We start from the raw sequence: 57,671 nt of genomic DNA on the forward strand, positions 1-57,671 counted from the left end.
ACTAATACGGTTTCTAGATTACATCTTCTGTCGTTGATTTTAGGAAGAATAGAATTGGTAAAAGATGGAAAAGTGGCGATTCTTTATTTAAAACGTGACGAATTAAAAGAATTTGGCTTCGAAAAAGGCGATACAGAAGGTTTTGTAAACTACGGATTGAGTATTGCAGGAACTAAAATGTCTGCTTTTTTCATGGAAGATTTATATGAAGATTTCATCAAAATTTCTTTCCGAAGCAAAGACGATGTAGATACCAATGCATTTGCGAGAGCACATTTCCACGGTGGTGGACATATCAATGCTTCTGGAGGTAAATATTTTAAAAATATCCACGAAACCATTGAAGATTTTAAAGAAAAAATTGAAGAAGAGGGATTTTAAGAATTAATTGTAAACTAAAAACTCTAAAAATTCAAAATATCTTTTATCGTTTTTTAAATCATTCCAAACCTTGTTTATTGAGATAGTTTCGATTCCTTGAAATAAAAAATCTTTATCGTCACAGAACAAAATTTTAATATCAGAAACAAAATCTTTTAATTTTTTTGATTTTTCTAAAAGCAAATTTTTTTTATTGGAATTAGTAATTTGACAAGCAATATTTTTACCGTTAGATGTTTGTCCAAAAACATCTACATCAGCATAATTTCCGCCAGTTTTTAAAAATTGAAATTGAATTTTATAATCTTGGGGAGCGAGATTAGAACGCAACCATTCTAAGCATATTAATTCAACAAGGTTTGGAGAGATGTTTTTTAATGAAATTTCTGGTTTTTCGTATTTTTCCTCTGAAAAAAGCCAATGTATTAATTCTTCTCGCTGTTTTACTGGACTTAACGTAACTTGATGCGGAATGATGCTATTTAATATTGGGTATTCTAAATTTTCAAACTCTTTAACATCTTCTAATTTGTAAATTTTATATTCATTTTCTTTTCCTCTTTGTATAGATTTTGTGTTTTTGCTAATTTTTGCAATTTTAGTTTTCTTCTCGCCTAAATATTTTGCAATTACTAAAATATCAGAAGTTTGTAAAACTTCCTCCATTTTTTTCCATCGCTGGATAAATTGAATGTTTTTTGGCCTCTTTGTAACATTATTACTTTGGTATAAATAATTCCAATATTCTTTTTCATTATCTTGGTTTACCAATATTGCAATTTCATTATTTTTATAAAAATCTTTTATTTTCTCTTTATTGTCGTGTAAGTTGATTCTGATAATATAGATAGGAAGATATTTACAATTAGAAGAATTCATAAGTGGTGTTTTCAAATGCATAATTAAATTTATATTTTAGTTTTTCAAATTCAATATCTAAATTGTCATCATTAATATTGATGAAATTACCAGAAAAATCGTTTCCTTCTAATAATGAAATATAATTGTTGATTGTTTGTAAAAACTCAATTATTTTGTAATAATTAGTGGTTTTCTTACGGTAAGCAAAATACTCATCCAATAGTTTTGATAAAAGGCCTTCTGAATATATTCTATTAAGAAGGGAAATGTTGTTTTTAACACTTTTTAATTCTACATCAATAAACAAATTATTTTCAGGAAGACCATTTAAAATTTCTTCAATTGTAATTTTCTTTTTCATAATTTTTTGTCAAAGTTAAAGTAGTTAAGCGTCAAAGTAAGTCTTGTTAATTCTTTTTCTTAGCAAATCCTAGGCAATTGCTCACCAATTAAAGGATTTACCACGCGTTTTCCACCAAAAGCACTTTTCATAATGAATTTTCCAGCATGTTTTTCGGTGATTTTCTAAGTTACAAGCCAGTTTGGTGATTATTTCCTCTATACTTTGTATCGTTTATGGCGGAAAAGTGGTTGTTGAAAATCTAGAGTTGCTCTAGAATTTAGAGTAAAAAATGTTTCGGTAAATTATGAAACAACTCCGTATTGATAATTTCTGCACAAATCGTTGGTTTTTCCCAATGTCCGTTGTGTCCGCAATCGAGAACATACGTTTTGATGTTGGTCTTTTCAGGAATGATTTTGAGAAGATTTTCGGTTTTTACAGCATTGTCATATTTCCCAGCAATGATGAGAATTTTGGCATCTAAATTTTCTAAAATTTCAGTTCGGTCTGGTCTTTCTGCCATTCCTAATTGAGCTGCTTTAACGCCTTCCTTATCAGTAGATTTTGCGATGTTTTTCGCCAATTCTATTTTGCCTTCTAAAATATCTTTTTCATTATTGCTAAAAAGATTGGGGATAGAAGTTTTGACGAAAGTTTCAAAATTTTCATCAATTACGGCAATACTTCTTTTACGGATTTGCTTTTTTTCGTCATCATCTGCAACTGTAGTCGAAAAAAATAAAGTCATACTTTCTAAAATTTCAGGAAATTTTTCTGCAAAAGCCAAAGAAACATAACCTCCCAAAGAATGTCCTAGCAAATTGATTTTCTCTAATTTTAGAGCATCAATTACTTCTTTTACTTTTTCTGCCATCAATTCTACGGTGTGTATTTCTTGATAAACTTTAGATTTTCCATGTCCAGGTAAATCTATTTTAATCAATGTGAAATCTTTAGAAAGATGAGCTTCCATCTCGTCCCAGATGGTTGTGTTTTCCATAAAACCATGAAGTAAAACCAATGGTTTTTTGCCGTTTCCTGAAATTTCGTGATGTAGCATAATTTTTAATTTTTTAGATGAGAGATTTGAGATACGAGATTAAAGATTTCAAATTTTTCAACCTTTACCTTTGCCTTTACCTTTACCTCAACTTATTTCCAAATATCGATGTAATCTACAAAACCTTGAGCGTTTATTTTCTGTTGAAGTCTAAAGAATTCTCCTTTTCCTTCATCTCTGAATGTATTGCTATTGCTCTTAGATTCTGTTCTACCATTGATGGTTTGTGTGATTTTTCCGTAAAAATTGATGTGTTTTGGTGACACTCTATCAGCTTTTCCGTCAATGATGAGTATATTTTTTCCAGATTTTGCATTTCCTTTTACTTCGTAACCATCACTCATGATTTTTGTGAAATTCACGGTTCCAGTTAATGAAACGCCATCATCAGATACGAAAGTAAGTTTATGTTTTCCGCTTAAATCGCCAAAATTATTTTTGTTGTTCAATGCTCTGATGCTGTCATTGTACTTCATTCTCACCGCATTGATGGAATCAATAATCTTAGTGCTGTCTACATCTTTAGCATTATTTTCTCCGGTTTTGTTGCACGAGAAAGCGATGAGCATCAAAGGAATAAAAAATAGTTTCTTCATGGTTATCGAATTAATTTGTATTGATTGAAAACAAATTTAAACCAAACTTTTTATTCTACCGATATTTACTTCAAAAATTCTAAAACAGCGTAAAGTGAAATACTAGAAATGAAAATCCAAAGGATAATTCCTAAAAGAAGAGGCTTAATACCTATATTTTTGAGATTTTGTAAAGATAATCCTGCTCCAATTAAGAAAAGAGCAACCTTCAGTGTGTCTCTGGAAATTTCAGAAATGATAGAATTGAAATTTTGTAAAAAAGGAAGGTAGGTTCCTGCTAAAATCGCTAAAACAAAGAAACCAATGAAATAAGGAATCTTAATTTTCCCTTCACTTTTGGTAAAAATAGAAATAAGAAAAGCCAACGGAATAATCCATAAAGCTCTTGCTAATTTTACAGTGGTGGCAATTTGTAATGCTTCGTTACCGTATTTACTTGTAGCGCCAACTACAGAACTTGTATCGTGAATGGCGATAGCGCTCCAAATGCCAAATTGATTTTGACTTAAGTTAAAAAAATGCCCAATTTCTGGGAAAATAAACAGCGCAACAGCATTTAGAACAAAAACAATTCCTAATGCTACAGAAGTTTGTTTGTTATTGGCTTTTAAAATGGGTGCAACTGCTGCGATGGCGCTTCCTCCACAGATTGCAGTTCCTGCAGAAATGAGTTGAGCAATGGTTTTGTCAATTTTTAAAATTTTGGCTAAAAATAAGCCGAAAATCATGACCAAAGCAATCGTAGAAACAGTAAAAAGAAAACCTTGACTTCCTGCTTCTATTGCGGTGTTCAGGTTAATTCCGAAACCTAATCCAATAATAGAATATTGCAATAATTTTTTGACAAAACTATCTGTCTCTAGAACTTTCCCGAATATATTCACAAAAAGAATTCCGAATAATAAAGCAATTGGCGGAGAAACAAGTGGTGAAAAAGATAAAACAGCGAGTGCTAAAAAGAGGAGTTGAAGAAGTAATTTTTTTTGAAGCATGTTCTTTCTGAATTATCGAACGCGAAATTATTCAAAACCAAAATTTGCTATTGTAACTTTTGTTACATAAGAACTATCGCTAATGAAATAGTTTTGTAAAAAATAGAAAATAATGAAAAAGTTAATATCAATATTGAGCTTAGGAGTTTTAGTAATCTTAGGAACGCAGTGTTCTTCTCCTAAACCTGCAGAAAGTAATGCTCAAACTGAAGCCCAAAAAGAAGTTTCAATTAAAGAACAAGTTACAAACGGGGCATTTTTGGTAGATGTAAGAACGCCACAAGAATTTGCAGAAGGAAGTGTAAAAGGAGCAGTGAATATTCCGCTTGATGAAGTAGAAAGTAGATTGAATGAATTCAAAGGAAAACCATCTGTAATTGTTTTTTGTAGAACAGGAAACAGAAGCGGACAAGCGAAAGCGATTCTAGAATATAACGGAATAAAAAATGTAACCAACGGAATCAATACCAAAACGGTAAACGAAGAATTGGCAAAATAAAAATTCGTTTTACTATTCTCTTGACTAAAAAAAAAAAAGCTTTCAAAATTTTGAAAGCTTTTTTATTGATAAAGAATTGATAATTCTATTTCTGTTTTTTATAAAATTCAATTCCACATTCTAAGAATTTTTTGAAATCTTCTTTCGGCATATAACCAGAAACAGGAGTGTTAATCACTTTTCCTTCTGGAGTTACCAAAACGTAATGCGGTTGAGAATTATTATTAAAATTCACTTGTTGGAACATGCTCCATTTATCACCTATGGTTTTAATACGTTTCATTTGTCCGTTTCCTAAATCTACTTTGGTTTGTTCTGCTTCTGGCAATTCTTCTTTGTCGTCTACATAAAGAGAAGCGAGAATGACTTCGTTTTGTAAAGTTGGCAGAATATCAGGTTCGCTCCACACAAATTCCTCCATTTTTCTACAATTTTCGCAACCATAACCTGTGAAATCTATTAAAACAGGTTTGTTTTCTTTCTTCGCTAATGCTATCGCTTTGAAATAATCATGTTCTGGATGCATTCCTAGAATTCCGTCTTTTTCATCATGAAGATAGCTCACATTAATTGGAGGCAAAATCCCTGAAAGCATCTGTAATTTTGGTCTTTCTGCAGGAACTAATCCTTGAACTAAATATACTAAAAATCCTATTCCTAAAACTCCAAAGATTTTTCGAGTGACAGAAATTTTTTGGTTTTTATCATCGTGTGGAAATCTGATTTTTCCAAATAAATAAAGCACTAAACCGATGGTAATAATTATCCAAATCGCGATGAAGAGTTCACGTTTTAGTAAGAATGTTTTAGAAACTAAATCTGCTTTTGACAAGAATTTCAATGCTAAAGCTAATTCTACGAAGCCAAGAACTACTTTTACAGTATTCATCCAGCCGCCAGATTTTGGCAAACTTTGTAACGCTTGCGGAAATAATGCCAATAGTCCGAAAACAATTGCCCAACTTAAACCAAATCCTGCTAAAGCAAAGGTTAATAACATCGGAACATTTGCAGAACCCGTAACAGCGCTTCCTAATAAACTTCCTAAAATTGGTCCAGTACAAGAAAATGAAACAATGACCAAGGTTAAAGCCATAAAGAAAATCCCAATCAAACCGCCAGCTTCTTCGGCTTTTGCAGATTTATTGGCTACCCAACTTGGTAATGTGATATCATAGTATCCAAAAAAGCTTAATGCAAAGAATAAGAAAATTGCAAAAAAGAATAAATTTAACCAAATATTGGTAGAAATTTGATTAAAAATGTTCCCCGAAATTCCATCAATGATATGAAAAGGAACACTTAATAATACAAAAATTAAAAGAATGAAAAATCCATAAAGAAGAGCATCTCTTTTGCCTTTTGCTTTGTCTTTTTGTCCTTTGGTGAAGAACGAAACCGTTAAAGGAATCATTGGGAAGACGCACGGTGTAAGCAATGCAATTAATCCACCGATAAAACCTAAAATAAAAATCCAAAGATTGTTTTCTCTGTTTTCTGTAGTTTTGGTTCCGCAGTCAGTTAATGGATTTTTGAAATCCAAACTATTCACCTTAATTCCTTCGTGTTGTTCTTCCTTTAATGTGGTTGTAAGACTTGCATTTTCTGTAGTTTTTGTGCTGTCTTTTGTAAGGGTTTCTTCGGTGCTTGTTTCTGTAGTTGTGGCAACAGTACCTTCTATTTTTTTCTCAAATTCTAAAGTTTCTGGTGCTAGACAAACCTTATCATTACACGTTTGATAGGTAAATTCAGCGGCTACGGAACTTCCTTTTTCAGGATTTTTGAGTTTGAATTTTTGCTTAAAAATTACATTTCCAGATAGCGTGGTAAGATCAGCACCAAAAGCTTCGGAAAAAGAGGTTTCTTTTTTGCCAGTTTCGGTAGCTTTTCCTATCAATTCTATGTCTTTAGAAGCGATTTTTATTTCCGTAGGAATAGCGCCAACTTCTGGGTCTATATCTTTGGAGTAAATGTGCCAACCGTTGTCTATTTTTGCAGTGATAATGGCTTCGTATTGGTTTTCACCAATAGATTTTATATCATAATTTAGCTTTACGTGTTTTTCTATTTGTGAAAAAAAGAGTTGAGATACAACTGCGAAAAACAAGAGCAAAAATTTCTTCATTTTTAAATTTTTAGAGTTACAAAAGTAATTGTTTTTTACAGATTAATCAACCAAAGAAATTTTTCTCAGTTTTTTTTCTATTGTTTGATTGTTTTTTAAAGCTAAAAAACCTTCTTTAATATTGAGGTAAGGAAAACCTGCTTTGTGATTTTTCCTGCTTATTTTTGCCATTATTTTCCAGTGTTTTGCAATTTCTTTCCAAGCAAAAAAGAGGGAGTGTTTTGGGTCGTACATGTGTGTTGGTTCGCTTTTGGCTCCATTTATTTCTATAATTTTGAAGCTTTTACCGTCTTTTAGTTGTTCTAAATTTTCATACATTACGTCTAGTCTTCCGAAGTAAAAACCATTTACATTGGTACATATTTCATCTATTTTTTTTACTAAATTTTCTGTAATTTCATTTGAAATATCTATAAATTTTGCTCCTCTGGTATGACTTCCGAAGGGCACTAAAATAATTTCTACATTTTCAGGAACTATTTTCTGCATTTCGTTTTTCATTTCATTTTCTACAGCTTTGATTTGAAATGCACTTCTGGGATTTTCTATCACAAGTTCTTTCAAAGTTTTTTTACCATTTCCTTTTACATAGAGAAATTCTTTTTTTACCATTCCGGTAATTTTCCCGGTTTTTTCATCAGGAAATCGATGATAAAAAATACCCACTTCATTTTTGAAATTTATTTTTTCCTGAATCAAAAAATCATAGTCACTATTTTTATAGTAATTTTCTAATTCGTCTGCGTTTTTTATCTCAACAACGCCCAAACCTTTCAGTCCTATATTGGGTTTTACAATAATGGGAAACTCTAATTTTTGTAATTTGAGACTATTTAAAACTTCCTTAAAGTTACTTTCTGATGAAGCGAAAATAGTTTTTGGAATCCAGTTTTCGGGAATCAAATCGTAAATTTCTTTTTTGCTTTCCATTGCCATTCCGCCATATTTTATGGATGGATTTGCTCCATGGAAAAACAGAAGTGTTCTTGCTTTGAATGCACAATACAGCCAAACCGGGAGAAGTGGCATATAAATGGAATAGACAGACCAATATTCCCAATGTACTATTTTATGAAAGCGAAGTTTTAAATTCATTTTTCAATAAGATTTTTTCTGGTTTTGAATGTGTATTGAGCCTATCTTGATGTTTCAGAATAATTTCATCAGAAATAATTACCTGTGTGGTACTAATGGTTTGTATGGTGTTTTGCCTTTTGATGGTGATTCCGTTTTCCAAATCATTGGTTTTTTGATGATGGAAACTCCAAACCGTTTCCTCAGAAATATTGTCCTTTTGCAGAAAATTTTGAAAAATCTGTACTCTTTTTCCTCTTGCATTTTCATCATACAAAGTAGCTGAAGACCAAATGTATGAACGATTGTTATCTAGCTCTGTAAAATGTTTTTCAGAACCATTCCAACGAAATTCTGCAAGTTTGTTTTGCTGAAAAATGACTAAAGTAAAAGGTTCAATATTTTGTAAATCAATATCTTGTAAGGTTGTAAATAAGTTTTTCTTAAAAATTAAATCTAAGACAATTAATCCACGACTTTTTCTATATTCAGCTTCTTTTTTATGGTTTTCAAAAGCTCCGTTCAACAAAATAATAACATTTCCACTTTCGGAAACGATAAACCAAGTCCCTTTTTTTGCAGCATCTTTTGGGTAAAAAACACCGTTTTCGGTATGAATTTCTTGGGCAGAACGATGAGGCTTCTCGTCTCGGTTAGAAGTGAGGATAATTTTGTCTTTTAGCGGAAAATAAGTGACAGTACACATTTAATTTATGTTTTGAATTTCCCTGTATTGAATAGTAGAAGGAGCGATTCCGAAATTTTTATTGATTAAATGATTTGCCTCCATTTCATTTAAAGCTACTTTTATCAATGCTTGATGATGAATGCAATGCTCAATATTATACACCATTTCTCTGTAAAAATTAGTTGGGATTTCCAAAGAAATATTTCCCATGGTTTGATGCAATAGTAGATTTTTATTCGGAAGATTAATCCCAGAAAGTATTTTAGAAATCATTTCCAAGGCTTTTTGGGGTTTCTCCTCTAATTCTAAATTTCTTTGCCTTTTGTCATAATTTATTTTACTTGAATAATAAGAATTTAGCAAAATTTCTAAAAATTCGATAATATGACGTGTGTGTCCACCAATAGTAGCACCATCTAAAGATAAAATTTTTCGAGTATATATTTCGGGTGAAATTTTTTGTAGCAAATCTTGTTGCTCGGTAAGAATCTGGTGTAAGATTTCATAAACTTGTTCGTTTCTTTTCATATTTTCATTTTTTTAAATTTTAATAAAAGAATTACACAAAAAACAAAAACGACGAGGGCAAGATAAAATAATTTTCCGCCATCATTATTGGTTTCAATTCCCAAAATAAAAATGTGTGAAACAATAGCACCTATCATTGTGAAAAAGCCTAATAATGCTCCCCAGAAAGTAGTTTTCGGGTTTAGGATTAATATAGCAGTAATTAGCTCCAAAACTCCAGAAAAAACCCTCCCGAATGGTTCGGCGTGAAGTTTAGAAAAAATAGCTACGGAATCTGGATGCGCCGAAAATTTAAAAAATAAAGTTTGTAGTAAAATAATAGCGGGAACTAATCGTAATGCCCAATTGATATAGTTTTTCATAATTCTACTTTTTAGTTAATTTTTCCCAGTTTTGATTGGCTTGTTTCTTCAGTTTTTCCTCGTTCTTGTTCCAAGAAGTGAGGGTGTTGGTAAATAATTTATTGTAAAAGAGATAAGTTTTTCCATCAATTACTTTAAAAGTATTTGGATTAATCTCTACTTTTTCGCCATAATCTCCCATTGCAAATGCGCACCAACCTCCATAAGCTGGTTCGTATTTGGTTGGAAATTTTTTCAAGAGTTCTTTGTTTTTGGCAGACGAAGTGTAATAAATTACTCCGTTTACGTTTACCGCAAATTCTTTTTTACCTTTTACGGCTTTATTTTGCTCAATATATGAAACGGGATCATAGCCTTGAATTGCTAATTTGTTATCTAAATTTCTATGCTCTGTTTTTTGAGAAAAAGCAAAAAAATGAAGTAAGAAAACGAGAATAATTGCGATGTGTTTTTTCATAAATTTTAATTAAAGTTGTTTTAAAATATCTTCTAATGAAGCTCTCACTTTATAATCGGGGTTGAAGTGTCGCCAAATAATTTTTTGATTTTCATCTAATATATAAGTAGCAGAAACAGGGAGTCTTCCAGTTTCGTCTGAACGGCTTTTTTTGAAATCGTCTCCTAAATGTTTTTCGTATAAGTCTAAAGTTTTTCTTTCAGGAATGTAGAGTACATCAAAAAGTTCTGCGATTTTATAATTTTCATCATACAAAACAGAATATGAAGTTTTGGTTTTATCGATGGTTTTTGCAATGAACTCGGGCTTTTCGGGTGAAATAATTACCAGTTGTGTATTTTTAGATTCTAATTCAGGAGCAATATTTTGAAGACTTTCTACATACTTATTGCAGTAAGGACACCATTGTCCACGAATGAAAACCAAAACTGTTTTCTTTTTTTCCTGAGACAGAGAAAATGTATTGCCAAACTGATTTTGTGCAGTAAAATCTGGGATAGTTTCGCCTACCAATTTACCTTTTACCTCAGCTAAAGTTGGCGTTTTGTTACCTAAATTTCTTTTTTCTAAAACCGAATATCCAACAGTAAGAAACTGTTTTGCGTTGTAATATCCATAATCGTACTGTACCAGTTCACCATTTTTATCTAAGAAAAGAAAAGAGGGATAATTTACAATTTTGAATTTTTTGGCAAGATCTACACCTTCTTTTTCGGCATCAATGTAAAGGCTGATAAAATTTTTGTTGAAAAATGCTCCCAATTCTGCATCAGGAAATGTATTCTTTTTCATTAGCTTGCAAGGTCCGCACCATGTAGTGTACAAGTCAATGAAAATGAGTTTGTTTTCTTGCTGAGCCAGTTTCTTGGCTTCTTCTAAATTTTTAGTCTGAAAATTGATTCCGTCTTTGCTTTGTGCATTAAATGAAATACCAACTAAAAATAAAACGGTATAAATGATTTTTGTAAACATAAAATAAATGATTTATTATTAAGTTCCAAAAAGCAAAAAAAATCACCCAATGAAAAGGTGATTTTTTAAAATATATATGTAAATTATTGATAATCAGGATTAAAAATTATCTTCTTTTTTTATTTTCCGAATCTGCTCTACGCATTTATGTTTTTGATTTTGAGCATTATGTTTGCTAGAATACTTATATTTTTCCTGAATTTCATCAATATTTTTGTTCTTCATAAAAATATCGTGAATGAGATTTTGGCAATGTGCAGAAATTTCATTGATGTAATCATTCAGTTTGTCCCAATAATTCCTTTCGTTTTCTATTGCCAGATTTATTTCTTCTTTATTTTCAAAGTAATAACTTTCATAGACTTCTACAGAAAAATTTCTATTTCGCAGTTTTTTTAACCAAAGGTTTTTAGAAATTCCGGTTACATAATTTGCGAGGCAAGTGTAGGCTTTGAAATGATCATCGTATAGTTTTTCATACAAAATAATCAACGCATCCTGAAAAACATCTTCTGCATCTTCCAGGTTTCCTTTGTTTTCGAGAACAAATTTCCGAGTGTAGCCAAAATATTTTTTATAAAGAATTCCAAAAGCAATATTATTATCTTTCTGGAAATCTTCTATTGCCAAAGAATTCGTAGTTCTTTTATTCATCTTTTTCATGCTTTTTTTTACAATAGATTTCTTTTCTCTTAATGCTGATTTCGTGGGAGTTGCTTCTAAAGAATTTCCCGTTTTCAGAAAAGATTACTTTTTCTATTTCAATGCCCGTGAAGCCAAGTTTTCTAATAATTTCTACAATTATTGTTTTGTGTTTTTTTAGTAATTTTTCTTTGTCTAAAACAAATTCTTTTTCGTCTCCACTTATTAAGATTTCTTCAAATGTTTTTTGAATTTCTTCTTGAAAAAACTGGTTTGCACTATTAAGATATGAAAGACTTTCTTGAAATTGATTCAAAAAATTAGGAAAAATTTCTAATAATTTGGGCGTTAGATGATGTCTGATTTTATTTCTCAGATAATCATCTTTTTGGTTGCTTTTATCTTCTCTAAAATCGATGTTGTTTTCTTCTGCAAAAGCATATATTTCTGATTTTGAGAAGGTCAAAAACGGACGCAAAATTCGGTTTTCATTTTTAGGAATTCCGCTCAATCCTTTAATTCCGGAACCTCTGGAAAGATTGATGATAAAGGTTTCTAATTCGTCATTCAAATGATGAGCAGTTACTATAAAATCAAGGTTTTCTTCCTTTAAAATTTTAAAAAAGAACTCATATCGGATTCCTCTCGCCCAATTTTGAAGCGATTTCATCTGATTTTTTTCTTGTTCTGAAACATCTTTTAGATGAAATTTGATGTCATTTTTTTTGCAAAAATCTTCTACAATTTTTTGATCAAGATTAGAATCTTCTCCTCGGAAATGATAGTTAACATGAGCTACTTGGAACTCTAGACCATTGTCATTTTGAGCGGATTCTAAAAATCTAAACAAGTGCGAAAGCACCATAGAATCTGAACCACCAGAAACAGCCAAAAGAAATTTTTTAGAAAAAATGTCTTCTCCTAAAACTTCTAAATTTTCCTTAAAATTGTTAAAATCTAACAAAACTGTCTATTTTTAGGCAAATATAATTCTTCTTGTGGAATGATTTTTGTAATTTTGGTAACAATAATTTTAAAAAGATAAAACCTTTATGAAAATTTTAAAAATTTTTGCTGTTGGAGCAATCGCACTTACGCTTACTTCTTGTGTAAGCAAAAAACAATACGAAGCGCTAAATCTTAATTACAAACAATGTATTGAGAATGCTGGAGAGAGACAAAGACAAATTCAAGATTTACAAGCAGCAAATGCAGGTTTAACCAGTGAAAACAACTTATTAAGAGATCAAAACGGTGCCCTTAAATCTTCATTAGACGCTTGTTTGTCAAACGCAGGAAAAGGTTCTGCTAATATTGATAAATTAATCGGAGAGATTAATGCGTCTAACTCTTACATTAAGCGTTTGATTTCTACCAATTCCAAAAATGACAGTTTAAATTTAGCTTTATCTAATAAATTGAAAAGAAGTTTAGATAATGTAGCAGATGCAGATGTAGACGTAAAAGTTCTAAAAGGAGTAGTGATGATTTCACTTTCTGACAAAATGCTATACAAAACAGGAGATTACAACATTTTACCAGCTGCTCAAGAAGTGCTAGGAAAAGTGGCTAAAGTGATTAATGATTATGATACTTACAGCGTTCTCATTGAAGGTAATACAGATAACGTTCCTTTAGCAAGTGCTAATTTACCAAAAGACAACTGGGATTTATCAGCGCTTAGAGCTACTTCAGTTGCGAAAATTTTACAAACACAATTTGGGGTAAATCCTAACAGAATTACAGCAGGAGGTAGAAGTGAGTACAATCCTAAAACTACCAATGCTTCAGTTTCTGGACGTGCAGAAAACCGTAGAACAGAAATCATCATCATGCCTAAGCTAGATGAATTCATGAAATTAATGGACATCGCTCCAGTTAAAAAATAAATTTGCTTTTTAGCAATGAACCAAACCTTCAAGGATTAAGAAGCCTTGAAGGTTTTTTATTTTCAAAAAATCAATAGAAATTCTGTAATTTTGTAAAAAATCATCACATCAACCATGAGTTATTTCGAAGAATTGCATCCAGAAATGGATAGATATTTAGAAGATACAGCTTCTGCAGAATCAGAAATTTTGAAAAGATTACGCAAAGAAACTTTTCAGAAAACTACACAACCACACATGATTTCTGGTTATCTCCAAGGCAGATTTCTTTCTTTGATTTCAAAAATGATTTCGCCGAAAAACATTCTAGAAATTGGAACTTTCACCGGTTATGCAGCGCTTTGTATGGCTGAAGGTTTACAGAAAGACGGGAAATTGACCACGCTAGACGTAAATGAAGATTTGGCTTACATTCCGAAGAAATATTTTGCCGAAAGTGAGTTTGCTTCTCAGATAGAATTCAGACTTGAAAATGCATTGGATTTTTTGAAAAATTCTAGTGAAACTTTTGATTTGATTTTCATTGATGCAGACAAAGAAAACTATCCTGAATATTTACAATTGGTAAAACCCAGAATGAAATCAGGAAGCGTTTTGATGATTGATAATGTACTTTGGTACGGAAAAGTGCTCGATGAAAAGGGAAATAAGCAAACCGAACAGATAAAACTCGTGAATAAATTAGTTGCTGAAGATGCAGATTTTGAAAATGTAATTTTACCTTTGCGAGACGGAATTCATTTAGTTCGTAAAAAATAAAAATAAACTCGCGCATGTTAAGCAGATTTTTTCTGCCCAATCAGCAAAATCAGCGAGAGATAAGAGTTATGGAAAAATACTACTGCAGCGTATCTGTTTCACCGTTGAGAGTCGAAGTTTCGGAAAAATCTGAAATGATTTCTCAGATTTTATATGGTGAAACCTTTGAAATTTTAGAAACAGAAGGGAATTTCAGTAAAATCAAAATGGATTTTGATGGTTATGAAGGTTGGATAAATACTTCAGTTTTGAAAAAACAAAATACTGAAATTTCTAAAAAAGTGATTACGCAGTCTTTTGGTGAATTTAATTTGCCAGAAGGTAAAAGTTTACTTTCCATAGGAAGTGAAGTCAGTTTTGCAACAGAGAATGCTGTTGATAAAAATAATCTGCGAGAAAGTTTAGTAGAAACGGCAAAAAAATTCTTGAATGTTCCTTTTTTATGGGGAGGAAGAAGCTTTTTTGGAGTAGATGATAGCGGATTTGTACAGTTGTTGTATAAAGTTCACGGAATTACTTTACCGAGAGATCCAGAACAACAAGCTCTGCAAGGAACTGCTCGTGATTTTGTAGAAGAAAGTGAAGCAGGAGATTTAGCGTTTTTTGAAGATGCAGAAGGAAAAATTGTTCATGTAGGTTTAGTATTATCGCCTTTTGAAATTATTCATGCAAGTGGAAAAGTGAGAATAGATTCTCTAGATTTTTCTGGAATTTATAATGCAGAACAAAATAAGCACACGCACAAATTGAGGTTTGTGAAAACAATGATTTAATTAAAAATTGGAAGTTGTGAATTAATGACTAAGTTTTAAAAAAATATTTTTATTAAATGATAAACTACAAAAACATTAATAAACTACTGTTAATTATTCAAGTTCTATTGTTTTTATTTTTATGGATTTTCACAATAATTCATTTTTCTGAACTTCCCGAAATAATTCCTCAACATTATGGATTTGATGGAAAACCAAATGTTTATGGAAATAAAAGCATGATTTGGACTTTGCCTATTATAGGGAGTTTACTTTTTCTTTTGCTCAATCATGTCTCAAAAAATACAGATTCAGAATTACTAAATATATCTCCAAAAATAAAAGCAAAGCCCGAATTAGCAAGAACTTTTGTAAATGCACTATTAGTTTTTATTCTATTCTTGTTTTCCAGAATTTTATTTGAAGAAATAAAAATTATTAAAGGATTTCAAGAAAGTTTATCTTTTTTTGTCCCTACAATAATTATTGTTATGTTGGTTTCTATTGTTGGTTTTAATACCTATTATCATTACAAAAAATAAAATTACATTCTCACATTGAAATTTCTCTACAACATATCCATCTTTCACCTTGAGTTAGCGTTCAAGGTTTTATCGTGGTTTAATGATAAAATTAAACGCGGTTTAGAAGTTAGAAAACAATCTTTAAAAATTGTAAAATCTAAAATAAAAAATGAGGACAATGTCCTCTGGATGCATGCTGCAAGTTTGGGGGAGTACGAACAAGGTTTGCCAGTTTTAGAAAAACTGAAAGAAAAATATCCCAATCATAAAGTTTTAATTACTTTTTTCTCGCCTTCTGGTTATGAAAACGTGTTGAAAAAGAATAAAGAAGATATTTTGTGTTATCTTCCTTTTGATAAAAAATCTACGATTTCAGAATTTGTAAAAGCGGTTCATCCTGAAATTTTCTTTACCGTAAAATATGATTTTTGGTATCATCTTTTAGAAGAATTAAAGAAGCAAAACACCAAAGTTTTTGTGATTTCAGCTTTGTTTTATGAAAATCAAGTTTATTTTAAATCTTATGGAAAATGGTTTGTGAATGAACTGAAAAAAAATGTAGATTGGATTTTTCATCAAACCGAAAAGTCTCTTTCTTTAGCTCAAAAATTAGGTTTAACCAAAGGTTCGGTTTCTGGTGATACTCGTTTTGACAGAGTGAAACAAATCAAAAACAGAGATAATTTTGTTGAATTTATTTCAGATTTTAAAGCAGATAAGAAATTGTTGGTTTTCGGCAGTTCTTGGGAAGCCGAAGAAAAAATGGCTCAAATTCTTTCTCAAAAATTAGAAAATTTTAAAATTCTCATTGCTCCACACGATTTGAAAAGAGTTCAAAATCTCAAACAAATTTTCCCAAAAGCAATTTTGTATTCAGAATTAAAGTCTAATTACCAATTACCAAATACCAACATACTCATAATCGACTGCATCGGTTTGCTTTCCAAACTCTATTCTTATGCTGATATTGCAATAGTGGGAGGTGGTTTTCACGATAAAGGTTTGCACAATATTTTAGAAGCGGCAACTTTCGGTGTTCCGGTGGTTTTTGGAAATCAATACAAGAAAAATCCTGAAGCAGATGCTTTAATTGCCCAAAATGGAGGGAAATCTTTTGCTCAGGTAGAATTGGCTGCTGATTTTGTCCTTGAATTATCGAAAAATTCAAATCTGTTACAAGAAATGAGTGAAAACGCAGGAAATTTCGTTCATTTTCAACCGAATTCTTCTGAGATTATTCTAGAGAAAATTTTAGCATAATTTATTCTGAGCATAATACCTGATAACAATCATCTCGAAGCGATTTATAATCTTCATAATTTTGCAAAAAATTATCATGAAGAAAGTAATTGTAGGCGTTTTAATGTTGGTAGGCGCAATGTGGAGTTTTACGGGTTGTACTTCAAACCAAATTTCTCAAAAAGAAACCCAAATTCAAGAAAATCTTAATCCAAATCAAATTTTAGAAGTTTTAAAAACTGGAAATGAACATTTTGTACATCACAAAAATGCTTTTCCGCATTTAGATGAAGCCAGAATGAAGGAAGAAGTTTCTGGGCAACATCCTATCGCAACGGTTGTGAGCTGTTCTGATTCTAGAGTGCCTGTAGAATTGGTTTTTGACCGTGGAATTGGTGATTTGTTTGTGATAAGAACTGCAGGGAATTCATTAGATGATGATATGACGATGGGAAGTCTGGAGTATGCGGTGCATCATTTACACACTAAATTAATTATTGTAGTGGGCCACGAAAAATGTGGCGGAATTACGGCTGCAATTTCTCAACATAATGAAGGAAAAGAACCCAAAGAAATCTCTAATCTTATAGAAACACTCAGAAAAGGAGTGGAGCCTTTCGTAGGAAAATCTGAAAAATTAGATGACGCAATTCATTATAACGTGGACCAACAAATTCAGAAAATTCTTCAAAATCAAGAATTGAAAGATTTAATAGATAAAGGAGAACTGAAAGTAATTGGTGGTTATTACCATCTTAATGACGGTAAAGTAGATTTTCTTAATTAAAAATTTTAGAATATTTCTTAAATCCATTGAAAGCCCAATTGGCGGTATAATACAAAGACTTGAGCGTGGAAAAATTCATGTGTTCTTTGTAAACCAAATATTGGTCTTTCATGATATTGGTTTTATTTCGGGAAACACTTCCTTCTCGCATTCTGTATTTAGCCAAAGTCTTTTTTAGCGGTTTTCCGTAAGGAATTTTTTTAAGTAAATTGAGCCACATAACATGGTCTTCGCGTTTGCTTCCTTCTGGGAAAAATTCTTTGCCCACTCTTTCAGAATCATACATAGAAGCAAGGAGAGAAAGTCTGCAAGTTTTGAGCAAATTATCAAAATTCACCTCAATGTCCGCCTCGAAATCTGCAATTTTGGGTTGTAAATGTTCATCACATCTTGCATAATTGCAATACGCCAATTCTGCTTTTTCAGATTGCATAAAAGAAATCATTTCTTGTAAAAAATCGGGTTGCCAATAATCATCCGCGTCCAGAAAAGTAATGTATCTTCCCGTTGCTTTTTCGAGTGAAAGATTTCGAGCATGTCCAGCTCCTCCGTTTTTTTCTGCTTTTATTAAAATAATTCTAGAATCTTGGTGCTTTTTAATGATTTCTACGGAATTGTCAGAGGATTTATCATCGGTAATAATCCATTCCCAGTCTGTAAAATTTTGGTGAAGAACAGATTGAATGGTTTCTTCTAAAAATTCAGAAGAATTATAACACGGCGTTATGATAGAGACTTGTGGCATGTTTTTGCAAATATACTTATTGTAATTAAAAAAAATCTATCTTTACATAAACTAAAGTCATGAGCTATTTTTGGCGTTTATTTTTGTGGTCTGTTTTATTTCTTACGCTTTTTTCGTGCAAAAGAGACTATGAATATGACGAAAACGCAAGCATTATCGGAAGTTGGAAACCTATAAAAGCTACCGCTTATAAAACAGTGGCGGGATTCACGGTTAGTCAGTCAGAAGACATGAATGCTTGTCAGCAACAATCAAAAATGACATATCATTCAGACGGAACAGCAATCGAAATGAGATTTGATGACGCTACTGGAAACTGCGAAAAAACCTTAGAACGAAATTTCACATATACATTTAATTCAAGTCAAAAATCCCTTGTTCATACTTTCCAAGATGGGACTGTAAAAAATGCAGAAGTAGTTTCTATCACCGCTCAAAAACTCATTGTAAAAGGGGGAAAAAGAAATTGGCGGAGAAAATGTATATTGTTAAAGTGATCAAAATTAAGATTAATTAATTTGTAAAAGAGATATTTTATAATCCTTATTCATAACGATAGGGATTTTTCTTTTAAAAATCATAAATTTGTAAATTCTTAGAAATCAAGTTTAACAATACTTTAAAATATTACAGCGTGTTTTACGATCACAAGCAGATAGAGCAAAAATGGCAGAAGTTTTGGGAAGAAAACCAAACTTATAAAACTGAAGATAATTCTACAAAACCTAAATTCTACGTTCTAGATATGTTTCCTTATCCTTCTGGAGCGGGTTTACACGTAGGTCACCCTCTGGGTTATATCGCCTCGGATATTTATGCAAGGTTCAAGAGACATCAAGGTTTTAACGTTTTGCACCCTATCGGTTATGATTCTTTCGGTTTGCCAGCAGAACAATATGCGATTCAAACTGGGCAACATCCTGCGATTACTACAGAGCAAAATATTACCAGATACGAAGAGCAGTTGCGTAAAATTGGTTTCTCTTTCGATTGGAGCAGAGAAGTGAGAACTTCTGATGCTTCTTATTATAAATGGACACAATGGATTTTTATAGAATTGTTTAATTCTTGGTACAATAAAACTTCTGATAAAGCAGAATCTATCGAAACTTTGGTAGAATATTTTTCAAAATTTGGAACTGAAAACTTAAACGCTGTTCAGAATGATGAATTAAATTTCACTGCAGAAGAATGGAATACTGCCGATGAAAACAAAAAGCAAGATATTTTACTCAATTACAGATTAGCTTACAGAGCCGAAACTACCGTAAATTGGTGTCCAGCTCTCGGAACTGTTTTGGCGAATGATGAGGTGAAAGACGGAAAATCTGAACGTGGCGGTTATCCTGTTTTTCAGAAAAAAATGATGCAATGGAGTATGAGAATTACGGCATATTCTGAAAGACTTTTAAATGGATTGAAAACTTTAGATTGGCCACAACCGTTGAAGGATTCTCAAGAATATTGGATTGGAAAATCTCAAGGAGCTGCTGTAAAATTCAATGTTTCTGGAATAGATGAGCAAATTGAAGTTTTCACTACTCGTCCTGATACTATTTTCGGGGCAACTTTTATGGTTTTAGCGCCAGAAAATCCTTTAGTTTCAACATTAACAACGGCAGAGCAAAAATCTGAAGTTGAAAACTATATAGAAGAAACTTCTAAAAAAACAGAACGTGATAGAATGGCAGACGTGAAAAACGTTTCAGGAGCGTTCACAGGAAGTTACGCGGTAAATCCTTTCACAGGAAAAAATATCCCGATTTATATTTCAGATTACGTTTTGATGGGTTATGGAACTGGTGCTGTAATGGCGGTTCCTGCGCATGATGAGCGAGACCATCGTTTTGCTAAAAAATTCGGTTTAGAAATTATTAATGTTATTGAAAATGATTTCGATATTCAAGAAGAATCTTATGATTCTAAAGATTCGGTTTGTGTAAATTCTGAATTTTTGAATGGACTGAATTATAATGATGCGAAAGCAAAAATTATTTCAGAAATTGAGAAAATGGGAATCGGTCACGGAACTACCAATTACAGACAACGAGATGCGATTTTCTCTCGTCAAAGATATTGGGGAGAACCCGTTCCTGTGTACTATAAAGAAGGAATGCCTTATACTTTGCCAGTTTCTGCATTGCCTTTAGAATTGCCAGAAGTAGAGAAATATTTGCCAACAGAAGACGGTGATCCACCATTAGGAAATGCGAAAAATTTCGCTTGGGACGAAGCGAATCAAAAAGTGGTTGCTGTAGATTTAATTGATGAAAAAACCGTTTTCCCGATGGAACTTTCTACCATGCCAGGTTGGGCAGGAAGTTCTTGGTATTTCTTAAGATATATGGATCCAAAAAATGATGGTGAATTCTGTGCAAAAGATTTGTCAGATTATTGGGGACAAGTAGATTTATACATTGGCGGAAGCGAACACGCAACTGGTCACTTATTGTATTCTCGTTTTTGGAATATGTTCTTGAAAGACAGAGGTTACATTAACCAAGATGAGCCTTTCCAAAAATTGATAAATCAAGGAATGATTTTGGGAATGAGTGCGTTTGTTTTTAGATTAAGTTTAAATAGCTATTCGGGTTTTGAGAAAATCAATAATAATTTTTTTGTCTCTAAAAATATAAAGAATGAGATTTTAAGAATTGCATTAATTAATAATGTTAGACAGATGCAATTTAATATTAATTATCGATTAGATGAATTTCTTGAAATTATTTTCTATGATAAAGAGTGCAAAGTGATAAGTGATAGAAATCTTATTCAGCTTGATTTCATATATGATTTCTTTGAAAGACTATTTAAAAAGTTCAACAAGAATGATATCGCGGGGAGATTCTCTATTGGTATTGATTTAAATTTTACTCCAATCCACGTAGATGTCTCTTTATTAAAAGGAACTTCGGACGAATTAGACATTGAAGCTTTTAAAAATTGGAGAGCGGAATTTAATGATGCTGAATTTATTTTAGAAGACGGAAAATACATCACCGAACGTGAAGTAGAAAAAATGTCAAAATCGAAATACAATGTAGTAAATCCAGATGATATTGCAGAAGAATACGGTGCAGATTGCTTGCGTTTGTACGAAATGTTCCTTGGACCTTTAGAGCAATCAAAACCATGGAACACGCAAGGTTTAAGCGGCGTTTACGGATTTTTGAAAAAATTCTATAACCTTTATTTTGATGGAGATAACTTCTCAGTTTCAGAGGAAGAGCCAACCAAAGCAGAATTGAAAGTTCTACATACTTTGATTAAGAAATTTACGTTTGATATTCAGAATTTCTCATTCAATACTTCTGTTTCTCAGTTTATGATTGCCGTAAACGAGTTGCAAAAAATGAAGTGCAATAAGAGAGCTATTTTAGAGCCTTTAGCAGTCATTATTTCGCCTTATGCACCACATATTTGCGAAGAATTGTGGGAGAAATTAGGTAAAAATACATCAATAGAATTTGAAAAATTGCCAGAATTAAATGAAGCTTATTTGGTAGAAGATGAGATTAATTATCCGGTAAGTTTCAATGGTAAAATGAAGTTTACCTTGGCTTTAGCAGCGGATTTAGATGCTAAACAAATTGAAGAAATAGCGATGAGTAATGAAAAGGTTCAAGAAATTTTAGCGGGAGCAAATCCTAAAAAAATAATTATTGTGCCAAAGAAGATTATCAATATCGTTTTTTAAGGAATTGTTAAATATTTTTTAAAAATTTATAAAAAATTCTTTGAATATTTGAAAAAAAATAAGGCTAAAAATTTTGTAGTTTTTATGATTTTAACAGCATGTGAAAATATCTCACAAAAATTATAAAATATATTGTTAAATCTGTAATCTACAATGGTTTTCGAGAAACAAGAAATTTATCATAGTTTGATTTTTTAACTTGCATTTTCCAATAAAATAGCTTTATTTTACAGCCTCAAAAAATTAACAATTATAATTTAGTTTAATATGGAAATGAATGTTTCAACACAAGAGGAGCAAGTAGTTGCTAAAAAAGTAGGAGGTCTTAATCCTGCAGTTGTTTTACCTATTCTATATGTTATAGCGTTAGGTATTTATATTTTTATTTTAGGTAATCCTGGTAACTTTAAGAACGAAGGGGTTACTGGTCTTTCAGTTGCTTTTTCTGATGTAGAGAATAAGGACTTACATCCAGATTCTTTCATGGGAATTATTTACATGGGGGGACCAATCGTTCACATTTTGATTTTATTCATGATTACTGTTATTGTTTTCGCTATTGAGCGTTTCTTCGTTCTTAGAAAAGCAGCAGGTACAGGTAACTTAGAAAACTTTGTAATTAAAGTTAGAAATTTACTTAACAAAAATAAAATTGATGAAGCAGTTGAAGAGTGTGATGCTCAAAAAGGTTCTGTAGGTAACGTAGTGAAAGAAGGTCTTACAACTTACAAGGCTTTAGCAAATGATAAAACTCTTAACAAAGAGCAAAAAATGGTAGCGCTTACTAAATCAATTGAAGAAGCTACAACTTTAGAAATGCCAATGTTAGAAAAGAACATGATGATTCTTTCTACTCTAGGTACAGTAGCTACGTTAGTTGCGTTATTAGGAACGGTAATCGGTATGATTAAGTCTTTCCAAGCTTTAGGTGCTGCTGGAGGTACTCCTGATGCTGCTGCATTATCAATCGGTATTTCTGAAGCACTTATCAACACTGCATTAGGTATTGGTACTTCAGCTATCGCTATTATTCTTTATAACTTCTTTACTTCTAAAATTGACGGACTTACATACAAAATCGACGAGATTGGTATGTCTATCCAACAATCTTTTGCAGAATTTAACTAATTAGTTAATTTTTGGCAAAAAAATTGCACTCTTTTTAAATGAAAGAATGCATAACTAGAAGTTTAATTTAATAAAAAATAATAAAATGGCGAGAGTCAAACCAAAAAGACACGGTGTTGTAACAGACATGACAGCAATGTGTGATGTTACTTTCTTGCTTCTTACATTCTTTATTATGACTACTCAGTTTAAAAAGCCTGATGTAGAGCAAATTAAACCGCCAACTTCTATTTCTGAAAAATTACTTCCAGATGGGAACTTAATGACAGTTAATGTTACTCCAGACGGTAAGTTTTATTTCGCAGCTGTTGAAAACTTTAATGAAAGATCAGAGTTGCTAGACAAAATGGGAGCTAAATATGGTGTAAAATTTTCAGAAGAAGAAAAAGTAGCTTTCTTCAAAACTCCAGCAATTGGAGTTCCGATGAATCAGCTTAAGAGTTTTCTTAATATGCCTGAAGATCAAAGAAAGTTTGTAAAAACTGCGGGAGTTCCATTAGACAGTACAAATAAGCAATTAATAGATTGGATTAGTAGCAGTCTTGAAATTAATCCACAATATAAATTGGCTATTAAAGGAGATGCAAACACTAATTACCCTAAAGTAAAAAATTTATTTGAAGGGCTTAGAGATATAGAGTATTATAAGTTTTGGTTAATTACTAGCCAGGAAACTAATAAATAGTAAAGAAATGGCAGAAGTACAAGTACAAGAAAAAGGCGAAAAAGGGGGCAAAGTCCGCTCCAAAAAGCAGAGTACTAAAGTTGACATGACACCAATGGTGGACCTTAACTTTTTGATGCTAATGTTTTTTATGTTTACTACTACATTTAGTAAACCTAATGTAATGGACCTTGGGTTACCGGCAAAACCAAAAGTTGATCAACCAAAACCTCAAGATACTCAGATTGATTTAACGAATTCAATTTCGTTGATTATTGGTAAAAATAATAGAATTTTCTATCACCAGTTAGATCAAGCAGGTCTTAATGAACAGACTTTACAAGAGACTACCTATGATAGAGAAGGGATTACAAAAGTAATCGAGCAAGCAAAACGTAATGCTAAAGATGTTACTAAATTTACAGTAATTATCAAGCCTACAGATGATGCAGTATATAAAAATTTCGTAGATATTTTAGATGAAATGGCGATTACTAAGTCAGAACAATATGGTGTTACAGACATTAAGCCATGGGAAAAAGCTATCTACGAGAAAAAAGTTGGAGGTTCTACACCGGCACCAGCTCAATAATTAATTCAAAACTTATTTGAATATTATGGAAAATGAAAATTTAAATTACAATCCATCTTTAGATGAAATTGTATTTGAGCATAGAAATAAAGAATACGGTGCATATGATTTAAGATCAAGTTATAGAAGAATCTTAACAAGATCGATGATCATTGGAACTCTTATTTTCTGTATAGCAGCAATTACTCCTTTTGTAGTAATGAAAATTAAGCAATTAGCTGCTAAAGAAAAAACAGAAGTAGATGCTAACCTTATCGAAATTCTTCCTGAGGAACAAGTGAAAGAAGAGATTGTGGAAAAAGAAGAAACTCCACCACCTCCACCTCCAAAAGTAGAAGAAAAGATTGAAATTTTACAAAACGTAGTACCTGAACCAGTAAAGGCACCTAAAGTGGAAACTCCACCTCCGCCAATTTCTGAGCAGTTAAAAACTACTACAGGTCTTATTAACCAAGAAGGTGTTAAACAGACGGCACACATACCGCCGCCAGTACAGGCTCCACCAAAAGCTGCTGCAGTAGAGTCTAAAGCTCCAAGTACTACAGAGGTTTATGAATCAGTAGACCAAGAAGCAGAATTCCCTGGAAGTTTAAACTCTTTTAGAAATAAAATTGCTGAAAACTTTGATAACTCTGCAATGGAAGGAGGAGAAGGAACGCTTAAAGCTACAGTTACATTTATTGTAGAAAGAGATGGTTCAATTTCTGATGTTAAAGCATCTGGTTCTAATTCAGATTTTAATAGTGAAGCTGTAAGAACAGTGAAAAGTATTAGAACAAAATGGGTTCCTGCAAAAATTAATGGTCAACCAGTAAGACAAAGATTTAGGTTACCATTAACTATGAATTTTGAATAAACTTACCAATTTTCATATAAAAAGAGAAGCGTAAGCTTCTCTTTTTTATGTCATTTAATAATAACTTAATTGCTAGTATATGTTTAATTACTTATCTATTTTAATCGGATTATTTTATATTGCATTAGGTGTTTTTGTAATTGTATATCGGTTTTTTTTTCTAGTACAATTAGATGAGATGCCGTCTTATTTATTAGGTGGATTACTCATTTTATATGGAATATTTAGAATAGGAAGAGCAATTTATTACATAAGAAGAAAGGATGAAGAAGACGTTTAAGATTTTTATTTTTTTTATTTCAGTTTTTTCAGTCATTTCTTGTTCTCAAAATGAATCAAGCAGACCAAACAAAGGTGAAATAGTCATTGCTGCAGATGAATCTTTTAGAAACGTAACAGAAGCTTTGGCAGAAAGATATGTTGCGCATTATCCAGAAACTAAACTTCATCTTAAATTTCAGAAAGAAGACTATGCCTTAATGGATTTATTGAAGCGGAACGTAAGAGTTATCGTGATGTCTAGAGAACTTACAGAAAAAGAAAAAAAACTCTATGAAGAAATGGTAGATCTTCCTTTAAAGCCTGCAAAATTCGCTGGTGATGCAGTAGTATTTGTAGTTGCTAAAGATTCTCCTAAAAACTCAATTAGTGTTCAAGAAATAAAAAAAGAACTACAATCTGATGAAAAAAATATAATTTTTGACGGTGTAAATGCTAGTAATTTTAACTTTGTAGCTCAGAAATTAAATTTAGCCCCTCAAAAAATAAAATATTCACTAATTAAAGGTAATAAAGGAATTGTAGAGCAAATTAGTAAATTCCCTAATAGTATAGGGGTTATTAGTCTTAATACCATCTCGAATCCTTACTCTCGCGAAGCTGAAGATTTAAGGAAACAAATAAAAATTCTCTCTGTTACAGAAAATAATATTGCTTATGAGCCGAACAGAGAAAATATAAGAAATATGAAATATCCTTTCACCAGGATTCTTTATTTTTTAACTAATGAAGGACATTTTGGGTTAGGAAATGGTTTTATCAGATTCTCTTGCACTCAAAAAGGTCAAATAGTGGTAAGTAAAGAAGGACTTCAACCTTATAATATTTTTAAGAGAGAAGTAATGATGAGATAAAAAATTTTTAATTTTAAGAGATTTAATTTAATTTTGGAACGAAAATTGTGTATTAGTTATTAACATAATACATTAACAATAAAAAAATAGAAAAATGAAATATAGATTCGGACTTCCTAAAAAAATAGTTTTTGGTGCAACGGCAACTTTTCTATTAAGTTTTGCAAGCGCACAAACAGTGTCAGAAGGGATTATTAATTTAGATAGCCACAAATATGCAAAGGCTAAGGAAATTTTTAATCAGATGATTGCTAAATCACCTACTGCAGAAAACTATTATTATTTAGGATACTCATATTTAAGTCAGTTTGAACCAAATTTTGAACTAGCTAAAGAAAATTTCGATAAAGGTTTAGCAATTGATTCTAAAAGCTATCTTAATAAAATTGGTCTTGCTACCATTAAATTAGGGAAAGGTCAAAAAGCTTCAGCAATCACTGAACTTACTCAGGTTGCAAAAGAGTCTAAAGAAAAAGACGCAGAAGTTCTTTATAGAATTGGAGAAGCGCTTACCATGTTCGAAAATAACAATGATCCAGCTTTAGCCATTACTTATATCAATAAAGCAATTGAAAAAGCACAGAAATACGGTGTTCCTGCTTACTATTATTATACTTTAGGAGATGCATACAGATTAACTAGAGATCCAGGAAATGCAATGACTGCTTACGATAGAGCTTCTGAAGTTGCTAAAAATAAAGCTTCTGTTTTCTACAGAATGGCAACATTGTGGATGGCTGCTAAGCAATATAAAAAAGCAGAAGAAAATATTGTAAAAGCAATCAATACAGATGCAACTTATGCTCCAGCATATAAAGCACAAGCTCAGTATAATAAAATTTTCCAAAAACATGAGGAAACTACTCAGAGTTTGATTAATTATACAAAGTATGCAGACGAAGATCCAAGTACAGCATTAGAGATTGCGAAGTTATACTTTATTAATAGTGACTTTGCTGAATCTAAAGCGACTTTAGATAAGGTTTTTGACAAAGTAAATGATCCAATTAAGTTCAAGTTAAGAGCTTATTTACAATATAATGAAAATGATTTTGTGAATGCTAAAACTAATCTAGAAACTTATTATGCAAAAGTAGAGCAATCTAGAATCATCCCGAGTGATGCTGGTTTAGAAGCTGTGATTTATGCAGGATTAGCTTCTAAAGAAGCAGACGCTGCTGCAAAAGCCGCTTTAATGCAAAAAGCTAATGAAAAATTAGCGGTTGTAAAAGCTGCTAAAGATGATACCTTAGATTGGGATTCAGAATTTGCAAAAGCATCAAGTGGTGCTGCAGAACTTCAAGCAAAAGCAGATGCAGGTCCTTCTAATGATAATATTGTGGCTCTCAAAAAACAAGTAGCTGCTAATAAAGAAGATACTACTGCATTGTTTAATTTAGCAATGGCTTATCAAGAAGTAAGTAACTGGGATGGTGCTGCTCTAGCTTGGCAAAAGATGAATGATCTTCTTCCAACTTGGGAACCGGCTTATTATAGCAAAGGTTATGCATTACAACAAGCTGGTTATAAAGAATTAGCTGCTGTAGCTTTCCAGAAATATATAGATGTAGCATTAACTAAAACTCCAGCAGAACAACAAGCTTTACAAGAAACATTGTTTGGAGCTTACTATTCTGTAGCTTACTTGTTACACTCTACGGATAAAGTAAAAGCAAATGAAGCTTTACAAAAAGCACTGGCGATGAAACCAGACGATAAAAACTCACTTCTTTTACAAAAAGAATTAATGAAATAAAAAATGAGCTTCTCTATTGAGAAGCTTTTTTTAATTCTAAATTTGAAAATTTAAATTTAATTTCTGTATTTTTGGCCCATGAAAGTAGATATTTTAGCAATAGGAGCACATCCAGATGACGTAGAGTTAGGCTGTGGAGGAACTATAGCAAAATTAATTTCCGAAGGAAAAAAAGTAGCCATCATAGACCTTACTGAAGGTGAATTAGGAACAAGAGGAACTAATGAAACCAGAGCGCAAGAAGCGGCAACTGCATCTGAAATTTTAGGAATTTCTGCTAGAGAAAATCTTAAAATGAAAGATGGTTTTATCATCAATTCTCAAGAATATCAGTTTAGAATTATTGAAATGATTAGGAAATACCAACCAGAAATCGTGCTTTGTAATGCGATAGACGATAGACATCCTGATCATGCGAAAGCAGCAAAATTAGTTTCAGATGCGTGTTTTTTATCAGGATTGGTTAAGATAAAAACCGATTATGAAGGGGAATCTCAAAAATTTTGGAGGCCAAAACAAGTTTTCCATTACATTCAGTGGAAAAATATTGAACCGGATTTTGTAATGGATATTTCTGGTTTTCTAGACAAAAAAATTGAAGCTTGTTTAGCATATAAAACTCAGTTTTATGACCCAACTTCCACAGAACCAATGACTCCCATCGCGACAAAAGATTTCTTAGAAAGTCTAACTTATAGAGCGCAAGATTTAGGAAGATTGAGTGGAGTAGAATATGCAGAAGGTTTCACAACTGAAAAGTTATTAGCATTTAAAAATTTTGAAGGAATTATTTGTTAATTGTTTTAAAAATTTTATATATTTGCACACGCAAAAACGGTGATTGTAGCTCAGTTGGTTAGAGCGTCGGATTGTGGTTCCGAAGGTCGTGGGTTCGAGACCCATCATTCACCCAAAAATAGCATCCAAATTTTGGATGCTATTTTATTTTATGGATGTCTTAGAAATTCTACGCTTTGGTGATACTGTCCAGAACCAGAGTTACAGGACCGTCATTCAGTAAAGATACTTTCATATCTGCCCCGAAAATCCCACTTTCTATTTTTAGGCCAGATTTAGCAATCTCAGATTTAAAATATTCAAATAAAGGAATGGCTTTTTCTGGTTTAGCTGCTTTTATATAAGATGGTCTATTGCCTTTTTTGTAATCCGAGATTAAAGTAAATTGGCTGATGCATAAAATTTCTCCCGCTACATCTTTTACAGAAAGATTCATTTTTCCTTCAGAATCAGAAAAAATCCTTAAGTCTACCACTTTTTTTATTAACCAATTGGCATCTTCTTGAGTATCGCTTTCATCTACACCGATGAGAAGGAGTAAGCCTTGAGAAATTTCTCCTACAATTTTTCCTTCTACTGCTACAGATGCTTCTTTTACACGTTGAACTACTATTTTCATGCCTCTAAATTAATTATAAATATTTAAAATATTGGTAGAAGAATTATAATTATAAAAATATTGTTTCAGAGGATAAGGACTTACAGAAGCAGGCGCTCCAGAATTAAGAAACCATTTTGCATTGTCTTTTTTGCAAATAACCAAGCTTCCATTTTCCACTTCTAATGTAGTGTCTGCGGAAGGACAAATATGTGGCGCGTTTCTATCATAAATTTTGAAACCATCATTGGTTCTGTAAACGATTAAGCCTCTGTTTCCAGATTGCTGTTCTGAGACATAAATCCAGCCTCCAATATTGTTAAGAGGATAATAAGAAGGTAGGCTTAAATTGAGTTGAACAGAAATAAATTGATTGGGAAAACAACTGGTAGTTTCTTCTCTGTTGGAACAAGAGTTGAGCGTTTTTAATGCGCTGAAAGCCAGTAAAATTGGGATAATTATTTTTAAAAGGCTTGGTTTCATATTAAAATTAATCATATCTTTGTAACTTGAAATTTTAATGAATATTGTCCGGCAAAGGTCGGATTATTTTTTTATATTAACATTAACGCAAAATAACCAGATATGAGTAAAGTAATGAATTATGTAACCAAAGAAGGTTTGGAAAAAATGAAGGCTGAGTTAGAACTACTCGAAAGCATAGAAAGACCTAAAATTACTCAACAAATCGCAGAAGCAAGAGACAAAGGAGATTTATCTGAAAATGCAGAATATGACGCCGCGAAAGAAGCGCAAGGTTTGCTAGAAATGAAAATCTCTAAAATTAAAGATACTATCGCAAACTCTAAAGTGATTGACGAAAGTCAATTAGATACTTCTAAAGTTTCTATTCTTTGTACCGTTCGTCTTAAAAATAATGCTACTAAACAAGAACAGAAATTTACATTGGTTCCCGATAATGAGTCTGACATTAAAGCAGGAAAAATTTCGGTAAATACTCCTATTGCAAAAGGATTATTAGGTAAAGCTGTAGGCGAAACTGCGGAGATTGTTTTACCAAACGGTAATAAACTTTCTTTTGAAGTTTTAGAAATTTCATTGTAATTTTAATCTTTAAAATTTACAAATTATGAGTTCTATATTCACCAAAATTGTAAACGGAGAAATCCCTTGCTACAAAATCGCTGAAGACGAAAATTATTTGGCTTTTTTAGATGTAATGCCATTAGCTAAAGGTCATACTCTTGTGATTCCTAAGAAAGAAGTAGATTTAATCTTTGATTTAGAATCAGAAGATTTTAAAAATCTCTGGGGATTTGCTCAACAAGTAGCCAAAAAAGTTGGAACAGCGATGCCTTGTGTAAGAGTAGGAGTGGCTGTGATAGGATTAGAAGTTCCTCATGCACACATTCATTTGGTTCCCATGAATACCATGCAAGACCTTAATTTTGGAAACGAAAGGCTGAAACTTTCATCAGAAGAATATCAAGAAATTCAAAATAAAATAATTAACTCTTAAAATATATTAACTCAAATTTCATAGCGAAGTTTGAGTTTTTTCAAAAATAAAAAGAATGAATCCTAATCAATGCTCATTTTGCGGAAGAAAAAAATCTGAAGTTGAAATTTTAATCTCAGGACAAAATGGATTTATCTGTGAAAACTGTGTAGAGCAAGCGCATGCTATCGTAAAAGAAAGTGTACATGAAGAAGAGTTTTCGCCAGCTACCTCGATTGAAGAACTTAAAAAACCTAGAGAAATTAAAGAATTTCTAGACGAATACGTAATTGGTCAAGATCAAGCCAAAAAACAATTGTCTATAGCAGTTTATAACCATTATAAAAGACTTCTTCATAATAAAGACGAAAATAAATCTGTAGAAATTGAGAAGTCTAACATTATTATGGTAGGCGAAACAGGAACGGGGAAAACACTTTTAGCAAAAACCATTGCTAAGCAATTAAACGTTCCGTTTTGTATTGTAGATGCTACTATTTTAACAGAAGCAGGTTACGTAGGAGAGGATGTAGAAAGTATTTTGTCTAGACTTTTAATGGTGGCGGATTATGATGTTGAAAAGGCGGAAAAAGGAATTGTTTTTATCGACGAAATTGATAAAATTGCCAGAAAATCAGACAATCCGAGTATTACCAGAGATGTTTCTGGTGAAGGGGTTCAACAAGGTTTATTGAAGCTTCTAGAAGGAAGTATTGTAAATGTTCCACCACAAGGAGGAAGAAAACATCCTGACCAAAAATACATTCAAGTAAACACTCAAAATATTTTATTTATTGCAGGTGGAGCATTTGATGGAATTAAAGAAATCATCGAGAGAAGACTCAATAAGCAAGCGATAGGTTTCAGTACAGATAAACATTCTAAAGTAGAAGAAGAAAGCTATATTTTAGAAAAATTAAATGCTACAGATTTAAGAAGTTTCGGGCTTATTCCTGAATTATTAGGTAGATTTCCTATTGTTACTCATTTGGATAAACTGACCAAAGAAACAATGCTTAGAATCCTTACAGAACCTAAAAATTCTATCATTAATCAATTTGTTGAACTTTTTAGGTTAGACGGCATAAAACTTGCATTTACGGATCAAGCTCTTGAAAAAATTGTAGACTATACCATTGACAAGGGTTTAGGAGCAAGAGGTCTTAGAGGTACTACTGAGAAGGTTCTCGAGGATTATATGTACAAAATAGATGAAATAGAAAAAGACTTACTCATTGATAATGAGGATATTTTTATATAAATAGTTTGTCTTTTAATATAAATTTGCTATATTTGTACATTCAAAGAGTTTTATAAATTCTTGAAAAAACACAAACAAATGAAAAAAAATTTACTCACATTATCTTTAGTAGGAGTGTGCGCTTTCGTGAATGCACAACTCACTTACTTAGGAAACGGTGCTCTAGTCCATGTTCAGGATAAAGCATTAGTTTACAGTGGAGGTGGTGTAAAACTTGATGGAAATGCTAAAGTAAATACCATAGGAGACTTTATGGTCGTTACCCCTTCTCAAAGTTTTGAAGTTGCTCCAACTGCTGATTTTCGTTTACAATATTCTTCTCCTTCTGTTTATGGTCAATTGTATATTAAAGGCATGCCTCAAGCCAATATAACAGGTAAGATAAACAAAGAATATGTAGATGTAAAACACGGAAATACAGGAAGACAGCAAGTTGCACTTCCTTTCTATAATTATTCAATTACTGATTTACAAGCTTCATTACCACATATTAATGTGGCTAATTCTGCCTTAACTGTAACAGGCAGATTTAATAAAAGATCAGTTTTTAAATGGAATAATACCACCGCTGCTTTTGATCAATTAACTACTACTCTTACTCCAACTGTAGTAGGAAAACCAACAGATTATTACATCTTGTCTAGAAGGTTGTATGACGGAACTGAAGTTTGGAATCCAACGTTAGTTGCAGAAAATCCAAATGCAAATTTGCAGGGATATGTACCTTCTAGCGCGTCTGATTTATACTCTGCGAACTCTATGAAAAAAATCTTCAAAGGAGTTCCAGTGTCTGATTTAAATACCGCAGATACAGAAGTTACACTTGCGGGAGCTTTTAGTGGAAGTTTCGGAACAAATGGTGCTACTAAAAATGCATACAATGAAATTTATAACACTTATGTAGATGATCCTTTTGTAACTACAAAATGGAGTGCCGATTATGGTAAAAACCTTTATCAGCATGGGAATCCTTATTTAACTAATATAGATTTATCATTAGTGAAAAAAGGAACTGCAGCAACTGATGATGAAAATGCAATTTCTAATTTAAATGGTATTTCTTATTACACTTCAGGTATTGAAAATTCTTTCCCAGTTGGTACTATTTATACTTCTACCACTGCTGTTGTTAGAACTTTTGACTCTGCAGGAAATGTAAATGGAGGCCTTGCAAATGATTTGGTAATAAAGCCTATGCAAGAATTTATGATTAAGCTATCAGACAATACTTCTCAAACTTTAAAATTTTCAAAAACAAGAAGATTTGCTCAAACAGCAAGACCTGAAGCTACTCCTTATTCTGTAACCGCTAGAGTAAGTAATGCACCAGTAGTTACCAAGCAGTTAGGTGTAGTATTGTATGATGCTAATGATACTGAAATAGGAAGAACGTTTTATATTGTAAATAACGAAGCAGTTTCTGGATTCTCTCCTGAAAATGCTAGAATGCAAGCTACTACAGGTTCTACTTCTATTTATACTAAGGAAGAACAACTTTCTGGAGGTGCAGATGTAAATGCTAATTATAATTTATTTATCAATGAAGCAAATGAAGTAGATTTTTCAGGGAAAGAGATTCCTTTGGTTGTTAATAATGCGAATGCAGCTAAATTAAAATTCTTCCTAATTGAAGGAGGTAAGTTAGTGGAAGATAAAGGTAATTTATCAAACGGAAAATCATTTTATTACAGCAATAATGGTACATTAACCAAAATTAAAAGCGGTGATACATTTTCCTTAACAAATACCAACTTTACTTACGGTTTATTCTATGAACAACCAGCAGGAGTTCTAGGCACTTCTGAACTTTTAAAAGGTCAAACAATTGTAGCTAAAAAAGATCAAGGATATATTGTAAGATTTAATAAGAATTGGAAACAAGCAGATATTGAAGTTTATTCTTCTGTAGGTCAATTATTACATTCTGCTAAAAAAGTTTCTACATATGATGATTATAAACTACCTTTAGATAATGTTACTAATGGAGTTTATATCGTAAAAATTAAGTCTAATGATGGAGAAATAGTAACCAAGAAAGTAATAAAATAAAAACACAAGTCATGAGAAGCACAATGAAAAAATTATTTATAAGCTTTAGCTTTTTTCTTGGTACCATGCTAGCTTTGGCCCAAGTTGTTCCACCACCTCCACCTCAACCGGAGTCTGGAGATATTGGAGGCCCTGCAACTCCGATTGATAATTACATTGTTGTATTACTTTTAGTGGCAATATTTGTAATTGCTTATGCACACAGAAAATTAAAAATGAATAATATATAAAATGTAAAAAAAACTCACTACTCGTGAGTTTTTTTTTATCTTTATTGCATGAAAAGAAAACTGTTACAAACCACACTTTTATTACTAAGTTATTTTGCTTCAGCTCAGTTTACCATTAAGGTAGAATCTCCCAAAGATTTTTCATTTAATGAAGCTTATCTTTATACTGTTAATGGTTCTAAAGATATTTTAATTGACAAAGCCGAGAAAAAAAATAATACTTGGCTATTTCAGGTTAAAAATAGCTATTTAGGATTATTAAAAGTTTATTTTCCTCAGGCTAATACTTCTTTAAACCTGGTTTCAGAGAATAAAAATGTAGACCTTAAGTTTTCGGTTAAAAATAATAAAGTACAGCAGATAGATTATTATGACGAAGTCAATAATATATTTTATAGTATTCAAGACCAACAGAAAAAAAGAGAACAAATTTTACCTGCACTCTATCAAATACAGAATTTTTATAAAGAAAATTCAGATTTTGGGGTTGCACTAAAAAATGAAGTTTCTAACTTAAGTGCAGACATTGTTTTTGATTCGGACAAACATCCTTTCTTAAGTTATTATTTCAAAACCTACCAAAATTTTTTACAAGAATCTGTTAGTAAAAAGAATCCTACAAACGATGAGATCATTTCTTTTTTAAATAATACACAAAACTATTTAGAAACTTCTTCTTTGCTCAAACCTATTCTCATGGTTTTTTTAAGCAATACAAGTAGATCAAGTTTAGGTGATGAAGTAGATAAGTTACTTACTGCAGTAAATGTAGAAACGCCTCGTGGACAAACAATACTTTCGGAATTAATTGAAATTTTTAATGTTTACAGCATTAAAGATTTAAAAGAAAAATATCTTACAGAAGCCAAAAATTTAAAATGTACCATTAATGATAGATTAGCCAATACTATAAAATCTAATGCGAATACAGAAATTGGAAAGATTATTCCCAATAATACTTTTTTAAATCCTGTAAATACTAAAGTGAAATCTCTACACGATGTGAAGGCAGATAAAAAGATTATCATATTGTGGTCTTCTACTTGTTCTCACTGCGAAAAAGAAATTGGAGAAATGGTGCTTCAGTATAATAAATTGAAAGAAAAAAATATAGAAGTAGTAGGCCTTTCTTTAGATTCTGATGCGAAGTCTTATTCAGATAAAGTAAAAATGCTGCCTTGGATTAATGATACAGAACTCAAAGGTTGGTACAGCAGTTATGTAGATACTTATAATGTTCATGCAACACCAACTTTTTATATCGTAGATGCTAAGAATAAGATTATCGCTAACCCAGATAACTTTTCTGAAATTTTAGAATTATTACAGCTAAAATAATTTGTAGACTTTAAAATTATTTATATATTTGCACCACGAAAAACGGCGAGGTAGCTCAGGTGGTTAGAGCGTTGGATTCATAACCCAAAGGTCACGGGTTCAAATCCCGTCTTCGCTACAAGATAAGCAATAAATATTCTAAATATTTATTGCTTTTTTTTGGTTAAAAATTATGATTAATTCTCTAATTTTCTCAAAAGAAATTATCATACAGTTTCTTTTATTACAATTTTTAGTGAATAATAATATCTTAATGCTTCATAATGAAGAAATGACAAAAATTAGTTGAAAAAAGATGTAAAAAATTTTGTTAGTATAAAAGAAATATGTATTTTTACACCGCTTTCAATGAGCTATCGCTCGAAGGCAATAAATTTTTTTTCATCATTTGTGTTTTTAGAATCACATCCTAGGATGTGATTCTTTTTTATGCCTTTCTTCGTTCGTATAACACCAGTAAATCAATGAAATAAGAGTAAGTAATGCTACCTTCTTGTTGGTTTGATTTTAAGAAAATATCATTGGCGAAATAAAATATTTCGGCGATAAAAGAATCGTTTTTTTCTTTGAATAATTGCTCGTTTTTGAGGTCATTCTTCACTTCTTGAGAGAGAAATAAAGTTGCTTGAGCAGCAAACTCTGGATTAGTATTTCGCAATGCGTTTACCAAAGTTTTAGTTGCGTATAAATAAGCACTGTATTTGAGTTCAGAATTGTTAGAGTTTTTACAAATGAGGAAGCCTATAAAATTAGCTTCTTGCTCCCTTGCAAAACCTAATTGATGCGCACTTTCATGAGACAACGTGAAAGGAATGTAAGTGTTAGGTAACTCAGCGTTATATTGTGCTTCTGTGGTAAATGGATTGTAATATCCAAGTATTCCTGTATAGCTTATTAGTGGATTAAATAAGCTCGTTTTAAAGATGTCAATATTTGACGTTTTAAATGGATAATACTCTTTTGGTAAGCGCTTTTGAGAATGAAGTATGCTTGACTTTAGTACTTCAATATTTTTAATTTTGAATATATGCTTTGTTTCAATTTTTTTTCTTTCTTGATTGGTTAATGCTATGTATTTTAAAGTAAGTTTTTCTAATTCTTTGGTGGAGATTTCTACTTTATTTTTGTCATAAAGAGGTTTTTGGAAATACAGCATTCCCCATGAAATTTGATAAATAAAATAAAAAATATTTAGTATAATCAATAGAACGCTAAAGTTTCTGCTCTTAATACTTTTGAAAAGAAAAAGTAAAAGGAAAAAGATGAAAATAATATAAAAAATATCCCCAAAAGAAAATATAAAATGAGAGAAAAGCTCATTTTGAAATTCTTTTTTCAAATGAAAAATAGCAGTGAATTGATGAACGATTATTTCGTTTTTTGAAAAGATATAGAATAAAAGAAATTGGGCAAACAATAAGCCTGCCCAAAATAATGATTGTTTATTTTTTAAAATTTTTACCATACTAAAGCGCTTGCTCCAAGAATTGCAGCATCTGCTTCTTGTAAGTCACTGTACAAAATTTTAACTTTATTTTTGAAAACTTGTAATAAGTTGTCTTCCATAGCTTGTCTGGTTGGCTTCATGATAAGGTCACCAGCTTTGGTCAATCCACCGAAAAGTACAATGGCTTCAGGTGCAGAAAAATGTACGAAAGTAGCTAAAGCTTCTCCTAAAATTTGACCTGTAAATTCGAAAACTTCATTGGCTAAAGAATCTCCTTGTTCTGCGCATTTAAATACGGTTTCACTGGTCAATTCATTGATAGGATAATTTTCTAATAAACTAGGAGAGTGCTGAGTTTCTTGTAATAATTCAATAGCGGTATCTCTTACACCTGTTGCAGATGCGTAAGCTTCTAAAGAACCTTTCAATCCAGTTCCTTTGTGCTCTCTACCACCATTTCTTACAATTACGTGACCTAATTCTCCTGCAAAACCGTTGTGTCCTAAAACGATTTTTCCATCAATGATAATTCCGCTTCCTACTCCAGTTCCTAAAGTAATGGTGATGAAGTTTTTCATTCCTTTAGCAGCACCATATTGCATTTCGCCTACTGCAGCAGCATTAGCATCATTTGTTAATTTAGCCGGAATTTTAAATTTTTGTTCTAGAAGTTCAGCCATAGGAATAATGCCTTTCCATTTTAGGTTGGCTGCATATTCTATAGTTCCTTGATAATAATTAGCATTAGGAGCTCCCATTCCTATTCCTACGAATGCTTCTGGACCGCCATATTGCTCAATCATAGGATTAAGTTTTTCTGCTAAATCATCTATAAATTCTTCTACATTTTCATGTTCGTTGGTTTTAATTCTGTCTTGAACTAGAATTACACCTTTTTTATTTACGATACCGAATTTGGTGTTGGTACCACCTACATCGATACCAATTGCATGTTTTTCTTTCATGTTAGTCAACTTTAATGTCTTTATTTACGTTTTTGCTTCCTACTAATGCATAGAATAGCATATAAGTAATTCCTATAACTACTACCCAATAACTTTGTACATATCCGAAGATATCAGCAGCATAACCTTGGATTGCTGGGATAATTCCTCCACCACAAACCATCACCATGAAAATGCCAGATGCAGCTGCAGTATATTTTCCTAATCCTTCTGTAGCTAAGTTAAAGATTCCTCCCCACATTACAGAAGTACATAATCCGCATAATACCAATAGCATAATACTTACCGGAACTTGAGCTAATCCGAAAGAAATATCAGATTGGAAAACAGGCATACTTACCATTTGGTCTTTTGGTAAGAAGATTGCTAAAAGTACAAATACTAATCCTAAAACTGCTGCGAAACTTAACATTGATTTACTAGAAAATTTAGAACCTAAAACTCCTCCAGTTAATCTTCCTACTAACATTAAGAACCAATATGTTCCTACTACAGTTCCAGCAGTGGTAGCATTAATTTGTAAGTCGCCAGTCATATAAAGATTAGCAATATTTGGAATTCCTACTTCTACACCTACATATACGAAAATTGCAATTGCTCCTAATACGAAGTGTCTGAATGAAAGAGGACTGTGTGTATTTTTCTCAGTGCTTTTCTCTGCTACAATGTGTGGCTCTGGAATGCTCATAGAATATAATACGATAAATGCCAAAACAAAAATTCCTATTGCTAAGAATAATGCTGGATTAGCATCTGAAATAGTAGCTTTAGCTACATCTCCCATTAAATAACCTACTAATACTGGAACGATAGTAGCTCCCATAGAATTTAAAGTACCACCGAATTGTAATAACTGGTTACCTCTTTTTCCTTCTCCACCTAAAGTATTTAGCATAGGGTTTACTACAGTATTTAGCATACACATAGAGAAACCACCTACAAATGCCCCGATTAAATAAACGGCGAAACTTTCGATTTTACCAGAGAAGAAAGTAATTGCTACACCAGCAATACCTACCAAAATTGCAGTAAGAGCAGTTTTTTTATAACCAATTTTTTGCAGCATTAAACCTGCAGGAATTCCCATGAAAGCATAGGCGAGAAAATTGGCAAAATTACCTAATTGTGAGAGTAAATTACTTGCCTGAAATTGGTTTTTTACAATTACTCCCATCGGATTTTGTAAACCTGTAACGAAGGCAATCATAAAAAAGAGTGCAAACATCATTGCTATCGGTAATGCATAGCTTTGTTTGTTTTGGTTAGTGTCCATATTTTTGTTTTTTAATTTATTTTATAAATCCTGAGCAGAAATTATGCTAACAAATATATTATTATTTTCTCGAAATGATATAATAGATTTTTTAATTATTTTGAAGGGTAAATTTAATAAGATTATGTGAAACTTCTTTCAATTCCTGTATGTTTTTTGTTGGCTCTAAAATATCATTAAAATAAATTTTAATTTTTCCTGGATAGCCTTTTCCATGGTCAAACGGAAACATTTCCTTCGGCCCTACAAAGGTAAAAACAGCAAGAGGAGACTGGTGTTTGTTAGATAAAATAAAAGCTCCATCTTTAAATTTGTCTAAAATGACAGACATGTCATCAGGAACGCCACCTTCTGGAAAAATCACAATGCTGTCTCCTTCTTCCATACGTTCTGCGCATCTTTCATAGACTTCTGCTCTGCTTTTGGGCGAACTTCTGTCTACCATTACACAGATTCTTTTATAAATAGTACCGAAAATAGGAATTTTAACCAATTCTTTTTTACCAACAAAGCAAATAGGATGATGAGGGAATAATAAAACTGGAATAAAAATATCCACAATAGAAGTGTGATTGGCAATAATAACGTATTGTTGGTTTTTGTCAATTTTTTTGTTGGTCTGATTAATGAGTTCATATCTGAATCCCATACCATAAAAAACACCTTTACACCAAAGTCTCACGAAAAAATAAGCATATTTATAGTGTTCTTTTTTTATGGAGAGCAAATAAACAGGAATAAAGAATAGAATAAGTAAAATTCCAGCGAGTAAAACCATCCAGCCTCGCCAAAGATAATTAAGTGCTCTTTTCATGTTTTTAACCATTAAAAATTACGTTTTTCTTAATTGAATAATTAAGGATAGAAACCAATCCAATGGCAGCGATTTTACTTAAAATCTGTGGACTGAAGGTATAAATAATCATATCTAGATTATCTCTAAAGATGGTATTGTAGAATAATTGGAAAAATAGTAAACTCAATATAGTAGAGAAAAAAGAAATCACCATAAAATAAGCAAATTCCCTTTTTTTAGAGTGCTTCCCACGTTCGAAAACAAACCAAATGCTTAAAAAATAATTGAAAACGATACCACAAGTAGTAGATAATATGTTGCTCAACGGAAAATGAATTCCGTGAAAATTAGTTTCACTTGAAAAAAAAATAGGGATATTAACACTGAATAATTTAAAACTCCCAATTTCTACAATCGCACTTAAACCTCCCGCAATAATAAAAAATAGAACTTGCTTTTGTTTTAATAAAAGTTGTTTCATAAAATTTTCTTACTACAAATTTAAACTTAAATGTTAAAGTTTAATAAATTATCATTAATTATTTTTTTATAACAAAAAAATATATAATTTAGTATAACAAAATACGCCATCAAAACCTGATAAAAAATTCATTTTCAATTATATATGAAAGTGATTTTTTTGTCTTGACACCAGATTGTTCATTGATATTTACCACACCAAATCAAAAAATAAAAGTATGAAAACACCGAGACCATACAGAAAATTTCAGTATAAGCAAGAAAAAATTAAGGACTTAGAAGAGCACAATCCACGCTTCAAAAGAATTTATTCAGAATTCGAAAATCTCACAGACGAAATATGGGACATAGAAACTGGAGATAGAGCTTCTGTGCCAGATGATTTTATGTTTGCCCTTAAATTACAGACTCATTATTTGGAAGATGAAATAGACCATTGGCTAGACCTAAAAGATGAGGAAAGCATAGAATAAAAAAGATTTTCCTAATTTAGCAATTTAAACGCTTTGTGTATGATTGCAATTGTTGACGGTGGTTCTACAAAATGTGACTGGGTAATTCTAGATCATTCTGGTAAGATTTCTCAAAAGACCGAAACACTCGGTTTTAATCCAAATATTATTAATGCAGATTTGATTCCTCAAGAAATTGAGAAGAATCAGCATCTGTATTTTCTGAAAGAACATTTAAAAGAAATTTATTTTTACGGTTCTGGTTGCGGAACTCCAGAAAATGCGGCTTTGGTAGAAGTTAATTTACAAAAAGCATTTCCACATGCCAAGGTAATTGTAAAAGAAGATATGACAGCCGCAGCTTATGCAGCTTACAATGGTAAACCTGCAATTGTTTGTATTCTAGGAACGGGTTCTAATTCATGTTTTTTTGATGGAGAAACTGTAAGGAGAGATTTGCCATCACTAGGCTTTTTAATTGGTGACGAAGGAAGTGGTTCTGCGCTTGGTAAACAATTGTTGCGCAAGTTTTTCATGAAAAAATTACCCAAAGATTTACACGAAGATTTCATGGCTACTTATCATCTTACCATAGAAGATGCCATTAGAAATATGTATCACAATCCTAGAGCTAATGCTTATCTCGCAGAATTTAATAAATTTGTAGTCCTCAAAAAATCACATCCATATTTTCAAAATATGATATTTGATGAGATGAAAAATTTCTTTGAATATCAAGTGCTTCCTTATGAAGAAGCCAGAGAAGCAGAAATTAACTTTATTGGTTCTATCGCTTTTGTGTACGAAGATATTTTGAGATCTGCCGCCGCAGAACTTAATCTTACCGTAGGAAAAATTGTACAAAGACCTATAGAAAGCCTAGTAGAGTATCATAAAAAATACATTTTCAATCAAGAGGAATAAAAAATATTTCCTCTTCTTTTTTTAATATAGAATTTACTTTTAATTAAATTTTTTAAAATTTATGTCAAATAAAACGCATAGAGATCAAGAGCAATTTAGAAACGCAGCACTTGATTATCACAGAAATGAACCTAAAGGAAAAATAGAAGTCATTCCCTCTAAACCTCACTCTTCGCAGAGAGATTTATCCTTAGCTTATTCACCAGGTGTTGCAGAACCTTGTTTAGAAATCGAAAAAAATCCTTCTTCGATATATGAATATACCACCAAAGGAAACTTAGTTGCTGTAATTTCAAACGGGACTGCTGTTTTAGGATTGGGAGACATCGGTGCAGAAGCTTCTAAACCAGTAATGGAAGGAAAAGGATTATTGTTTAAAATCTTTGCAGATATTAATGTTTTTGATATTGAGATTAACGAAAAAGATCCAGACAAATTTATAGAAATCGTTAAAGGAATTTCGCCCACTTTTGGAGGAATCAATTTAGAAGATATTAAAGCGCCAGAAGCTTTCTACATAGAACAAAGACTGAAAGAAGAGCTTAATATTCCTTTGATGCATGATGACCAACACGGAACTGCAATCATTTCTGCAGCAGCATTAATTAATGCGTTAGAATTGGCAGATAAAAAAATAGATGAGGTGAAAATGGTGGTAAATGGAGCAGGAGCAGCAGCAATTGCTTGTACCAAATTATACATTGCACTAGGTCTTAAAAAAGAAAACGTAATGATGTGCGATTCTAAAGGAGTAATTAATCATAAGAGAGAAAATCTTACTCCAGAAAAATTAGATTTTATAGCACAAACAGATATTTCTACATTGGAACAAGCTTTAGAAGGAGCAGATGTTTTTGTTGGTCTGTCTAAAGGAGATGTTATGACTGCGAAAATGCTTAGTTCAATGGCGGAAAATCCTGTGGTTTTCGCTTTGGCAAATCCAACACCAGAGATTGATTATAATCTTGCCATCGCAACAAGACCAGATGTTATTATGGCAACGGGAAGAAGTGATTTTCCTAATCAGGTGAATAACGTTCTTGGTTTCCCCTATATTTTCAGAGGTGCATTAGATGTACAAGCTACTGGAATTAATGAAGAAATGAAATTGGCTGCTGTAAAAGCAATCGCAGAATTAGCAAAAGAGCCGGTTCCTGAAATGGTAAAATTGGCTTACAATGTTAAAAATATAGGTTTTGGTAGAGAATATTTCATTCCGAAACCATTTGATAATAGATTATTAACCAAAGTTTCCATTGCAGTAGCAAAAGCGGCTATGGAAAGCGGAATTTCTAGAAAACCGATTGCCGATTTCGAAGAATACGAAAATCAGTTGCTTGACAGAATGGGTAGAGATGAAAAACTCATCAGAATGATGCAAAACAGAGCACGTTCTAATCCAAAACGTGTTACGCTAGGAAATGCTGAAGAATATAATGTATTGAAAGCTGCACAAATTCTTTATGAAGAAGGAATTGCTCATCCTATTTTATTAGGAGAGAAAAAATTCATCAAAGAACAAATGGAAAAATTCGGAATTCATTTAGACGTTCCGATTGTAGATCCGATGGACGATGACCAAGACGATAATCGTAAAAAATATAGAGAAACGCTTTGGAGACTTCGCAATAGAAAAGGTGTAAATGAATATATTGCCAAAAGATTGGTAAGACAAAGAGATTATTTTGGGCCACTCATGTTGCAACATGGTGACACGGATGCACTCATTGTAGGATATTCTAAAAATTATAGAACTGTTCTGAGACCTGTTTTAGAAATTATAGAAAAAGCAAAGGGAGTAGATAAAATTGCTTCTATGATGATGATTTTATCGGATAAAAAACCTTATTTCTTTGCTGATACTTCTATCCATGTAAATCCTACACCAGAAGAAATGGCTAACATTGCAAAAATGGCAGAATATGCAATTAAATCTTTCGCTATTCAACCAAGAATTGCCATGCTTTCTTACGAAAATTTCTCAGCCAATTCTGAGACTTCTAAAAAAGTAGCAAAAGCAGTAAATATTCTGCATCAAAAATATCCAGATATGATTGTAGATGGAGAATTTCAGCCAGATTTTGCGATGAGTGCAGACCATCTTCAGGATTATCCTTTCTCAAAATTAGGAAAAACTCCAGCCAATACTTTTATCTTCCCGAATCTAGAAAGTGCTAATCTTTCTTATAAAATTATCAGAGGAATGAAAGTAGCACAAGTAGTAGGACCTATTTTATTAGGACTAAAACAACCGGTACACGTTTTACAAATGCGAGCAAGTGTAGATGAAATTGTGAACTTGGCAACTATAGCCGTTTTAGATGCTCAAATGCGAGAAAATCAATAATATTTAAACCGAGAATTTTCTCGGTTTTTTTATTGTTAAAATTTTTTTTCCTCAAAAATAATTATCTAACTTTAACCTTAAAATTAAAATTATGTTTAGCATAAAGTCAAAAGTATTATTAGCAGTAGTATTAATTTCTGGTTACGCTCATTCTCAAGAAGTTGTAAATAAACCGTACTACAATTACCAAACAAAAGAGTATCAATCTAAAAAGTCTGTTTTCGTAAATTCTTTGTTGAAAAAGATGACATTAGACGAAAAACTAGGTCAACTTAATCTTCCTGGAGCGGGTGATATTACCACCGGACAAGCTCAAAGTTCTGATATCGCAAAGAAAATTCAAGAAGGAAAAGTAGGAGGTCTCTTTAATATTAAAGGAGTAGAAAATATTAGAGAAGTTCAAAAAATTGCCGTAGAGAAAAGCCGTTTAAAAATTCCTTTGCTTTTCGGGATGGATGTAATTCATGGTTATGAAACCAATTTTCCTATTCCTCTTGGCTTGGCTTCTTCTTTTGATACTCAATTAGTGCAGCAATCTGCAAGAATAGCAGCAAATGAAGCAAGTGCAAGTGGTATTAACTGGACTTTCTCGCCAATGGTAGATATTTCTAGAGATCCAAGATGGGGAAGAGTGGCAGAAGGAGCAGGAGAAGATCCTTATTTAGGTTCTGAAATGGCAAAAGCAATGGTTTTTGGATATCAAGGAAAAGATTTATCTCTCAATAATACGATAATGGCTTGTGTAAAACATTTCGCGTTGTATGGAGCTCCAGAAGCTGGCAGAGATTATAATACAGTAGACATGAGCCACATAAGAATGTATAATGAATACTTTCCACCTTATAAGGCAGCTGTAGATGCAGGTGTAGGTTCTGTGATGGCTTCTTTTAATGAAGTAGACGGAATTCCTGCAACAGGAAATAAATGGTTGATGACAGAAGTTCTTAGAAATCAATGGAAATTCAAAGGTTTCGTGGTGACTGATTATACAGGTATTAATGAAATGATAGACCACGGAATGGGAGATTTACAACAAGTTTCGGCTTTGGCAATGAACGCTGGTGTAGATATGGATATGGTAGGCGAAGGTTTTCTTACTACCCTTAAAAAATCTGTACAAGAAGGAAAAGTAAATATCAAACAAATTGATTTAGCGGTAAAAAGAATTCTTGAAGCAAAATATGATTTAGGACTTTTTGAGGATCCATATAAATATTGTGATGCAAACAGAACAAAAAATGAAGTTTACAGTCAGGCAAACAGAGATATTGCCAGAAATATTGCAGCACAGTCAATGGTTTTAATGAAAAACACCAATGAAATTCTTCCTTTAAAATCTCAAAAAAATATCGCTGTAATTGGGCCATTAGCAGACAATGCTGAAAACATGCCGGGAACTTGGAGCGTTGCCGCAAAACATAAAGATGCGATTTCACTTTTAGCAGGTCTTAAAAAGACTTTCGGGAATTCTGTGAATTTTACTTATGCTAAAGGTTCTAATATAGATTATGACGCAACTTTCGAACAAAACGCTGCTATGTTTGGCAAAAACACTTACAGAGACAGCAGAAGCAAAGAAGAAATGCTGAAAGAAGCAGTTGAGGTTGCTAATAAAGCAGATGTAATTCTTCTTGCCATTGGCGAAACTGCTGAAATGAGCGGTGAATCTAGTTCTAGAACCAATATTTCTATTCCACAAGCTCAAAAAGATTTATTAAAAGAATTGAAAAAAACAGGTAAGCCAATTGTTTTGGTATTATTTGCAGGTAGAGCAATGGAAATCAATGAAGAAAGCGAATTGGCAGATGCTATTCTTAATGTATGGTTCCCAGGTTCAGAAGCTGGTTTAGCAATTTCGGATGTACTTTTTGGTAAAGTAAATCCTTCAGCTAAGTTACCGATGACTTTCCCAAGAAGTGTAGGTCAAGTTCCTATTTTCTACAATCACAAAAATACAGGAAGACCACTTTCTCAATCATCAACTGAAAAATGTCAATTTGATAAATTCCGTTCTAATTATTTAGATGAATGTAACACTCCGCTTTATCCTTTCGGTTACGGTTTAAGTTACACTCAATTTGCATACAATAATCTAAATGTAAGTTCTAAAAATTTAAAAGGAAACCAAACTTTAAAAGTTTCTGTAGAACTGAAAAATTCTGGAAAATACGATGGTGCCGAAATTGTTCAATTATACATCAGAGACATGGTAGGTAGCAATACAAGACCAGTAAAAGAATTAAAAGGTTTCCAAAAAATATTCTTAAAAGCAGGAGAAGCCAAAACGGTTACCTTTAATGTAACTCCAGAAGATTTAAAATTCTATGATAATAACCTAAAATACGATTGGGAATCTGGTGAGTTTGAAATTTTTGTAGGAGGTGATTCTCAAAAGACCGTTTCTCAAAAAATCACTTGGAATAAATAAATCTCAAAATATGAGAGCTTTTATCATCGCATTGTTTTCTGTTGTGTTCTTTTCGGCACAGCAGAAAACTTATTGTAATCCTATTAATATAGATTACGGATATACTCCCATTCCTAATTTTGCAACTCAAGGAAAACATAGAGCAACTGCAGACCCAGTAATTGTTAATTTCAAAGGGAAATATTTCCTTTTTAGTACCAATCAATGGGGATATTGGTGGAGTGAAGATATGTTAAACTGGAATTTTATTTCTAGAAAATTCTTAAAACCCGAAAACGAATTTCCAAACAAGGAAGCGGGAAAAGTAGACCATAAATTAGATGTTAATCATCAAGTTTATGATGAATTATGTGCACCTGCAGTTTTCGAAATGAATGATGAATTGTACGTAATAGGTTCTACGCACGGACCGTATTTTGCCATTTGGAAATCTAAAAATCCTACAAAAGATGACTGGGAAATCGCGGTAGATAATTTTAAAGTGGGAGCATGGGATCCTGCCTTTTTGTATGATAAAGATTTGAAAAAACTCTTCTTGTATTGGGGCTCTAGCAATGAATTTCCACTTCTAGGAACCGAAATTAATACACAAACATTGCAATCTGAAGGTTACGTAAAACCATTGATGTCTTTGCATCCAGATGATCACGGTTGGGAGCGATTTGGAGAATATAATGACAATACTTTTCTCAAACCATTTATGGAAGGAGCTTGGGTAACTAAGCATAATAATAAGTATTATCTGCAATATGGCGCTCCTGGAACTGAGTTTAGCGGTTACGCAGATGGAGTTTATGTGAGCAATAATCCGCTGGAAGGATTTTCTTATCAAAAACACAATCCTTTCTCATATAAACCGGGTGGTTTTGCTAGAGGAGCTGGACATGGTGCTACTTATCAAGATAATTTCGGGCAATATTGGCATGTTTCTACTATGGTCATTAGCCAAAAAAATAATTTTGAAAGAAGAATAGGAATTTGGCCAGCTGGTTTTGATCAAGATGATGTGATGTACAGCAACACAGCTTACGGAGATTATCCTACTTATCTTCCAAATAAAAATGCAGACCATATTAAAGGTTTGTTTACAGGTTGGATGTTGTTAAATTACAATAAACCTGTTAGAGTTTCTTCTACTTTAGGAAGTTTCCAACCCAATTTTGCTGTAGACGAAGATATTAAAACGTATTGGAGTGCTAAAACTGGTGGCGCTAATGAATATATACAAACAGATTTAGGCGAAAAATCCTTAGTGAAGGCTATTCAAATCAATTTTGCTGACCAAGATGCTGAGTTTTTAGGTAAAACTTTAGGTAAATCTCATCAATATAAAATCTACGCTTCGGATGACGAAAAAAACTGGAAATTAGTGGTAGACAAGTCAAATAATACCAAAGATGTGCCTCACGATTATATAGAAATAGAGAAACCATTTACCGCAAGATATCTTAAAATTCAAAATATTAAAATGCCAACTGGCAAATTTGCCATCAGTGGATTGAGAGTTTTCGGAAATGGAAGTGGAGAAAAACCACAGAAAGTGGAAAATTTTGTGGTTCTGAGAAATCCAAAAGAAAAAGCAGGGGAGAGAAGAAGTTCATGGCTAAAATGGAAGCAAAATAACTTAGCAGATGGCTATGTAATTTACTTTGGAAAGTCTCCAGACAAGATGTACGGAAGTATTATGGTTTATGGTAAGAATGACTATTATTTTACAGGGATGGACGCTGCAGATACCTATTATTTTCAGATAGAGGCCTTCAATAATAATGGTATTTCAGAAAAAACAGAAATTGCAAAAGTTGAGTAATTCATAAAAAAGAGCCTTTGCAAAGGCTTCAGATTTACTTTTTTAATGATTTTTAACATTTTTTTTTAAAAATTAACAAAAATAAATGTTATGGATTAAATAAAATTGTACATTTGATATTACGTTTTGTCTCAAAATAAGATAATAAAAAATAAATTTTAATTCATTATTGTTATGGTGAAAAACACTGTGAAATTAACTAGTATGATAGCTGCAATTTACTTATTTGCAGGATATCAAGAATTAAGCGCTCAAACAAAAGATTCGCTTAAAGAAAAGCAAATAGAAGAGGTAGTGATGATTGGGTATGGAACGGCTAAGAAAAGAGATCTTACCGGTTCTATAGCTAAAGTTGGAGGAGATGTAGTTGCAGATAAACCAAATGCTAACCCAATAAACGCTTTACAAGGTCAAGTTGCGGGTTTATCTGTAGTAAATTCTGGTCAGCCTGGTTCCCAAGCTGATGTGAGAATTAGAGGGACTGTTACCATTAACCAGACACAACCTGTGTATATTGTAGATGGAGTTTTTGCCAATAATATTGACTTTTTGAACCCATCAGATATAGAATCTATGGAAGTTCTAAAAGATCCATCATCTCTAGCAATTTTCGGGAATAGAGGTGCTAATGGTGCTATTATTGTGACTACTAAGAGAGCAAAATCAGGGAAAACAACCATTAACCTTAGTTCTTCAATTGGGGTTAAATCTCTTGATAATAGACCTGATTTAGTAGGTGCAGAAGGTTTTAAAACACTTTATAATGAAGATTTAGCTAATCAAGGTCTTCCTGCATATAATTTATTTAATTTATTTAATGCAGATACCAATTGGATTGATACCATTAAAAAAGAGGGAGGAATTATTAACCAAAATAATTTAACTATTTCTAATGGTACTGATAAAAATAAAGTAAGTTTTTCTTTTGGTTATCAAACAGAAGATGGTTCTATTAAATATGAAAAATTTGATAGATTAACCATGAAATTTAATGATGACGTAAAAATTTCAGACAAAGTAAGAGCAGGTTTTGGAATTACAGGATCTTATTCTAAATTACCACAATTGAGAAGTTTTAGCTCAGCACTTAATGCTACTCCTGTAGTTGCTCCTATAAACTTAACACCTGGAGATTATTTCGGTTTATATAATTCACTTCCTCAGCAAATAGGTGCAGCACAAATAGGAAACCCTTTAGCTGTAGTAGAAGGAATGAGAAATACTCAGTATAATAAAGATTTTCAATTTAACCCGAATGCATATTTTGAATTTGATTTCTTGAAAAACTTTACCTTCCGTTCTAACTATTTCGTAACATATCGTAATGGGACCGGAAGAGGTTATACACCAGTTTTTGATGTTTATGTAGCAGAATCTAATTCTTCTACTCCTTATTCTGGTAATTTACTTACTGGTATTAATCAATTCGAAAATAGAGACGTTACGTTCCAACAAAACCAGTTATTAACTTATAAAAATAAATTTGGTGCACATGATTTAACTTTGATGGCAGGTTTCGAGACTATTAATAGAGAATACTCTAGTATGTCTGGTAGCGCTAAAGGAAGTTTATCTAATCCTCTAGGTCAAATTCCTAATAACCCAAGATTTTGGTATCTGCATTCAGATTTTGTAGATTCTACAACTAAAGTAGTTAATACTAGCGCATACAAACAGAGACAAGCATCTTATTTTGGTAGAATGCTTTATAGCTTTAATAATAAATATATGGTTAATGCTTCTGTGCGTAATGATGGTTCATCTCAGTTAGCTCCAGGAAATAGATTTGACTGGTTCTGGTCTGTAGGTGGTGCTTGGGAAATTTCTAAGGAAAACTTCATGAGTGAGGTGCCATTTATCAATTATTTAAAAATTAAAGGTTCTTATGGTGATTTAGGAAACCAATACACTCCATATAGCTATTTTGGATATCCAATATATGTAGAAGGTGGAACAGGTGTATTTAACGGGAATCTATATCCAGCATTCGTAAAAGCATACGAAGAAGCTACTGATTTAAAATGGGAACATTTAAAATCTTATGAATTTGGTTTTGAATCAATGATGATTAGCAGAAAACTATCTTTTGATGCTACTTATTATAATAAAAAAACAGAAGGCTTACTAAACTATGTGATTGGAAACCCTAATTACTTTATGAATGCCGGTTCTATTGAGGCAAAAGGTTTTGAATTTGTTTTAGGGTGGAAAGATAGAATTTCACAAGATTTCACATATTCTATTAATGGAAATTTAACCACTACTGAAACCAAAGTTCTTAACACATTAGAAGATGGTTATAAAGTATTTTATGGTCCAGCTATTTATAAGGAAGGCTTACCAGTAGGTGCTTTCTATGGTTATATTGTAGACGGATTATATCAATCTTATGCAGATATTCTTGGTTCACCAGCTTCTACAATTGGAGATGTTGCGCCTGGAGATTTTAAATACAGAGATGTAAATGGTGATGGTAAAATCACACCAGATGATAGAACTATTATTGGTGACCCAACTCCAGATTTCACTTACGGATTTAGTGTAGGTGCAGATTACAAAGGATTCTTCCTTAATGCAGATTTCTACGGAGTATACGGAAACGAAATTTTCAGAAATTGGGGTAATGGTAATTCATTTGCGCCATTTAACTATCGTGAAGAAAGATTAGACAGATGGACTGGTGCAGGAACCTCTAATTGGGAGCCAAGAAGTTACACCGCATCTGCTTATAATAGAGAAAACTCTACTTATATGATTGAGGATGGTAGCTTCTTCAGAATCAGAAACGTACAGTTAGGGTATAATTTCAATAAAGGTTTAATCGAAGGTTTAGGAATTCAAGCATTAAAAGTTTATTTCAATGTTCAGAATCCTAAAACTTGGGATAATGTGAATGGCTTTACTCCAGAATTTGGTGGTTCAGCTACAGAATTTGGTGTAAATAACAGTGGATATCCAAATCCTAGAATTACAAGTTTCGGTATTAATGTTACATTCTAAAAAATTAAAGTAATGAAAATAAATATAATTAAGAATCTACTTTTAGGTGGAGTTTTATTGATAAGTGCTAGCTCACTTCAAAGTTGTAATGATGATTGGTTAGATTTAAAACCAGAAGGAAGACCAGTAGGAGACGAAGTTCCTTTAGGTGGTTTTGAAGCAAGTGCTTTCGGTTTATATGCGAGTTTAAGAACAGAAGGTGGTGTAAGTGATTTTACTTACGTTTGGACACACTGTATCAGAGCAGATGACAATGAAAAAGGAAGTACAGCATCAGATGCTGCTACAGATGGTAATGTTTTTAATAATTTCGGTTATGTAGCAACTAACGGACACATTAAAAATAATTGGAATGGTCATTATAAAATCATTTATGATGCTAATGAATTAATCAATACAGCAGTAGCTTCTGGAGATACATCAAACGGAACGATGGTAAATATTGCAGAAGCAAAAGCAATTAGAGCATTTTGTTACTTTGAGTTAAGAAGAGATTATGGAGAAGTTCCAATCAATCTTAAAACGATAGACGTTCCTGCAGATGAGGTAGCGCCTAAAAGCACAGTGGCACAAGTAGATGCTCAAATCATAAAAGACTTAACAGAAGCTGCAGAAGTTTTACCATCTCAATGGCCTAGTTCTTATTTAGGTAGAGCAACTAAAGGAATGGCAAATGCGTTATTAGCAAAACTTTACCTTTACCAAGGAAATTGGGCAAAAGCGCTTGAATTATCAGAAACAGTAATCAACTCTGGAGTATATCAATTAAACGCTTCTTATGATAATGAGTTTACAAAAGCAGGAAACAACTCTAAAGAATCTGTTTTTGAAATCCAAAAAACTTATGATTATCCAACTAAGTACACCAATAATTTCTACGAATGTCAAGGAGTTAGAGGTTCAGGAACTTGGGATTTAGGTTGGGGCTTTAATGTACCGTCTGTAGAATTGGTAGCAGCTTATGAGAATGGAGATTTACGTAAGAAAACTACAATTTTAACTTCAGGAGGTCCAGATATTTATGGCAGTGCAGGATATACATTACCTAGTGTACCTACTATAGCTCAACAATATTGGAATGGAAAAGCTTATACTTATCCAGCAGAAAGAATTCAATATGCACAAAACAAAAACCACTGGGAAAATATCAAAATTATACGTTATGCAGATGTAGTTTTAATGGCTGCAGAAGCTGCTAATGAATTAGGGCAATCTGGTAAAGCGGCTAATTATGTAAATATGATCAGAAACAGAGCTGGACTTGCAAATACTACTGCTGCAGATCAAGTTACACTAAGAGCGGCTATTAAACAAGAACGTAGAATAGAATTCGCAATGGAATTCGAAAGATTCTACGACTTAGTAAGATGGGGAGATGCACCTGCAGTTTTAGGAGCAAAAGGATATACAGATAAAAACAAGTATTTCCCAATTCCTCAAGAAGCTATTGACAAATCTCAAGGAGTTTTAGTTCAAAATCCTAATTATTAATCTTTAAGACTTACAAAAAATGAAAAATAAAATATTCAAAATTTTTGGTGCTCTTTCTATTTCATTTTTGATGTTTTCTTGTCAAAATTTAGATAGACCAGAATTAGGAGATTATCCTAAAGATGCCAATCAACCAGGTGGACCGTTAAAATTTTATGTTGCTTTTGATGGGACTACTAGTAATCCATTAATGAATGCGGTAGACAGTATTAGAGCAAAATTCCCATCTGATAATCCATTGGCTTCAATTGATGGCGCAAAAGGAAAAGCAGCACAAGGTGCTAACTATAAGTATATCAAATATAGCAGTGCAAATGATTTTGCTAAAGAAGCAAAAAGTTTTTCATTATCTGTTTGGGTGAAAAAAGGAGATTTAAAAACTGATCATATTTTCAGTATGCCTGCTCCTTCTTCTTATCATTGGTCTGCAGCATCTATGTTTTTACTTACAGAAGGTACAGCTGCGCAACCTGTAGTGAAGTTCTTCGTAAAAGATAAAACTAGTGAAAAATGGTTTGAATGGACAGGAGCTAATGCAGTTACAGGTCTGTATGATAATAACTGGCACCACTTAGCATTTGTTTATGATGCAGGTACTTCTAAAATGACACTTTACAAAGATGGAGTGGCACATACAAATGCTCCAGAATGGACAGGTCATGGAAATGTAGTTTTAGAGCCTACTAAAATTACAGGATTGAAAATTGGAGCAGGACCACAAGAATTTACTGCACAACAAGTAAGTCAAGGTGCGAGTGATTGGTTGAAAAATTCATGGAATGGAGGTATTGACCAATTTAGATTGTATGCTACTGCACTTACCGCTGCCGAAGTAAATACTTTATACACTAAGAAAAAATAATAGATGAAATTTAATAATTTCATGAAAATTTTAGCAACTGCCATACTTTTGTGTGGCAGTTGTTCTTCTGAGAATACCTCTGGAACAGAGCCTAATCCACCTACACCTGTAGACCCTCCCAAAACTTACACAGACCCAGAAATTGTAGAAATGGTTCAGAAAGATGCGCTTAAATATTTTTGGGATTATGCACAATCTAATTCTAAATTAGCCAGAGAAAGATATCATACTGATAATCCTGGTCAAGATGCTCATGTAGTTTCCACAGGAGGTTCTGGTTTCGGATTGATGACGATTTTAGTAGGGATTAAAAATGGTTATGTTACTAGAACCGATGCCGTTTCTAGATTATCGACCGCTCTTAATTTCTTACAAAATGCCAATCGTTTTCATGGAGCTTGGCCACATTGGATGGATGGAAATACAGGAAATGTTATTCCTTTCAGCACAAAAGATAATGGAGGAGATTTAGTAGAAACTGCTTTTCTAGCTCAAGGTTTAATCTGCGTAAGAGAATATTTCAAAAATTCTTCAGATGCTACAGAGTTGGCCATTTCAAAAAAAGCAGACGATTTATGGAAAGGAATCGAGTGGAATTGGTATACTCAAGGTCAAAACGTTTTGTATTGGCATTGGTCACCCAATTATAATTTTGAGATGAACCACCAATTGCGAGGTTTTGATGAAACTTTAATCACTTATGTTTTAGCAGCAGCTTCACCTAATTATGCTATTGAAAAAACGGTTTACACCGAAGGTTGGGCAAGAAGTGGTGCTATAAAAACATCTGCCTCACAATACGGAATTCCTTTAATAGTTAATCATAACGGAGCTAACGGAACAGTTGGTCCTATGTTTTGGTCTCATTATTCTTTCTTAGGATTAGATCCTAGAGGTTTAAGAGATGACTATGTAAATTATGGCGATGCAGTGGTAAATCATTCTAAAATCATGTATCAGTACTGTGTTACCAATCCTAAAAGCTGGCAAGGATATAATTCTAAAAGCTGGGGTTTAACGGCAAGTTATTCCAGAAATCCCCAAACTGGAGGAGATGATTATGCAGCACATCAACCGAATAATGATTTAGGAATAATTTCGCCTACAGCAGCTATTTCGGATATGCCTTATACGCCTACAGAAAGTATGAATTTTTTAAGATTTTTATACAATGAAAATTATAAAAAATACATCGGTGTTGCAGGGCCTTATGATGCATATTCTGTACATTACAATTGGGTTACTCCAAGATATTTAGCAATAGACCAAGGAACAATCGCGCCGATGGTAGAAAATCATCGTTCGGCATTTTTATGGCAATTGTTTATGAATGCTCCAGATGTAAAACAAGGTTTACTGAAATTAGGTTTCCATTCTACTCAATATGGATTCTAAAAATTCATTCGAATAGATTTAATTATTAATAAAAATGAAAAAAATAATCATATTTCTTTTTGCAAGTTTCATGCTGAATTCTTGTCAGTCTCAAAAAACCGTGACTGAGACCAAGAATACAGAAATTTCAAAATTAACAGACCAACAATTAATGGATAAGGTTCAAAAAGATGCACTCAAATATTTTTGGGACTATGCAGAACCTAATTCATTGCTGGGAAGAGAACGCTATCACGAAGACAATATCTACCCTCAAAATGATAAACATGTAGTGACTACAGGTGGTTCAGGTTTTGGTTTAGCAACCGTTTTGGTAGGAGTAGAAAGAGGTTTTATTCCAAGAGATGAAGCCGTAAAAAGACTCAATACCATGATGGATTTCTTAGCCAAAGCAGATCGTTTTCACGGAGCTTGGAGTCATTGGATTAATGGAGAAACAGGAAAAGTAGTTCCTTTTGGCAGAAAAGACAATGGTGGAGATTTAGTAGAAACCGCTTTTCTCACTTCAGGGATTTTAATGGTTCGCGAATATTTTAAAGATGGTAATGCAGAAGAAAAAGCATTGGCTCAAAAATGTGATGAACTTTGGAAAGGAATCGAATGGAATTGGTACACCAAAGGTGGCGAAAAAGTCTTGTATTGGCATTGGTCACCAGAATATCAGTGGGAAATGAATTTTCCATTGCAAGGTTATAATGAATGTCTCATTACCTATATTTTAGCGGCTTCATCTCCTACTCATGCTATAGATGCAGAAACTTATTATCAAGGCTGGACTAGAAACGGAACTTACCTTACGGATAAATCTAAATACGGACTTCCGCTTTATGTGAAACACAATTATTCTGAGGAATATGGAGGTCCTTTATTTTGGGCACATTATTCGTACATTGGTTTAGACCCAACTGGTTTAAGTGATAAACTCATCAAAAATTATTTTGATTTGAATAAAAACCAAGTACTCATTGATTATCAATATTGTGTAGAAAATCCTAAAAATTGGAAAGGTTACGGCGAAAATTATTGGGGACTTACCGCAAGTTACACCAGAAATAATGATGGTGGAGTAGGTTATACCGCGCATCAACCTACAGAAGATAGAGGCGTGATAACGCCAACTGCTGCTTTGAGTAGTTTTCCGTATTCGCCGAAAGAATCGATGAATTTTTTAAGATTTATGTATACGCAGAAACCAGAATTTATTGGTAGTGCAGGTCCTTTTGATGCGACTTCTATTCATTATGATAATTGGTTTACGCCACGTTATTTGGCTATTGACCAAGGAACGATAGCTCCGATGATTGAAAATTATAGAACTGGTTTCCTTTGGAAGTTGTTTATGAACGCACCAGAAATCAAACAAGGGCTTAAAAAATTAGAATTCAAATCAGAGAAGTATAACATTAAATAAATATGAAGATGAAATTCATTTTAAAAATCGCAGCATTACTTGCATTTGGCTTTATCAGTCAAGCAAATGCTCAAGAAATAAAAGCAGAATTCAAGAAAGAAGTAAAAATAGAGAAAAATATTTCCTACGTTTTTGATTATCCTCAAAACGCTAAAGGAAATGTTCCGCTTATTGTTTTTTTACACGGTTCTGGCGAAAGAGGAACCAATTTAGAAATGGTAAAAGCGCACAGTCCGTTTACCTATAAAAATTTAATGCAGGAACCTGTGGCAATTCTTGCGCCGCAATGTCCCGAAAATATGTGGTGGGATACACAAGCCGTTTATTTTTTGATTCAGGAAATCGTGCAGAAATATAAAATAGATGCGTCTAGAATTTACTTGACAGGTTTATCTATGGGAGGTTGGGGAACGCTGAAATTGGCAGGAGAACATCCTGATATGTTTGCAGCAGTAGCTTCTGTTTGTGCACCTACAGACAGAGTGATGCTTGCCAACATTCACAATTATAAAGACATGAACCTTAAAATTTATCATGGTGGAATGGATGATGTAGTTTTGCCAGAAAACGCGACTAATTTTTGGATGAAAGTTCACCCGATTAATCCAAAAGCAGAACTCATTATCTTCCCGAATGATAATCACAATTCTTGGGATTCTACCTATTCTAACCCAGAATTTTACAAGTGGCTTCTCTCACAGAAAAAGTAATAACAGTTTACAAATAAAAACCCCTCCAAATTTTTGGAGGGGTTTG

General features: G+C 32.5%; 56 protein-coding genes and 2 tRNA genes (1 of these 58 only partly in view). 36 read left to right on the top strand and 22 right to left on the bottom strand.

Annotation, left to right across the window (positions count from 1 at the left end; genetic code table 11):
- Positions 1-381, top strand: partial view of a DHH family phosphoesterase gene (locus tag EB819_RS00260; RefSeq protein WP_069797860.1) — the final stretch only. It extends 624 nt beyond the left edge of the window; the window shows 381 of its 1,005 coding nt (coding positions 625-1,005); the start codon falls outside the window, past its left edge; its stop codon occupies positions 379-381.
- 3 nt (positions 382-384) lie between these two features.
- Here the strand turns inward: EB819_RS00260 and EB819_RS00265 are convergent, their stop codons facing one another.
- The 5 genes from EB819_RS00265 to EB819_RS00285 all read right to left on the bottom strand — a co-directional run bounded on the left by EB819_RS00265 (position 385) and on the right by EB819_RS00285 (position 4,233).
- Positions 385-1,260, bottom strand: a complete 876-nt coding sequence (locus EB819_RS00265) for a hypothetical protein (RefSeq protein ID WP_069797862.1) — start codon at positions 1,258-1,260, stop codon at positions 385-387.
- A complete protein-coding gene (locus EB819_RS00270; protein ID WP_069797864.1) occupies positions 1,247-1,603 on the bottom strand; it encodes a hypothetical protein in 357 nt (118 codons plus the stop codon). The genes EB819_RS00265 and EB819_RS00270 overlap by 14 nt, the downstream gene beginning before the upstream one ends.
- A 259-nt stretch (positions 1,604-1,862) precedes the next feature.
- Positions 1,863-2,645 (bottom strand): alpha/beta fold hydrolase, encoded by a 783-nt coding sequence (locus tag EB819_RS00275; protein ID WP_069797866.1) that lies wholly within the window; start codon positions 2,643-2,645, stop codon positions 1,863-1,865.
- A gap of 92 nt (positions 2,646-2,737) precedes the next feature.
- A complete protein-coding gene (locus EB819_RS00280) occupies positions 2,738-3,241 on the bottom strand; it encodes a hypothetical protein (RefSeq protein WP_069797868.1) in 504 nt (167 codons plus the stop codon).
- A 65-nt stretch (positions 3,242-3,306) separates the two neighbouring features.
- Positions 3,307-4,233 (bottom strand): YeiH family protein, encoded by a 927-nt coding sequence (locus tag EB819_RS00285; RefSeq protein ID WP_069797870.1) that lies wholly within the window; start codon positions 4,231-4,233, stop codon positions 3,307-3,309.
- A gap of 112 nt (positions 4,234-4,345) precedes the next feature.
- Between EB819_RS00285 and EB819_RS00290 the strand changes: the two genes are divergently transcribed.
- On the top strand, positions 4,346-4,732 hold the full coding sequence (locus tag EB819_RS00290) for a rhodanese-like domain-containing protein (RefSeq protein ID WP_074650944.1): 387 nt from the start codon (positions 4,346-4,348) through the stop codon (positions 4,730-4,732).
- An 85-nt stretch (positions 4,733-4,817) separates the two neighbouring features.
- Here the strand turns inward: EB819_RS00290 and EB819_RS00295 are convergent, their stop codons facing one another.
- From EB819_RS00295 to tilS, 9 genes are all read right to left on the bottom strand, one after another.
- Positions 4,818-6,857, bottom strand: a complete 2,040-nt coding sequence (locus EB819_RS00295; RefSeq protein ID WP_069797872.1) for a protein-disulfide reductase DsbD family protein — start codon at positions 6,855-6,857, stop codon at positions 4,818-4,820.
- 42 nt (positions 6,858-6,899) lie between these two features.
- A complete protein-coding gene (locus tag EB819_RS00300; RefSeq protein WP_069797874.1) occupies positions 6,900-7,952 on the bottom strand; it encodes an ATP-grasp domain-containing protein in 1,053 nt (350 codons plus the stop codon).
- Positions 7,927-8,637: an NRDE family protein gene (locus EB819_RS00305; RefSeq protein ID WP_069797876.1), complete on the bottom strand. Its 711-nt coding sequence runs from the start codon at positions 8,635-8,637 to the stop codon at positions 7,927-7,929. Before EB819_RS00305 ends, EB819_RS00300 begins: the two co-directional genes overlap by 26 nt.
- Positions 8,638-9,147 carry a hypothetical protein gene (locus tag EB819_RS00310; protein ID WP_069797878.1) on the bottom strand — a complete coding sequence of 170 codons (510 nt, stop codon included), beginning with the start codon at positions 9,145-9,147 and terminating at the stop codon, positions 8,638-8,640.
- The gene (locus tag EB819_RS00315) at positions 9,144-9,509 is read right to left on the bottom strand and encodes a DoxX family protein (RefSeq protein ID WP_069797880.1); all 366 of its coding nucleotides are present in this window, start codon (positions 9,507-9,509) and stop codon (positions 9,144-9,146) included. Before EB819_RS00315 ends, EB819_RS00310 begins: the two co-directional genes overlap by 4 nt.
- A gap of 4 nt (positions 9,510-9,513) precedes the next feature.
- Positions 9,514-9,966: a YHS domain-containing (seleno)protein gene (locus tag EB819_RS00320; protein ID WP_069797882.1), complete on the bottom strand. Its 453-nt coding sequence runs from the start codon at positions 9,964-9,966 to the stop codon at positions 9,514-9,516.
- A gap of 9 nt (positions 9,967-9,975) precedes the next feature.
- On the bottom strand, positions 9,976-10,938 hold the full coding sequence (locus EB819_RS00325) for a redoxin domain-containing protein (protein WP_069797884.1): 963 nt from the start codon (positions 10,936-10,938) through the stop codon (positions 9,976-9,978).
- A gap of 99 nt (positions 10,939-11,037) precedes the next feature.
- Entirely contained in the window at positions 11,038-11,592 is a 555-nt protein-coding gene (locus tag EB819_RS00330) for an RNA polymerase sigma factor (protein ID WP_069797964.1), read from the bottom strand.
- The gene (tilS, locus tag EB819_RS00335) at positions 11,585-12,544 is read right to left on the bottom strand and encodes a tRNA lysidine(34) synthetase TilS (RefSeq protein WP_069797886.1); all 960 of its coding nucleotides are present in this window, start codon (positions 12,542-12,544) and stop codon (positions 11,585-11,587) included. The genes EB819_RS00330 and tilS overlap by 8 nt, the downstream gene beginning before the upstream one ends.
- Positions 12,545-12,632: 88 nt before the next feature.
- Here tilS and EB819_RS00340 point away from each other — a divergent pair, with 88 nt between their 5' ends.
- From EB819_RS00340 to EB819_RS00365, 6 genes are all read left to right on the top strand, one after another.
- Positions 12,633-13,469, top strand: coding sequence for an OmpA/MotB family protein (locus EB819_RS00340; protein ID WP_069797888.1), 837 nt, complete (start codon positions 12,633-12,635; stop codon positions 13,467-13,469).
- A gap of 114 nt (positions 13,470-13,583) precedes the next feature.
- On the top strand, positions 13,584-14,228 hold the full coding sequence (locus EB819_RS00345) for an O-methyltransferase (RefSeq protein WP_069797890.1): 645 nt from the start codon (positions 13,584-13,586) through the stop codon (positions 14,226-14,228).
- A 68-nt stretch (positions 14,229-14,296) separates the two neighbouring features.
- Positions 14,297-15,001 carry a C40 family peptidase gene (locus EB819_RS00350; RefSeq protein ID WP_069797892.1) on the top strand — a complete coding sequence of 235 codons (705 nt, stop codon included), beginning with the start codon at positions 14,297-14,299 and terminating at the stop codon, positions 14,999-15,001.
- Positions 15,002-15,057: 56 nt separating this feature from the next.
- Positions 15,058-15,522: a DUF1648 domain-containing protein gene (locus tag EB819_RS00355; protein ID WP_069797894.1), complete on the top strand. Its 465-nt coding sequence runs from the start codon at positions 15,058-15,060 to the stop codon at positions 15,520-15,522.
- A gap of 15 nt (positions 15,523-15,537) precedes the next feature.
- The gene (locus EB819_RS00360; RefSeq protein WP_069797895.1) at positions 15,538-16,764 is read left to right on the top strand and encodes a 3-deoxy-D-manno-octulosonic acid transferase; all 1,227 of its coding nucleotides are present in this window, start codon (positions 15,538-15,540) and stop codon (positions 16,762-16,764) included.
- 76 nt (positions 16,765-16,840) lie between these two features.
- The gene (locus EB819_RS00365; protein ID WP_069797898.1) at positions 16,841-17,530 is read left to right on the top strand and encodes a carbonic anhydrase; all 690 of its coding nucleotides are present in this window, start codon (positions 16,841-16,843) and stop codon (positions 17,528-17,530) included.
- Here the strand turns inward: EB819_RS00365 and EB819_RS00370 are convergent.
- Complete coding sequence (locus EB819_RS00370) at positions 17,523-18,275, bottom strand: glycosyltransferase family 2 protein (protein ID WP_069797900.1); 753 nt, start codon at positions 18,273-18,275, stop codon at positions 17,523-17,525. The two genes, EB819_RS00365 and EB819_RS00370, sit on opposite strands and share 8 nt — an antisense overlap.
- A gap of 59 nt (positions 18,276-18,334) precedes the next feature.
- Here EB819_RS00370 and EB819_RS00375 point away from each other — a divergent pair, with 59 nt between their 5' ends.
- From EB819_RS00375 to EB819_RS00425, 10 genes are all read left to right on the top strand, one after another.
- On the top strand, positions 18,335-18,772 hold the full coding sequence (locus EB819_RS00375; protein ID WP_069797902.1) for a lipocalin-like domain-containing protein: 438 nt from the start codon (positions 18,335-18,337) through the stop codon (positions 18,770-18,772).
- Between the two features lie 137 nt (positions 18,773-18,909).
- Positions 18,910-21,972 carry a leucine--tRNA ligase gene (locus EB819_RS00380; RefSeq protein ID WP_069797904.1) on the top strand — a complete coding sequence of 1,021 codons (3,063 nt, stop codon included), beginning with the start codon at positions 18,910-18,912 and terminating at the stop codon, positions 21,970-21,972.
- A 267-nt stretch (positions 21,973-22,239) separates the two neighbouring features.
- The gene (locus EB819_RS00385) at positions 22,240-23,100 is read left to right on the top strand and encodes a MotA/TolQ/ExbB proton channel family protein (protein WP_069797906.1); all 861 of its coding nucleotides are present in this window, start codon (positions 22,240-22,242) and stop codon (positions 23,098-23,100) included.
- 85 nt (positions 23,101-23,185) lie between these two features.
- The gene (locus EB819_RS00390; protein ID WP_069797908.1) at positions 23,186-23,785 is read left to right on the top strand and encodes an ExbD/TolR family protein; all 600 of its coding nucleotides are present in this window, start codon (positions 23,186-23,188) and stop codon (positions 23,783-23,785) included.
- A gap of 7 nt (positions 23,786-23,792) precedes the next feature.
- The gene (locus EB819_RS00395) at positions 23,793-24,356 is read left to right on the top strand and encodes an ExbD/TolR family protein (RefSeq protein WP_069797910.1); all 564 of its coding nucleotides are present in this window, start codon (positions 23,793-23,795) and stop codon (positions 24,354-24,356) included.
- 25 nt (positions 24,357-24,381) lie between these two features.
- A complete protein-coding gene (locus EB819_RS00400) occupies positions 24,382-25,212 on the top strand; it encodes an energy transducer TonB (RefSeq protein ID WP_069797912.1) in 831 nt (276 codons plus the stop codon).
- A gap of 263 nt (positions 25,213-25,475) precedes the next feature.
- Positions 25,476-26,345 carry a PstS family phosphate ABC transporter substrate-binding protein gene (locus EB819_RS00410; RefSeq protein ID WP_069797916.1) on the top strand — a complete coding sequence of 290 codons (870 nt, stop codon included), beginning with the start codon at positions 25,476-25,478 and terminating at the stop codon, positions 26,343-26,345.
- A 94-nt stretch (positions 26,346-26,439) separates the two neighbouring features.
- Positions 26,440-28,101 (top strand): tetratricopeptide repeat protein, encoded by a 1,662-nt coding sequence (locus EB819_RS00415; RefSeq protein WP_069797918.1) that lies wholly within the window; start codon positions 26,440-26,442, stop codon positions 28,099-28,101.
- A 78-nt stretch (positions 28,102-28,179) separates the two neighbouring features.
- A complete protein-coding gene (gene bshB1, locus EB819_RS00420) occupies positions 28,180-28,899 on the top strand; it encodes a bacillithiol biosynthesis deacetylase BshB1 (protein ID WP_069797920.1) in 720 nt (239 codons plus the stop codon).
- Between the two features lie 38 nt (positions 28,900-28,937).
- A tRNA-His gene (locus tag EB819_RS00425) sits at positions 28,938-29,013 on the top strand.
- Between the two features lie 55 nt (positions 29,014-29,068).
- Here EB819_RS00425 and dtd read toward each other — a convergent pair.
- Both dtd and EB819_RS00435 read right to left on the bottom strand, forming a co-directional pair.
- Positions 29,069-29,518, bottom strand: a complete 450-nt coding sequence (gene dtd / locus EB819_RS00430; protein ID WP_069797922.1) for a D-aminoacyl-tRNA deacylase — start codon at positions 29,516-29,518, stop codon at positions 29,069-29,071.
- A gap of 9 nt (positions 29,519-29,527) precedes the next feature.
- Entirely contained in the window at positions 29,528-29,995 is a 468-nt protein-coding gene (locus EB819_RS00435; RefSeq protein ID WP_245993177.1) for a hypothetical protein, read from the bottom strand.
- A gap of 99 nt (positions 29,996-30,094) precedes the next feature.
- On the opposite strand from EB819_RS00435, the gene greA reads away from it, so the two are divergent.
- The 7 genes from greA (at position 30,095) to EB819_RS00470 (ending at position 35,952) form a co-directional block, all read left to right on the top strand.
- Positions 30,095-30,562: a transcription elongation factor GreA gene (gene greA / locus EB819_RS00440; protein ID WP_069797966.1), complete on the top strand. Its 468-nt coding sequence runs from the start codon at positions 30,095-30,097 to the stop codon at positions 30,560-30,562.
- A gap of 25 nt (positions 30,563-30,587) precedes the next feature.
- The gene (locus EB819_RS00445) at positions 30,588-30,977 is read left to right on the top strand and encodes an HIT family protein (protein WP_069797926.1); all 390 of its coding nucleotides are present in this window, start codon (positions 30,588-30,590) and stop codon (positions 30,975-30,977) included.
- Between the two features lie 55 nt (positions 30,978-31,032).
- Positions 31,033-32,217, top strand: a complete 1,185-nt coding sequence (clpX, locus tag EB819_RS00450; RefSeq protein WP_069797928.1) for an ATP-dependent Clp protease ATP-binding subunit ClpX — start codon at positions 31,033-31,035, stop codon at positions 32,215-32,217.
- 78 nt (positions 32,218-32,295) lie between these two features.
- Positions 32,296-34,266: a T9SS type A sorting domain-containing protein gene (locus tag EB819_RS00455; RefSeq protein WP_124878629.1), complete on the top strand. Its 1,971-nt coding sequence runs from the start codon at positions 32,296-32,298 to the stop codon at positions 34,264-34,266.
- Between the two features lie 23 nt (positions 34,267-34,289).
- A complete protein-coding gene (locus EB819_RS00460) occupies positions 34,290-34,496 on the top strand; it encodes an Fjoh_0651 family PID-CTERM protein (protein ID WP_124878631.1) in 207 nt (68 codons plus the stop codon).
- Positions 34,497-34,544: 48 nt separating this feature from the next.
- Entirely contained in the window at positions 34,545-35,834 is a 1,290-nt protein-coding gene (locus EB819_RS00465) for a TlpA family protein disulfide reductase (protein WP_069797932.1), read from the top strand.
- 44 nt (positions 35,835-35,878) lie between these two features.
- Positions 35,879-35,952: transfer RNA gene (locus tag EB819_RS00470), tRNA-Met, on the top strand.
- Positions 35,953-36,261: 309 nt separating this feature from the next.
- Here EB819_RS00470 and EB819_RS00475 read toward each other — a convergent pair.
- From EB819_RS00475 to EB819_RS00495, 5 genes are all read right to left on the bottom strand, one after another.
- Positions 36,262-37,299 carry a DUF3810 domain-containing protein gene (locus tag EB819_RS00475; RefSeq protein ID WP_069797934.1) on the bottom strand — a complete coding sequence of 346 codons (1,038 nt, stop codon included), beginning with the start codon at positions 37,297-37,299 and terminating at the stop codon, positions 36,262-36,264.
- Positions 37,293-38,246, bottom strand: coding sequence for an ROK family protein (locus EB819_RS00480; RefSeq protein WP_069797935.1), 954 nt, complete (start codon positions 38,244-38,246; stop codon positions 37,293-37,295). Before EB819_RS00480 ends, EB819_RS00475 begins: the two co-directional genes overlap by 7 nt.
- A 1-nt stretch (position 38,247) precedes the next feature.
- On the bottom strand, positions 38,248-39,519 hold the full coding sequence (locus EB819_RS00485) for an MFS transporter (protein WP_069797937.1): 1,272 nt from the start codon (positions 39,517-39,519) through the stop codon (positions 38,248-38,250).
- Positions 39,520-39,610: 91 nt separating this feature from the next.
- Positions 39,611-40,333 (bottom strand): lysophospholipid acyltransferase family protein, encoded by a 723-nt coding sequence (locus tag EB819_RS00490; protein ID WP_083250146.1) that lies wholly within the window; start codon positions 40,331-40,333, stop codon positions 39,611-39,613.
- A gap of 4 nt (positions 40,334-40,337) precedes the next feature.
- Positions 40,338-40,796, bottom strand: coding sequence for a GtrA family protein (locus EB819_RS00495; RefSeq protein ID WP_069797940.1), 459 nt, complete (start codon positions 40,794-40,796; stop codon positions 40,338-40,340).
- 217 nt (positions 40,797-41,013) lie between these two features.
- Here EB819_RS00495 and EB819_RS00500 point away from each other — a divergent pair, with 217 nt between their 5' ends.
- The 11 genes from EB819_RS00500 (at position 41,014) to EB819_RS00550 (ending at position 57,625) form a co-directional block, all read left to right on the top strand.
- Positions 41,014-41,268, top strand: a complete 255-nt coding sequence (locus EB819_RS00500; protein ID WP_069797970.1) for a hypothetical protein — start codon at positions 41,014-41,016, stop codon at positions 41,266-41,268.
- 39 nt (positions 41,269-41,307) lie between these two features.
- Positions 41,308-42,171 carry a BadF/BadG/BcrA/BcrD ATPase family protein gene (locus EB819_RS00505; protein ID WP_069797942.1) on the top strand — a complete coding sequence of 288 codons (864 nt, stop codon included), beginning with the start codon at positions 41,308-41,310 and terminating at the stop codon, positions 42,169-42,171.
- Between the two features lie 61 nt (positions 42,172-42,232).
- On the top strand, positions 42,233-44,518 hold the full coding sequence (locus EB819_RS00510) for an NADP-dependent malic enzyme (RefSeq protein WP_069797944.1): 2,286 nt from the start codon (positions 42,233-42,235) through the stop codon (positions 44,516-44,518).
- Positions 44,519-44,609: 91 nt separating this feature from the next.
- Entirely contained in the window at positions 44,610-46,946 is a 2,337-nt protein-coding gene (gene bglX / locus EB819_RS00515) for a beta-glucosidase BglX (RefSeq protein WP_069797945.1), read from the top strand.
- A 10-nt stretch (positions 46,947-46,956) separates the two neighbouring features.
- Complete coding sequence (locus tag EB819_RS00520; protein WP_069797972.1) at positions 46,957-48,756, top strand: discoidin domain-containing protein; 1,800 nt, start codon at positions 46,957-46,959, stop codon at positions 48,754-48,756.
- 204 nt (positions 48,757-48,960) lie between these two features.
- Positions 48,961-51,756, top strand: coding sequence for a SusC/RagA family TonB-linked outer membrane protein (locus EB819_RS00525; RefSeq protein ID WP_124878633.1), 2,796 nt, complete (start codon positions 48,961-48,963; stop codon positions 51,754-51,756).
- Positions 51,757-51,768: 12 nt separating this feature from the next.
- Positions 51,769-53,247 carry a RagB/SusD family nutrient uptake outer membrane protein gene (locus EB819_RS00530; RefSeq protein ID WP_069797947.1) on the top strand — a complete coding sequence of 493 codons (1,479 nt, stop codon included), beginning with the start codon at positions 51,769-51,771 and terminating at the stop codon, positions 53,245-53,247.
- Positions 53,248-53,266: 19 nt separating this feature from the next.
- The gene (locus EB819_RS00535; protein WP_069797949.1) at positions 53,267-54,109 is read left to right on the top strand and encodes a LamG domain-containing protein; all 843 of its coding nucleotides are present in this window, start codon (positions 53,267-53,269) and stop codon (positions 54,107-54,109) included.
- Between the two features lie 3 nt (positions 54,110-54,112).
- A complete protein-coding gene (locus tag EB819_RS00540; protein ID WP_245993179.1) occupies positions 54,113-55,504 on the top strand; it encodes a glucoamylase family protein in 1,392 nt (463 codons plus the stop codon).
- A 34-nt stretch (positions 55,505-55,538) separates the two neighbouring features.
- The gene (locus EB819_RS00545; RefSeq protein WP_069797951.1) at positions 55,539-56,915 is read left to right on the top strand and encodes a glucoamylase family protein; all 1,377 of its coding nucleotides are present in this window, start codon (positions 55,539-55,541) and stop codon (positions 56,913-56,915) included.
- An 8-nt stretch (positions 56,916-56,923) separates the two neighbouring features.
- Positions 56,924-57,625: a carboxylesterase family protein gene (locus tag EB819_RS00550; RefSeq protein ID WP_069797978.1), complete on the top strand. Its 702-nt coding sequence runs from the start codon at positions 56,924-56,926 to the stop codon at positions 57,623-57,625.
- The last annotated feature ends 46 nt before the right edge of the window (positions 57,626-57,671 follow it).

It is taken from the genome of Cloacibacterium normanense, from assembly GCF_003860565.1.
Taxonomy (GTDB): domain Bacteria; phylum Bacteroidota; class Bacteroidia; order Flavobacteriales; family Weeksellaceae; genus Cloacibacterium; species Cloacibacterium normanense.

What these genes read in the sequence shown, in the direction of transcription:
- EB819_RS00505 (WP_069797942.1), top strand. Translation starts at nt 41,308, where the DNA reads ATGATTGCAATTGTTGACGGTGGTTCTACAAAATGTGACTGGGTAATT.
- EB819_RS00390 (WP_069797908.1), top strand. Translation starts at nt 23,186, where the DNA reads ATGGCGAGAGTCAAACCAAAAAGACACGGTGTTGTAACAGACATGACA.
- EB819_RS00345 (WP_069797890.1), top strand. Translation starts at nt 13,584, where the DNA reads ATGAGTTATTTCGAAGAATTGCATCCAGAAATGGATAGATATTTAGAA.
- EB819_RS00395 (WP_069797910.1), top strand. Translation starts at nt 23,793, where the DNA reads ATGGCAGAAGTACAAGTACAAGAAAAAGGCGAAAAAGGGGGCAAAGTC.
- EB819_RS00535 (WP_069797949.1), top strand. Translation starts at nt 53,267, where the DNA reads ATGAAAAATAAAATATTCAAAATTTTTGGTGCTCTTTCTATTTCATTT.
- EB819_RS00525 (WP_124878633.1), top strand. Translation starts at nt 48,961, where the DNA reads ATGATAGCTGCAATTTACTTATTTGCAGGATATCAAGAATTAAGCGCT.
- EB819_RS00545 (WP_069797951.1), top strand. Translation starts at nt 55,539, where the DNA reads ATGAAAAAAATAATCATATTTCTTTTTGCAAGTTTCATGCTGAATTCT.
- dtd (WP_069797922.1), bottom strand. Translation starts at nt 29,518, where the DNA reads ATGAAAATAGTAGTTCAACGTGTAAAAGAAGCATCTGTAGCAGTAGAA.
- EB819_RS00510 (WP_069797944.1), top strand. Translation starts at nt 42,233, where the DNA reads ATGTCAAATAAAACGCATAGAGATCAAGAGCAATTTAGAAACGCAGCA.
- EB819_RS00265 (WP_069797862.1), bottom strand. Translation starts at nt 1,260, where the DNA reads ATGAATTCTTCTAATTGTAAATATCTTCCTATCTATATTATCAGAATC.
- bshB1 (WP_069797920.1), top strand. Translation starts at nt 28,180, where the DNA reads ATGAAAGTAGATATTTTAGCAATAGGAGCACATCCAGATGACGTAGAG.
- EB819_RS00385 (WP_069797906.1), top strand. Translation starts at nt 22,240, where the DNA reads ATGGAAATGAATGTTTCAACACAAGAGGAGCAAGTAGTTGCTAAAAAA.
- EB819_RS00480 (WP_069797935.1), bottom strand. Translation starts at nt 38,246, where the DNA reads ATGAAAGAAAAACATGCAATTGGTATCGATGTAGGTGGTACCAACACC.
- EB819_RS00485 (WP_069797937.1), bottom strand. Translation starts at nt 39,519, where the DNA reads ATGGACACTAACCAAAACAAACAAAGCTATGCATTACCGATAGCAATG.
- EB819_RS00375 (WP_069797902.1), top strand. Translation starts at nt 18,335, where the DNA reads ATGAGCTATTTTTGGCGTTTATTTTTGTGGTCTGTTTTATTTCTTACG.
- EB819_RS00280 (WP_069797868.1), bottom strand. Translation starts at nt 3,241, where the DNA reads ATGAAGAAACTATTTTTTATTCCTTTGATGCTCATCGCTTTCTCGTGC.
- EB819_RS00270 (WP_069797864.1), bottom strand. Translation starts at nt 1,603, where the DNA reads ATGAAAAAGAAAATTACAATTGAAGAAATTTTAAATGGTCTTCCTGAA.
- EB819_RS00300 (WP_069797874.1), bottom strand. Translation starts at nt 7,952, where the DNA reads ATGAATTTAAAACTTCGCTTTCATAAAATAGTACATTGGGAATATTGG.
- EB819_RS00330 (WP_069797964.1), bottom strand. Translation starts at nt 11,592, where the DNA reads ATGAATAAAAGAACTACGAATTCTTTGGCAATAGAAGATTTCCAGAAA.
- EB819_RS00475 (WP_069797934.1), bottom strand. Translation starts at nt 37,299, where the DNA reads ATGGTAAAAATTTTAAAAAATAAACAATCATTATTTTGGGCAGGCTTA.
- EB819_RS00350 (WP_069797892.1), top strand. Translation starts at nt 14,297, where the DNA reads ATGGAAAAATACTACTGCAGCGTATCTGTTTCACCGTTGAGAGTCGAA.
- EB819_RS00465 (WP_069797932.1), top strand. Translation starts at nt 34,545, where the DNA reads ATGAAAAGAAAACTGTTACAAACCACACTTTTATTACTAAGTTATTTT.
- EB819_RS00410 (WP_069797916.1), top strand. Translation starts at nt 25,476, where the DNA reads ATGAAGAAGACGTTTAAGATTTTTATTTTTTTTATTTCAGTTTTTTCA.
- EB819_RS00290 (WP_074650944.1), top strand. Translation starts at nt 4,346, where the DNA reads ATGAAAAAGTTAATATCAATATTGAGCTTAGGAGTTTTAGTAATCTTA.
- EB819_RS00500 (WP_069797970.1), top strand. Translation starts at nt 41,014, where the DNA reads ATGAAAACACCGAGACCATACAGAAAATTTCAGTATAAGCAAGAAAAA.
- EB819_RS00370 (WP_069797900.1), bottom strand. Translation starts at nt 18,275, where the DNA reads ATGCCACAAGTCTCTATCATAACGCCGTGTTATAATTCTTCTGAATTT.
- EB819_RS00445 (WP_069797926.1), top strand. Translation starts at nt 30,588, where the DNA reads ATGAGTTCTATATTCACCAAAATTGTAAACGGAGAAATCCCTTGCTAC.
- EB819_RS00540 (WP_245993179.1), top strand. Translation starts at nt 54,113, where the DNA reads ATGAAATTTAATAATTTCATGAAAATTTTAGCAACTGCCATACTTTTG.
- EB819_RS00315 (WP_069797880.1), bottom strand. Translation starts at nt 9,509, where the DNA reads ATGAAAAACTATATCAATTGGGCATTACGATTAGTTCCCGCTATTATT.
- bglX (WP_069797945.1), top strand. Translation starts at nt 44,610, where the DNA reads ATGTTTAGCATAAAGTCAAAAGTATTATTAGCAGTAGTATTAATTTCT.
- EB819_RS00520 (WP_069797972.1), top strand. Translation starts at nt 46,957, where the DNA reads ATGAGAGCTTTTATCATCGCATTGTTTTCTGTTGTGTTCTTTTCGGCA.
- EB819_RS00435 (WP_245993177.1), bottom strand. Translation starts at nt 29,995, where the DNA reads ATGATTAATTTTAATATGAAACCAAGCCTTTTAAAAATAATTATCCCA.
- EB819_RS00490 (WP_083250146.1), bottom strand. Translation starts at nt 40,333, where the DNA reads ATGAAAAGAGCACTTAATTATCTTTGGCGAGGCTGGATGGTTTTACTC.
- EB819_RS00310 (WP_069797878.1), bottom strand. Translation starts at nt 9,147, where the DNA reads ATGAAAAGAAACGAACAAGTTTATGAAATCTTACACCAGATTCTTACC.
- EB819_RS00340 (WP_069797888.1), top strand. Translation starts at nt 12,633, where the DNA reads ATGAAAATTTTAAAAATTTTTGCTGTTGGAGCAATCGCACTTACGCTT.
- greA (WP_069797966.1), top strand. Translation starts at nt 30,095, where the DNA reads ATGAATTATGTAACCAAAGAAGGTTTGGAAAAAATGAAGGCTGAGTTA.
- clpX (WP_069797928.1), top strand. Translation starts at nt 31,033, where the DNA reads ATGAATCCTAATCAATGCTCATTTTGCGGAAGAAAAAAATCTGAAGTT.
- EB819_RS00275 (WP_069797866.1), bottom strand. Translation starts at nt 2,645, where the DNA reads ATGCTACATCACGAAATTTCAGGAAACGGCAAAAAACCATTGGTTTTA.
- EB819_RS00320 (WP_069797882.1), bottom strand. Translation starts at nt 9,966, where the DNA reads ATGAAAAAACACATCGCAATTATTCTCGTTTTCTTACTTCATTTTTTT.
- EB819_RS00550 (WP_069797978.1), top strand. Translation starts at nt 56,924, where the DNA reads ATGAAATTCATTTTAAAAATCGCAGCATTACTTGCATTTGGCTTTATC.
- EB819_RS00285 (WP_069797870.1), bottom strand. Translation starts at nt 4,233, where the DNA reads ATGCTTCAAAAAAAATTACTTCTTCAACTCCTCTTTTTAGCACTCGCT.
- EB819_RS00400 (WP_069797912.1), top strand. Translation starts at nt 24,382, where the DNA reads ATGGAAAATGAAAATTTAAATTACAATCCATCTTTAGATGAAATTGTA.
- EB819_RS00305 (WP_069797876.1), bottom strand. Translation starts at nt 8,637, where the DNA reads ATGTGTACTGTCACTTATTTTCCGCTAAAAGACAAAATTATCCTCACT.
- EB819_RS00355 (WP_069797894.1), top strand. Translation starts at nt 15,058, where the DNA reads ATGATAAACTACAAAAACATTAATAAACTACTGTTAATTATTCAAGTT.
- EB819_RS00365 (WP_069797898.1), top strand. Translation starts at nt 16,841, where the DNA reads ATGAAGAAAGTAATTGTAGGCGTTTTAATGTTGGTAGGCGCAATGTGG.
- EB819_RS00495 (WP_069797940.1), bottom strand. Translation starts at nt 40,796, where the DNA reads ATGAAACAACTTTTATTAAAACAAAAGCAAGTTCTATTTTTTATTATT.
- EB819_RS00455 (WP_124878629.1), top strand. Translation starts at nt 32,296, where the DNA reads ATGAAAAAAAATTTACTCACATTATCTTTAGTAGGAGTGTGCGCTTTC.
- EB819_RS00415 (WP_069797918.1), top strand. Translation starts at nt 26,440, where the DNA reads ATGAAATATAGATTCGGACTTCCTAAAAAAATAGTTTTTGGTGCAACG.
- EB819_RS00325 (WP_069797884.1), bottom strand. Translation starts at nt 10,938, where the DNA reads ATGTTTACAAAAATCATTTATACCGTTTTATTTTTAGTTGGTATTTCA.
- EB819_RS00460 (WP_124878631.1), top strand. Translation starts at nt 34,290, where the DNA reads ATGAAAAAATTATTTATAAGCTTTAGCTTTTTTCTTGGTACCATGCTA.
- EB819_RS00295 (WP_069797872.1), bottom strand. Translation starts at nt 6,857, where the DNA reads ATGAAGAAATTTTTGCTCTTGTTTTTCGCAGTTGTATCTCAACTCTTT.
- EB819_RS00530 (WP_069797947.1), top strand. Translation starts at nt 51,769, where the DNA reads ATGAAAATAAATATAATTAAGAATCTACTTTTAGGTGGAGTTTTATTG.